Consider the following 44,724-nt stretch of genomic DNA (forward strand, 5'->3'; position numbering starts at 1 on the left):
CTCGTAGGCGTCGCGCTGCGCCATGTAGCTCGTGTCGAGGCCCTCGTCGGTGTAGTCGAACGAGTAGGCGTCCTTCATCGTGAACTCGCGGCCGCGCAGCAGACCGGCGCGCGGGCGCGCCTCGTCGCGGTACTTGTCCTGGATCTGGTAGATCGCCAGCGGCAGGTCTTTGTACGACGAGTACAGGTCCTTCACCAGCAGCGTGAAGACCTCCTCGTGCGTGGGAGCGAGCAGGTAGTCGGCGTCCTTGCGGTCTTTGAGGCGGAAGATCCCGTCGCCGTACTCCTCCCAGCGTCCGGTCGCCTCGTACGGCTCGCGCGGCAGCAGAGCGGGGAAGTGCACTTCGTGCGCTCCTGCCGCCGTCATCTCCTCACGGATGATCTGCTCGATCTTGCCCTTGACGCGCAACCCCAACGGCAACCACGCGAAGATGCCCGGCGCCTGGCGGCGGATGTAGCCCGCGCGCACGAGGAGCTTGTGGCTGGTCACCTCCGCGTCGGAGGGGTCTTCACGGAGGGTGCGGAGGAAGTAGTTCGTCAGGCGAGTAGGCACCGTTCCATGTTAGTGGTGCCGTCGAGGTGGCCTCAGCCGCGGATGCGTCGGTGACGCCGCCTAGTGACCGACAGTGACCGTGGGCTCACCGGAGGCGACCTGGGCGGCCTCCATGTCGGCGGCGATGCGGTTGGCCTCGGCGATCAGGGTCTCGACGATCTCGGCCTCCGGGACGGTCTTGATGACCTCGCCCTTGACGAAGATCTGGCCCTTGCCGTTGCCGCTGGCGACGCCGAGGTCGGCCTCACGGGCCTCCCCCGGGCCGTTGACGACGCAGCCCATGACCGCGACGCGCAGCGGGACGCTCATGCCCTGCAGCCCCTCGGTCACGCTGTCGGCGAGCGTGTAGACGTCGACCTGGGCGCGCCCGCAACTCGGGCACGACACGATCTCGAGCTTGCGCTCGCGCAGGTTGAGCGACTGGAGGATCTGGAGGCCCACCTTGACCTCCTCGGCAGGTGGGGCCGACAGCGAGACGCGGATCGTGTCGCCGATGCCCTCGGCCAGCAGGATGCCGAACGCGGTCGCGGACTTGATGGTGCCCTGGAAGGCGGGACCGGCCTCGGTCACACCGAGGTGGAGCGGCCAGTCGCCGCGCTCGGCGAGCTGCCGGTACGCCTTGACCATGACGATCGGGTCGTTGTGCTTGACCGAGATCTTGAAGTCGTGGAAGTCGTGCTCCTCGAAGAGGCTGGCCTCCCAGACCGCGCTCTCGACCAGCGCCTCCGCGGTCGGCTTGCCGTACTTCTGCAGCAGGCTCGGCTCCAGCGACCCGGCGTTGACGCCGATGCGCAGGGAGACACCCGCCGCCTTGGCATAGGCCGCGATCTTTCCGACCTGGTCGTCGAACTTGCGGATGTTCCCGGGGTTGACGCGCACAGCCGCGCAACCGGCGTCGATCGCCGCATAGACGTAGTTGGGCTGGAAGTGGATGTCGGCGATCACGGGGATCTGGCTCTTCTTGGCGATGATCGGCAGCGCCTCCGCGTCGTCCCGGCTCGGGACGGCCACACGGACGATGTCGCACCCGGAGGCTGTGAGCTCGGCGATCTGCTGGAGGGTCGCGTTGATGTTCGTCGTCGGCGTGGTGGTCATCGACTGCACGCTGACGGGGGCGTCACCCCCGACCAGGACCTTTCCGACACGGATCTGACGGGACTTGCGACGGGGTGCGAGGGTCTCGGGGACCTTGGGCATCCCCAGGTTGATTGCTGCCACCCGACAATCCTACGCGTGCGGGTGGGAGCCGGCTGGGCGTGACCGGGGAGCCGGATCAACCGAACAGGTTGATCGGCTTCACGATGTCCGCGTACATCAGCAGCACGCTCATACCGCCGAGGACCACCACCACGGCCATCGTCAGCGGCATCAGCTTCGCCATGTCGACCGGCCCGGGATCGCGCCGCTTGAACAGCTTGGCCATCGTCCGCCGGAAGCCCTCCCAGAGGGCCCCCGCGATGTGGCCGCCGTCGAGGGGCAGCAACGGGATCAGGTTGAAGACGAAGAGCGCGACGTTGAGCGACGCCAGGATGCCGAGCATCGTGTAGACCTTGTCGATCACCGGCACGCCGTCGAGCGCGGTCAGCTCTCCCGCCGCGCGCCCGATCCCGACCAGGCTGATCGGCCCGTTCGGGTCGCGCTGACCGGAGCCGAACGCCGCATTCCAGACTTCGACCATGCGCTGCGGGAGGTGCACGATCACCCCGACGACCGCACCCGTCTGCGCGCCGACCGCCGGCAGCACGGAGGTGATCGGCTGCGGCACGAGCTCAGGCACCGGGCCGATGCCGACGAAGCCGACGGTGATTGTCTCTGTGCTTCCACCCGCCGTCTTGACGACCTGACCGCTTGCGTCGGTCTTCGCCACGGTGTTCGTCTTCGGCGTGAGGACGACGGTGCGCTCCTGCCCGTCGCGGCGGAGCACCATGGTGAGTGGGCGGTCGGCCGACTCCCGGATGATCGCGGTGGACTGCGCCCACGACGTGATCGGCTTGCCGCCGATGCTGACGATGGTGTCGCCGGGTTTCAGGCCCGCAGCCGCCGCCGGCCCCTCGGGGGCGTTCGACCCGCAGGTCTGCGAGCTGCTCGTCGCCGGAAGCACGCATTGGCTCACGGTGCCGATGGTCGTCGAGTTCTGAGGCGTGCCGAACCCCATCAGGATCACGCCGAAGAGCACCGTCGCGATCACCAGGTTCATGAACGGCCCGCCGAACATGATGATGATCCGCTTCCAGACCGCGAGCCGGTAGAAGGTGCGGTCCTCCTCGCCCTCGCCGACGGTCTCGGCGCTCGAGGTGCGGGCGTCCTGCACCATCGCCTGCATGAAACCGGTCGTCGCGTTGCGGCCCGCGCCGCCCTCCTTGCCGGGAGGGAACATCCCGATCATCGAGATGTAGCCGCCGAGCGGGATCGCCTTCACGCCGTATTCGGTCTCGCCGCGCTTGACCGAGAACAGCGTGCGGCCGAAGCCGATCATGTACTGGGTGACCTTGACGCCGAACAGTTTCGCCGGCACCAGGTGCCCGATCTCGTGCAGCGCGATCGAGACCGCGACGCCGATCAGGATGATGACGACGCCGAGGATGAACAGGAGCACGGAATCCACCTGCAAAGGCTAGCCGCGATCGCTTGGAGCGAGCCGGACGCTTGCTATGCCTACTCGATGACCGGCGCTCAGCGACCGGAGATCAGCGCGTCGGCCGTCGCACGCGCCCAGCGTTCGGCCTCGGCCAGCGAGGCGAGGCTGAGCTGGGCCTCCGGCTCGTGCGCGTCGACCACGCGTGCGACCGTGTCGACGATGTCGAGGTACCCGATCGCACCGGCGTGGAACGCCGCAACGGCCTGCTCGTTCGCGGCGTTGAAGACCGCCGGGTAGGTCGAGCCGGCGGCGCCGACGCGCTTGGCGAGCGCCACGGCGGGGAACGCCTCGTCGTCGAGGGGCTCGAAAGTCCAGGTGTGCGCGCGCGTCCAGTCGAGCGGCTCGCCGACACCGGGGACGCGGTCGGGCCAGCCGAGACCGAGCGAGATCGGCAGGCGCATGTCGGGAGGCGACGCCTGGGCGATCGTCGAACCGTCGACGAACTCCACCATCGAGTGGATGACGGATTGCGGGTGGACGGTGACGTCGATGCGGTCGTATGGCACGTCGAACAGCAGGTGCGCCTCGATGACCTCCAGGCCCTTGTTGACGAGCGTCGACGAGTTGGTCGTCACGACGAGTCCCATGTCCCAGGTCGGGTGAGCCAGCGCCGCCGCAGGGGTGACGTCGCGCAGCGACTCGCGCGACCGGCCGCGGAACGGCCCGCCGGACGCGGTGAGGACGAGCCGGCGCACCTCCGTCGCCGTGCCGGAGCGCAGCGCCTGGGCCAGCGCCGAGTGCTCGGAGTCGACGGGGACCAGCTGGCCGGGAGCCGCAGCCTGCTTGACCAGCGCACCGCCGACGATCAGCGACTCCTTGTTGGCCAGAGCCAGCATCGCGCCCGTCTCGAGCGCGGCGAGCGTCGGACCGAGCCCGACCGAGCCGGTGATGCCGTTGAGCACCACGTCGGCCTCCACCGAGCGGATCAGCCGCACCGAGTCCTCGGCCCCGAGCGCCGTGTCGCGCACCCCGAACCGCTCCGCCTGCTGGGCGAGGAGCCCGGCGTCGCGCCCCGCCGTCAGCCCGACCACCTCGAAGCGGCCCGGGTTGGCCGCCACGACGTCGAGCGCCTGCGTGCCGATCGAACCGGTCGACCCGAGGATGACGACGCGGCGGGCGCTCATCAGCGGGAGGTTCCGAGGATGTCGATCACGAAGACCATCGTGTCGGTGCCCTTGATCGTGGCGTTGCCCGCGGAGCCGTAGCCGTCGGCCGGAGGCACGATGGCGATCACCTGGGAGCCGACCGTCTGACCCTCGAGGGCCTTCTGGAATCCCTTCACGACCTGGGTCGTCTGGAACGACGCGGTCTCACCGCGGCTCCAGCTCGAGTCGAACACCTGGCCGTTCCGCCAGAGGACGCCCTTGTACTGGATCGTGACGTTGTCGCCCGGGAGGACGGTCTCGCCGGATCCCTTCTTGAGCTGCGCGATCCGCGTCTCCGTCGGCGGGTCCGCCTTCGGGATGGTGATCGTGGGCTCGCCGGTCTTGCTCAGCTTCACCGTCGGGAATCCTGCGGTGGGTGCGACGGGAGTCCCGTTCGCCTTGGTGGGGAGCTTCGGCGGGATGTTCACGATGTCGGCCAGCAGCACGACGGGGGCGTTCTGCTTCAGCCCCAGCTGCGAGTATGCCTGGCCGAACGCCTGCTCCGCGGTCGAGGTGACCACCACGCGCGACCCGACGGTCAGGCACTCCACACCACGGACGAAGCCGGGAAGCCACTTGGTGTCGTCGACGGGCGCATCGACGGCGGCCTGGTCGCCGAAGCCCTCCGGCGACGCGAGCTCTTTGCCGGTCGTGCCGTCGTATGCCGCGAGGCCGAGGCCGACGGTCTCCCCCGCCGCCACCTTCTTGCCGGTGCCTTTGGTCACGACCGTGCGTTGGAGGTCCGTCGCCTTGAGCGGAGTCGAGAAGGTCACGGTCGGCGTCTGGTGGAAGTCGCCGGAGACCTTGATCGAGTCGGAGACGCTCCCCGACTTCACGTTCTGGCAGCTCGCGGCCTTCGCCGTGCTTGAAGCGGACGGAGCGGGCGACGACGAACTGCACGCGGCGAGGCCGGCGACGACGAGGGCTGCTGTGAGGACGGAGAGGGATCTGCGCACGATCAGCAAGTCTGCCGCATCCACCTCAGTCCCCGCTGAACGGACGCTCCGGAAGCGCCCATACGATGGAGGTCATGACCCGCGACTTCTCCGTTCCCCAGTCCCGCCACCTCGTCACCGAGCTGCCCGGCCCGCGATCGGTCGAACTGCAGCAGCGCCGGGTCGCCTCGGTCAGCCGGGGCGCCGGCACCCTCGCGAACATCTACATGGAGTCCGGCTCCGGCGCGATCCTGGTCGACGTGGACGGCAACCGCCTCATCGACCTCGGCTGCGGCATCGGTGTGACGACCATCGGTCACGCGCACCCTGCCGTCGCAGCAGCCGCCGCCGAGCAGGCCGCCAAGCTCACGCACACGCTCTTCACGGTGACGCCGTACGAGAACTACGTGCGCGTCGCCGAGAAGCTCGCCGAGATCACGCCCGGCGACTTCGAGAAGCACAGCATCCTGGTCAACTCGGGCGCGGAGGCGGTCGAGAACGCGGTCAAGATCGCACGCAAGCACACGGGCCGCCGCGCCATCGCGACGCTCGACCACGCCTTCCACGGCCGCACGAACCTCACCATGGCGATGACCTACCGCCCCTGGCCGGAGCGTGCGGGCATGGGGCCGTTCCCCGGCGAGATCTACAGCCTCCCGATCAGCTACCCCTTCCGCGACCCCGACGGGATGACCGGCGAGGAGGCCGCGGAGCGCACGATCGACTACATCCGCACCCACATCGGCGCGACCGAGCTGGCCGCACTGTTCGTCGAGCCCGTGCAGGGCGACGGCGGCATCATCATCCCGGCGCCCGGCTACTTCAAGCGCCTCTCCGAGTTCTGCACCGAGAACGGCATCGTGTTCGTCGCCGACGAGATCCAAGCCGGCATCGGCCGCACCGGGACCTGGTACTCCATCGAGCACCACGGCGTCGTCCCCGACCTCGTGACCAGCGCCAAGGGCATCGCCGGCGGTTTCCCGCTCGCGGCCGTGACCGGCCGCGCCGAGATCATGGACGCCGTGCAGCCGGGCGGCATCGGCGGCACCTTCGGCGGCAACCCGGTCTCGACGGCGGCCGCCCTCGCCGTGTTCGACGCTTTCGAGGAGGAGGGCCTCCTCGCCGAGGCGCGCCGTGTCGAGAAGGCGCTCTGGGCGCGCATCGGCGACTGGGCCGAGCGGTTCCCCGTCGTGGGCGAGGTGCGCGGAATCGGTGCGATGTTCGGTATCGAGCTGGTCGTCCCCGGCACGAAGAAGCCGAACCCGGAGGCGCTGAAGGCCGTGCTTGCGCACGCCACGGCGAATGGCGTCATCCCCCTCGACGCAGGTAGCTGGGACAGCGTGCTCCGCCTCCTGCCGTCGGTCGTGATCAGCGACGAGCTGATCGACGACGCCGCGACCGTGATCGAAGAGGCGCTCGGCCGCCTCGGCTGACCGGCGCACCATGCACCTGGCACGCCGACGGATCGTCGCCGTGGTCCTCGCGACCGCGGCGACGCTCGCCGTGCTCCCGGCGCTCGGCGCCGGCCCGGCCGCCGAGGCTGTTCCGACGGCGCACGCCGCGACGACCGGACGCTCGGCGCCGGCCGCTTCCGCGGCGACGGCGTCGCACTTCGATCCCGGCGAGATCATCAGCGACGACAGCTTCTATAACCCGGACGCGATGACGGCCGACCAGGTGCAGCGCTTTCTGGAGCAGCGCGAGTGCACGCCGAAGGACGCCTCCCCGTGTCTCGCGGACTTCCGGATGGACGTCCCGCGCACACCGGCATCCCCCGAACGCTGCGCCGCCATACCGGCGAAGAAGAACGAGCGGGCCAGCAGCATCATCGTGCGCATCGCGCAGGCGTGCACGATCAGCCCTCGCGTGCTGCTGGTGCTGCTGCAGAAGGAGCAGTCGCTGCTGACCACGCCCAGCGCAGGCGGCTACCAGAAGGCGACCGGATACGCCTGCCCGGACACGGCGGCCTGCGACACACGCTATTTCGGCTTCTTCAATCAGGTGTACCGCGCCGCGTGGCAGTTCCGCGAGTACACCGCGCACCCCGGCGACTGGCGGTACCGGATCGGAGCGAACGCGATCCAATACCATCCCGACGCCACCTGCGGATCGAGCCGGGTGGAGATCGTCAACCAGGCGACGGCGAACCTCTACAACTACACGCCGTATCAGCCCGACACGCAGACCCTCGCGCATCCGACCGGGCCGGCCGGAGCCTGCTCCGCCTACGGCAACCTCAACTTCTCGCGGTTGTACGAGCGCTGGTTCGGCGATCCGCGCACGGTGCGCTACCCGGGATTCCAGCTCCCGTGCCTGATCTACACGGGAGGCTACGGCTGCACGCCGATCCGGCCCCTCCAGGACTGACCGTCGCATGCCGGCCGCGGCATACGACCGGCACTAATCTCGTTCTGTGAACCAGAGCACTCCCGACGACGGGCAGCCGACCGAGGACGACGTCGTCCCGCGTCCCGGCCTCCTGTATTTCGTGGGGCGGCACATCGTCGCGCCGCTGCTCCGCGTCATCTACAGGCCGAAGGTGATCGGCACCCGAAACGTGCCCAAGCACGGCAAGATCATCCTCGCCAGCAACCACCTGTCGTTCATCGACTCCCTCGTCATCCCGATGATCGCGCCGCGGCGCGTGCAGTTCCTCGCCAAGTCGCACTACTTCGAGGGGACGGGCGCCAAGGGCGCCATCTCCCGCTCGTTCTTCACCGCGATCGGCGCGGTGGGGGTCAAGCGCGGCGCAGGACAGGCTGCTCAGGAGGCCCTCGAGCAGTCCCGGCGCATCATCGACACCGGCGCCGCCTTCGCCGTGTACCCGGAGGGCACGCGCTCGCTCGACGGCCGGCTGTACAAGGGCCGCACCGGGATCGGCTGGCTGGCGCTGACGACGGGCGCGAAGGTCGTGCCAGTGGGACTGATCGGCACCGCCGAGGTGCAGCCGGTCGGCGCGAAGCTCCCACGCGTGCGCCCGATCACCATCGCCTTCGGCGAGCCGATCGACGTCGCGCACTACGGGCCGGCGGAGTCGGGGCGCGCGCGACGCCAGGCCACCGACGAGATCATGGCGGCCATCCACGCCCTGACCGGGCAGGAGCTGGCCGGGACGTACAACGAATCCCCTCCGGCGAACACCGTCGAGCGGGTCAAGCGGGCGTTGCGCCCGGAGCGGCTCTGAGCGTCGCGCGTCTAGCTCTCGCCGGCTGACGACTGCTCGGCCTGCTCGTCGCGGCGCGAGCGGTAGGTGCGCGCCTTCTGGCGGTTTCCGCATACCTCCATCGAGCACCACTGCCGGGAGCCGTTGCGCGAGCTGTCGTAGAACGCCCAACGGCAGTCGTCCCCGCCGCACAGCTTCACACGTCCGAGCTTGCCCTGGATGCTGAGCACGACCGAGCAGGCGACGGCGGCCTCCGCGGCGGTGCGGGCGCTCAGCCCGACTGCGCGGTCGCCGCACGTGGTGGTGAGCTGCACGGCGGGCAGCTCGGCCTCTTCGCCGTCGACGACGAGGCGCAGCGCGTCGCGCACGCGCCGGGCTTCGGCCGACTCCCCCGCCTCCACGCCGTGCTCGCGCGCCCAGGTCGCGAACCCCGCCGCGTCGTCGAGGGCGTCGGTCTGCTCCTCCACGTCGAGCGTGTTGAGGAACGCCACCAGGTAGTCGGCCCCGAGTTCGGGCGCATTCGTACGCATATAACCATTGTAACGCAATAGCTGGTTACGATAAGCTGTAACCACTCAACGCAGATAGGTGGTTATCATGCATCCGCTCGTCTTCTGGTCCATCTCGCAGGATGCGCTCGCGCGCCGACAGGAGGAGGAAGCCCTGCTCCGGGCGCAACGCGACTCGGGCACCGAACAGCCGGCGCCCCTCACCCGCGACGAACGCTGGGTCGCAGCGATCCACCGCTGGGCCGCCGCCGAACCGGTCCAGACGCCCTCGGAGAGCCCGCGACTCCGCGGCCGCGCGATCTGAGGCCGAAGCGACTCCGTCAGGCGAGCGTCAGCAGCTCCGGTTCGTGGTCGACCGGGAAGTTGACGCTCGACGCGATGAAGCACTTGGCTGCGGCCGGGGCATGCAGCGACGCCGCCAGCTCCGCCTGCGCGGGGTCGGCGATCGTGACCTTCGGCCGCAGGATCGCGCTCGTGAAGTGCCCCCCGCCGTCGTTGGTCTGCTCCATCACCCCGGTCGGGCGGTCGGTGTAACCCATCACGACGACGCCGGCCCGCGCGGCCTCTGCCAGGTAGCTGAGCATGTGGCACTGGCTCAGAGCCGCGAGCAGCAGCTCCTCCGGGTTCCAGCGGTCGGTGTCGCCGAAGAACGTGCGGTCGGCCGACCCCTCGATGGGATGCTTGCCCTCGGTGCTCACGGTGTGGTCGCGTCCGTACGCCTTGTAGCCGCTGGTCCCTTCACCCCGGTTGCCTGTCCACTGCAGATCTATCTCATAGCGGTGCTCGAGCTTCATGCGTCGATTCTCGCACCCCGGCTAAACTGGCCTGCATCATGACTGACACCCTGAGCACGCCCACGTTCACCGTGGAGCAAGAACGCCGCATCGTCACCGCCGTCCCCGGCCCCAAGTCTCAGGAGCTGCACCAGCGCCGCCTCGCCGTCGTCCCGACCGGCGTGTCGTCCGCGCTCCCCGTCTACATCGCTCGCGCCAACGGCGCCATCCTCGTCGACGTCGACGGCAATCAGTTCGTCGACTTCGGCGCCGGCATCGGCGTCACGACGGTGGGCCACACCGAGACCGCCGTGGTCGAGGCGGCCGCGAACCAGCTGCAGGACGTCATCCACACGCTCTTCACGATCACGCCGTACGAGGAGTACGTGAGGGTCGCCGAGCTGCTCGCCGAGCACACCCCGGGCGACCACGCCAAGAAGACGGTCCTCGTCAACTCCGGTGCGGAGGCCGTGGAGAACGGCGTCAAGATCGCGCGCAAGCACACCGGCCGCCGCGCCGTCGCCGTGCTCGACCACGCCTACCACGGCCGCACCAACCTGACGATGGCGATGAACTACAAGGCGATGCCGTACGCCACCGGCTTCGGCCCGTTCGCCGGTGACGTCTACCACGCCCCGAATTCCTACCCGTACCGAGACGGCCTCAGCGGGCAGGAGGCAGCGGCGCGCACGATCGCGTACCTCGAGAAGGTGGTCGGCGCCTCCGATCTGGCCTGCCTGGTCGCCGAGCCCATCCAGGGCGAGGGCGGATTCGTCGTGCCGGCCGACGGCTACCTCGTCGCCCTCCAGGAGTGGTGCACCGCGAACGGCGTCGTGTTCATCGCCGACGAGATCCAGAGCGGCATGGCCCGCACCGGCGCCTACTTCGCGAGCGAGCACTTCGGCCTCGTGCCCGACCTGGTGCTCAGCGCCAAGGGCATCGCCGGTGGCCTCCCGCTCGCCGCGGTCACCGGCCGCGCCGAGATCATGGACTCCGCGCAGCCCGGTGGCCTGGGCGGCACCTTCGGCGGCAACCCCGTCGCCGCCGCCGCGGCCATCGCGGTCTTCGACCAGATCGAGAAGAGCGACCTCCTCGCCCACGGCGCGCGCATCCAGAAGTCCCTCACGTCGGCCCTCGAGAAGCTGCAGCAGAAGTACGACATCATCGGCGACGTGCGCGGCATCGGTGCGATGGTCGCCGTCGAGCTGGTGCAGCCCGGCACGGGCGGAACGACCAAGACGCCCAACCCGGAAGCGGTCAACGCGATCATCGCCTACGCGGCGCAGCGCGGCATCCTCTTCCTCAACGCGGGAACGTTCGGCAACGTTCTGCGGTTCCTGCCGAGCCTCGCGGTGTCCGACGAGCTCATCGCCGACGCCGTCTCGGTGCTCGACGACGCTTTCGCCGCACTGTGACCGCCGCGGTCTTCGGAACCGACGAGGCGGTCGAGCTCGCGGTCGTCGAGCGCAGCGGCTTCGTCGAGTCGCGGCACGCCGGCTCTGCCGTCGTGCTCGGGCCGGACGGCGGCGTGGCGATCGCGCTCGGGGCGCCGGAGAAGCCGGTCTTCCCCCGGTCGTCGCTCAAGCCGTTCCAGGCCGTCGCCGTCATGGGCGCCGGCGTGCACCTGGAGGGGCCGGCTGCGGTTCTCGCGACCGCGAGCCACGCCGGCACTCCCGCGCACATCTCGGTGGTGCGCGGCCTGCTCGCGCAGGCGCAGCTGACGGAGGACGCCCTCCTGTGCCCGGCGGACTGGCCGCTCGATCCCGCGGCGCGCGACGCGGCGATCCGCGACGGCGCCCAGCGCACGCCGGTGTTCATGAACTGCTCCGGCAAGCACGCGGCGATGCTGCTCGCCTGCCGGGTGAACAACTGGCCATTCGACAGCTATCTCGACCCTCAGCACCCACTGCAGCAGCACATCCGCGACACGACGGAACGGCTGACCGGTGAGAAGGTCGTGGCCACGGGAGTCGACGGCTGCGGTGCGCCGGTGTACGCGATGTCGCTGGTCGCGCTCGCCCGCGGCATCCAGCGCATCGGCACGGCTTCCGACGGCTCGCCGTTCGCGCTGTTCCGCAACGCGGCCCAGCTGCGCACGGCGGTCCTCGCCGACGGCTGGGCGATCGACGGACCGGGCCGCGCCAACACGGTCGTCATCGAGGAGCTCGGGATCTTCGCCAAGCTCGGCGCCGAGGGCGTCATGGTGATGGCCGCGCCCGATGGCACGACCGTCGCGCTGAAGGTGCTCGACGGCAGCCTCCGCGCCGCCACCATCGTCGCGCTCTCGCTGCTCGCCGACTCCGGCGCGGTCGACCGCGCCGCGATCGACGAGGTCGCACCGAAGCTCGATCTGGCCGTGCTCGGCCGAGGCGCTCCCGTCGGCGCCATCCGCGCCTCCTACACCCGCTGACCCCTCACCCACTATCGCCGAGGGGCACGTCGTTGTCACTTTCGGGCTCAAAAAGTGACAACGACGTGCCCCTCGGCGGAGGAGGGTGGCTACTGGGTGGCGCGGGCGAGACGTCGGGCTCGGGCGGCGGCGGTGAGCTGGGAGATCAGGACCACGAGGATGGTCAGGATGAACACGGCCGATGCGATCACGTTCGCCTGCGCCGGGATGCCGCGCGACGCAGCGATGTAGATGTACATCGGGAAGGTCGTCACCGCGCCGGCGTTGAAGTTCGTGATGATGAAGTCGTCGAAGCTCAGCGAGAACGACAGCAGAGCCGCCGACAGGATCCCCGGCAGCAGCAACGGGAACGTGATCCGCCAGAACACCGCGTTGGGCGAGCCGTACAGATCGCGTCCGGCCTCCTCCAGCGCAGGATCGAGCGAAGCCACCCGGGCCTTCACCGTCACCACGACGAAGCTGATGCAGAACATCACGTGGGCGATGATGATCGTGCCGAAGCCCTTGTTCACGCCGAGGCTCAGGAACTGCGCAGCGAGGCCCGCGCCGAGCACGACCTCCGGGCTCGCCATCGGCAGGAACAGCAGCAGGCTGGTCTGCGAGCGGAACCGGAACCGGTAGCGCATCAGTGCGATGGCGATCATCGTTCCGAGCACCGTCGCGATCACCGTCGAGACGATGCCGATGATGATGGAGGCGGCGAACGCGTCGCAGATACCGGCGGCGTCGCAGACGTTCGTCCAGTTGCGCAGGGTGAATCCGCGCCACGCGATGTTGTTCTTGATCGCGTCGTTGAACGAGAACACGAACGTGTAGACGATCGGGATGAGCAGGAACGCCAGCGCGAGGAACGCGTAGACACCCAGCCCGAGCCCGCGGAACCGGAATCGTGCACGAGGCTCGGTGGTCGTCACAGCAGGTCCTCCGTTCCGCTCCGCCGCACGTACAACCCGACGATCACCAGAATGACCGCCATCAGGATGACGGACATCGCCGCGGCTGTCGGATAGTTCTGCAGCACCAGGAAGTTGCTCTCGATGACGTTGCCCATCATCGAGGTGTCGGCCGCGCCGAGGAAGTCCTGCGACGCGTTGATGTAGTCGCCCGCTGCCGGGATGAAGGTGAGCAGCGTGCCCGAGACGATGCCGGGCATCGAGAGCGGGATGGTGACCTTGCGGAAGGTCGTCCAGTTGCTCGCGTAGAGATCCTGGCCGGCCTCCAGCAGGCGCGTGTCCAGGCGTTCGAGGGTGGAGTACAGCGGCAGCGTCATGAACGGGATGAAGTTGTACGTCAGACCGAAGATGACCGAGAACGGCGTGCCCGTGATGTGAGCGTCCGGCGGGAGGATGCTGAGCGCTTTGAGCGAGCTCGCGACCCACGCGTCGTCGCTCAGGATGGCCTTCCAGGCGAGGGTGCGCAGCAGGAAGCTGATGAAGAACGGTGCGATGACCAGTGTCATCAACAGGTTCTGCATCACAGGACGGGCCCGCATCTTCACGCCGATGAAGTACGCCAGCGGATAGCTGATCACGAGCGCGGCGGCGGTCGCGATGAGCGCGTACCCGAACGAACGGAGGATCTGCGGCCAGTACTCCGAGATCGAGTCGGTGTAGTTCTGCCACTGGAACGCGGCCTGGTACTGCCCGATGTCGCCATCGGGCACCGGCGCCTGGAACGACGTGATGATGAGCGAGACCAGCGGCGTGAGGAAGAACAGCACCAGATAGAGCACGCCGGGGAGCAGCAGGACCAGCGCGATCCCCGATTTGCGCCGCGCTGCGGGCTCCTGATCCTGCGTCGCGGGAGGCCCGGTGAAGGCCGCGATCGCCATCTACGCCTCCTCCAGCTCGGAGAGCAGCCGCTCCTTCGCCTGCGCCGCCACCGCCTGAGTATCGGTGTCGTCGGCGAAGCCCCCGTCGGCCGGCGGCTCGTCGGCCAGCACGAAGGTGTGGGAGGCGTCCCACGACACCCAGACCTCGTCGCCGAAACCGGCGCCCGGCCCGCTGGCGACGTTCTGAGCGAAGACGACCACGGTGCCGAGCCCGGGGATGTCGACGAGGTACTGCGTGCTGACGCCGCTGAACGACACGTCGATCACTCGGCCCGGGCCGAGCCGGTTGGCCCCGGCCAGTATCGTGTCCTCCCCCGCGTGCAGGGTGAGCTTCTCCGGGCGGACGCCCACAGTGACCGTGCCCGAGGTGCGTTGCGCGCGCGCACGCGGCACCCGGATGCGGTGACCGGCGACCTCGACCCCGAGGGTGTCGCCCGTGCTGTCGTGCACCGGCCCGACGAAGAGATTCGACTGGCCGAGGAAGTTCGCGACGAACACGGTCGACGGCAGCTCGTAGAGCAACTCGGGTGCGCCCATCTGCTCGATCCTGCCCTTGTTCATGACCGCGACCGTGTCGGCCATGGTCATGGCCTCCTCCTGGTCGTGGGTCACATGCACGAAGGTCAGGCCGACCTCGGTCTGGATCGACTTCAGCTCGAGCTGCATCTGCCGCCGCAGCTTGAGGTCGAGCGCGCCGAGCGGCTCGTCGAGCAGCAGCAGCGCCGGGCGGTTGACCACGGCGCGCGCGAGCGCGACCCGCTGCTGCTGACCTCCCGAGAGCTGGGCGGGCCGCCGGGCTGCGAGGTGGTCGAGCTCGACCAGCCGCAACGCCTCGTGCGCCTTCGCCACCGGGTCGCCGATCTTGCGGCGGCGGAGGCCGAAGGCGACGTTCTCGAGGATCGTCATGTGCGGGAAGAGCGCGTAGCTCTGGAACACCGTGTTCACCGGCCGCTGGAACGGCTTGGTGCGCGTCACGTCCCGGCCGCCGATGACGATGCGGCCCTCCGTCGGCTCCTCGAGGCCTGCCACCAGGCGCAGCGTCGTGGTCTTGCCGCAGCCACTCGGGCCGAGCAGGGCGAAGAACGACCCGGCGGGGATGGTCAGGTCGAGGTTCTCGATGGCCGTGAACCCGGGGAACCGTTTGCGGAGGCCGATCAGCTGCAGGTCGGCACCGGATTCGGCGAAGACTCCCTTCGGCATCAGGCCCCCAGGATCACTTTCTGGAACGCCGCCTGATACTTCTGCTCCTCGGCCGGCGTGAGCGTGCGGAAGACATGCACGGTCGAGAGGGTCTCCTCGTCGGGGAAGATCAGCTGGTTGTCGGCGAGGTCGGGGTCGATCGCGACCGCGGCCTCCTTCGCCCCCTGCACCGGGGTGATGTAGTTGACCCACGCGGCGACCTCGGCGGCCACCTCCGGCTCGTAGTAGTAGTCGATCAGCTTCTGGGCGTTGGCCTTGCGGGGCGACCCGATCGGGATGACGAAGTTGTCGCTCCAGAGCGTGCCGCCGGCCTCCGGGATGGCGAACTGCCAGTTGTCGCCGGCTTCGGCGTTCAGCTGCGTGATGTCGCCCGACCAGCAGATCGCCGCGAGCGTGTCGCCCGACTTCAGGTCGTTGAGGTAGGAGTTGCCCTTGATGTTGCGGATCTGGCCGTCGTTGACCTCCTTGGTCAGCGTGTCGATGGCCTTGTTGTAGTCGTCGTCGCTGAACTTCTTGGAGATGTCGACGCCCTGCTGCAGCAGGAGGAGGCCCATGGTGTCGCGCATCTCGCTCAGCACGCCCACCTTGCCCTTGAGGTCGGGCTTCCAGAGGTCGTCGATCGACTTCAGTCCGTTCGGCAGCTTCTCTTTGTTCCAGCAGATGCCCGCGAAGCCGCTCTGCCACGGCAGGGACTTCTTGCGGCCAGGGTCGAAGTCGACGTCGACCAGGTTGGAAGTGAGGTTCTTCTTGTTCGGGATCGCCGACTCGTCGAAGGACTGCACGTAGCCGAGCCGGATCCAGCGGGCGATCATCCAGTCGGTGAGACAGACGGTGTCGGCGCCGATGTCCTTGCCGAGGGCCAGCTGGTCCTTGACCTTGGCGTAGTAGGTGTTGTTGTCGTCGACCGCGACGTCGTACTTGACCTTCAGGCCGGACTGCTTCTGGAACGCCTCCAGCGTCGGATACTTGCCGTTGTCGTCCTGGTCGAGGTACGCCTGCCAGTTGGCCCAGGTGAGCGTCTTGTCGGTGCTGGACTGGTCCTTGGCGGGCGTGGGCTTTCCCGAGGCGCCGCCGGTGGAGCACGCGGCCAGGGCCAGCGCCGCGGCACCGGCTGTCGCGCCGGCGAGCAGACCGCGACGGGTGAGCTGGGAGGCACGAGCCGACTGCACGAGCTGGCGGATCATCGGGTCGTTCGGGAGTGGCCTGGATTTCACTTGCGGAGCTCCTTCGGGTCTATCTGGTGTTGCCTGAGGGCGATCCGCCGGAACACGTCGCTGTGTCCTCGCGGTGGGTCGATCCTGGCACACGACCGACGCGATTCGCACCCATCAGCGGCCGAATCGTCCATTTTGAAACATGATCGTCACGAAATCCGTGCCGAATCGTCCGAAACCCGGAGGAAATCGCAGAACGCCCGCGGCGCGCGAACGAGCGGTGAGACGAACTGTCGATATCCGCGCTGGTTCGATACGGAATTTACGGAATCAGCACGATCCTTCCTGAATTCCTATCGAAATCGTCCGTGAAGGGCGCTAGTGTGTTGTCGAACCATCACGTCGAAGTGCGAGGAGCTGAGGAGCCCCATGAAGGTCGCGATCCCCCGCGAGATCAAGAACAACGAATTCCGCGTGGCGATTACGCCCGCAGGCGTCCACGACCTGGTCGGCGCCGGACACGAGGTCTACGTGGAGGCCGGAGCCGGCGTCGGCTCCTCCATCCCGGACGACTTCTACGCGGGAGCGGGAGCCACCATCCTCCCGGACGCCGCCTCCACGTGGGCTGCGGGCGACCTGATCCTCAAGGTGAAGGAGCCGATCGCCTCCGAGTACGGCTACTTCCGCGAGGGACTGGTGCTGTTCACGTACCTCCACCTCGCCGCCGACGAGGAGTTGACGCGCGCGCTGATCGAGAGCGGTGTCACGGCGATCGCATACGAGACGGTGCAGCTGCCCAACCGTGCGCTCCCGCTGCTCGCGCCGATGAGCGAGGTGGCCGGCCGGCTCGCCCCGATCGTCGGCGCCAACACGATGCTCAAGCCGAACGGCGGGCCCGGCCTGCTCGTCCCCGGCGTTCCCGGCACCCACCCGGCCGTCGTCACCGTGCTCGGTGGAGGCGTCGCCGGCACCAACGCCACCTCGGTTGCGGTCGGCCTCGGCGCCGAGGTGACGGTGCTGGACACCAACATCGCCCGCCTGCGCGAGCTCGACGCCCTCTACGCCGGCCGCATCAAGACCATCGCGTCGAACAGCTTCGAGATCGATAAGGCCGTCGTGGCCTCCGACCTCGTGATCGGCTCGGTGCTCGTGCCGGGCGCCAAGGCGCCGAAGCTGGTCAGCAACGAGCTGGTCTCGCGCATGAAGCCGGGCAGTGTGCTCGTCGACATCGCCGTCGACCAGGGCGGCTGCTTCGCCGACTCGCACCCGACCACGCACGCCGACCCGACGTTCACCGTGCACCAGTCGCTGTTCTACTGCGTTGCGAACATGCCGGGCGCGGTCCCGCATACCTCCACCTACGCGCTCACCAACGCGACGCTGCCGTACGCCCGCGCCATCGCGAACCACGGCTGGCAGGCCGCCTTGCGCGCCGACCCGTCGCTCGCGCTGGGCCTCAACGTGCACGCGGGCCACGTCACCAACCCGGGCGTCGCAGAAGCGCACGGGATCGTGGACGCCGCCGTCGCCGACGCCCTCGTCTGACGGGAGGCGAACGAACTCCTCCGTTGCCCGCTCCCGCGGGCGGCGGAGGAGTTCTTCAGTTCAGCGTGGCCGCGGGGATCAGCTGACGTCGAACCACTGGTCGCCGATGTCGACCCGCGTCCCCCGGCCCACACGATACCGCCGGCCCGCCTCGCACTGGCGCGCGACCCCGCCGAGTGGGCGCGCGACCGTGCCGTTGCCCGAGTACCGATCGCAGATCCAGAGGTCGTCGCCCTCCAGCCCGAACTCGAGGTGCGTCTTGGACACGCTGCGTGCGGGATCCGAGATGGCGACGAGGTGGTCGACGTGCTCCCCCGGCTGCGTGATCGGCCGCCGGCCGACGAGGCCGCTGCCGCGCACCTCCACGGACTCCCCGGTCGAGAAGCTCAGCCGGAACGCCCGCACCGACCCAGCGGGCGGAGCGCTCTCGATCGGGACGACGTCGATGGCCTCGGTCGGCGGGAGGCCGTCTTCGTCGAACTCGACCGCGCCGGGAAAGCGTCCCGCCACCGCCGGCTTGGCGAGCGGCGGCACGATCGACGTGTCCGACGGCCGCGAGTCGGCGACCTCCGGCGGCCGCACCCGCGACGCCGTGACCGAACTCCCGCAGTTTCCGCAGAACAGCGTCCCCTCGGAGAGCGCCGCTCCGCACACCCGGCATCTCATCGCCTGTTCGTCCTCTCTCCCGTCCTCCCACGGTAGCCGAGCGACCGCAGCGAGACCGCCGCGAGCATCCGCTTCCACCGCGTGTCGCGGCGATCCAGTTGGGCGCGGAGGTCGTCGACCGCTTTCCACACCGTGTCCGCCTCCGCGGTCGTCGGCGCGAGCGGGCTGAAGACCGCCCAGTCGGCCACCTTGGCGAGCGCCGCAGCGCGCGTGCCGCCGATCGTCGTCGCGAACTCCACGCGGGTCGCGGAGGGCGGCGGGTCGTAGCCGTGGTCGACGGCGGCATCGGCGAACTCGCGCCAGCCTCCGACGATCCGGTCCGCAGCCGTCGCCGCCGAACGTCGCAGCGAACGCCGCCTCCACTTCGCCGCGATGACCGCCAGGAACGGCGCCGCGAGCACCGCGAGCACGAGGAGCGTCCAGCCGATCACGATGAGCACCGTGAGGATCGTCTCCAGGACCGGATTCGGCGCGTGCTGAGGCGTGCTGTCGACCTGCGCCTGGGGCGGCTCCTCGTTCTGCTGCGGGCTGTCGTCGACCGGTGGCTGCACGTTCGTCTGCGGCCGCGATATCTCGGTCGGCTGCTCGGGCTGCTTCGGCGGCACCGCCCGCACGGGGGGCGTCGGGTCGACCGTCACCCAGCCGGTGTTCGTCTGCACCTCGATCCAGGCCGAGACGTCGGAGCCGACGAAGGTGACAGGGCCGACGCCCGCGTCGGCCGGTGCGACGAAGCCCATGACGACGCGTGCGGGGAACCCGAGCTGCCGCGCCATCAGAGCGGCTGTCACGGCATACTGCTCCTGATCGCCCAGCATCGGGACGTTCGTCAGCAGCTCGGTGATCCGGTCGGCGCCGTGCCCGGACCGGCTCGCCGGCTCGTCCTTGCCGACGCCGTGACTGATGTAGCCGTCCTTCGCGAGACCCTGCAACGCCGCCGCCAGCTTCGGACCGGCGCCGGTGACTCCCGCGGTGTACTTCTGGAGGGTCGACTGCAGCTCGTCGGGGATCACCGTCGGCCGGGGCACGGAGTCGGAGCCCGGCTCGACCTTCGTCAGCTGAGCCGCCGACAGCTTCGGGGCCGTCACGGAGTCGGCCACGTACGAGTCGCCGTCGCGGAGCGTGGACAGCACCGCACCCGTCCCGGTGACGTCGTTGTAGAAGTACGCCCCGGAGAGCGTCGAGCCATGGTTCCCCAGGAACTGGATCTGCTCGAGTTGACCGGTGCCGGGCACCCAGGGGCCGCGGTAGCCGCGGATGGTCACATTCAACTGCGTCTGCGTGCCCTTCGTGCCGGACTGGTCGAGGCGGTAGGGCAGCCGGGTGAAGGCTCCGGAGGCGCTCGTGACCGCGGCGCTCCCGACCGAGTAGGTCACGCCGTCGTAGGTGTCCAGGGTCGCGATCCGGATGCGCCCGTCGGCCGGGAGCCCGCTCACGCTGAGCATCGGCTGAGACGCGGACCCCGACTCGAGGTACGAACGGAAGCCGCTCAACGGGCTCGGGTACGCGCGGGGGTCGAACGGCTGCTCGACCGCCGTCCGCACCACCTGCCGCTCGGTCGACGGCGGCACCAGGACGGTGGCGCCGATCCCGACGACGGCGGCGCCGATGAGCATCACCGTGGCACCGGCCGCCGTCAGCACCGCCGTCGAACCGCGCTCTCTGCGCGTCTCGACGGTCAGCCCGCTCTGCTCGCGCAGGGTGCGCACCGCGGCCGTCCGCCGGCGCAGCCGCAGGCGGATGTTCCAGATCAGCAGCAGGGCGAACAGCCCGAGCACCAGCCAGAGCGGCGCCGGCGCGATCGCCGAGCCGAACGCGATTCCGGCGATCAGCAGAACGACCGGCGGGATGCCAGCCAGCTCCGGCAGGGATGACCGGAGAGCGATGGTCGTCGTGATCGCACTCGCCAGCAGCACGAGGATGAAGGCCGGAACCAGCAGCGCCTGATAGGAGCCGACGGGGACCGAGATGGTGACCAGCTGCTTCCAGGACAGCCAGGTGCCCTGGATGAGGTCGACGAAGCCCCGCGGCGTCGGCAGCAGGCCACCCGCCGTCGCCTCCCCCGGCACCGCCAGTTGTACGCCCGCCGCGAGATAGGCCACGACGATCAGACCGCCGACGACGATGCTGGACCAGCGGAGCGCCGCCCCCAGCACGGCGATCGCCGCGCCGAGCACGAGTGTCACCACGAGCATCGTGACGAACGCCGCCGACTGGTACACCGGCCAGAACGACCACGCCGCGAGCGCAACCGCCGCCAGCGCGAACCCGGTGTCGGCGGCGGCGGAGCGCCAGGGCAGCCTCCCGATCATGTCGCGAGCCTTTTCGCGAGACTGCGCTGGAGGTCCTCCAGGTAGCCGATGGTCAGCACGCTGAGGTCGGCGACCCGGCGCAGTGTCGGCACGGCGCCCTCGTCGCACACGATGGCCACCACGTCCACACCGAGTGGGAAGTGCGCGGCGGCGGAGCGCAACTGGGTCGCCGTGACGGTCGAGCCGCAGACCAGGAAGACGATCGAGGTCCCGGCAGCGTCCTCGCTCGCGACCTGTGCGAGCTCGGGGAGCCGGAGCGCCGCTTCCGCCGTCTCCACGCCGGCCAGATCGTCGAGCAGCCTGCCGCGGCCGACCGTGCTCAGCCGGCGGGCGCTGAACACCACGCGCTTGGCGAAGTCCGGAGTCTCCGCGCTCGCCACGACGGAGACCGTGCGGGAGTCGAGCATGGCGCGCACACCCAGCGAGCCCGTCGCGCTCACAGCGAGCTCGAACTCCTCCTCGGTGGCGTAGTCGGCCTCGGAGAGACTGAGCGCGACGAGCAGGTGGCTGCGCCGCGTCTCCTCGAATTGGCGCACCATGTAGCTGCCGGTCTTGGCCGTGCTCTTCCAGTGGATGTTGCGGCGCTCGTCTCCCGGCATGTACTCGCGCAGCGCGTGGAATGCGACGTCGCTCTGGGTCAGGTCACGCGTCGGCGCCCCCTCCAGGTCGCGCACGAAACCGGTGCTCATGCTCGGGATGGCGATGATGCGGGGGTGCACGAAGAGGTCGAGCGAGTCGGCCCAGACCATCTCGCGCCGCAGCAGCCCGATCGGGTCGGCACGGACGGTGCGGACCGGGCCGATCGGGACGATGCCGCGCCTGCTCGTGGGCACGACGAAGACGTCGGAGTGCTCGTCGCCGCTCACCAGCGCCGGAGCGGCGAACTCGGCGAGACCGGCACCGACCGGCACCTCGACCCGCACGCCGGGCAGACGCCGTCGCGTGGGGTTGCGGACCGTGACCTCGCCCGGGGCGCGGTCACCGACGACGACGCGATTGGTGGGAAGCGTGAGACCCACGTCATAGGCGATACGGCCCACCAAGTAGAGCGACGCGATAAGGAGCAGAGCTGCTGCCGCCCAGCCCGCGACCACGGCCTCGGTCCAGCCCAGCAGGTAACCCGCCACGACCGCGAGCACCGTCACGACCAGCATCGACCAGCCGAGCGGAGTGATCACGGCCCCCAGGGCCCGCGTGGCCGACGCCACGGCGCGACCGACGCTCGCGCTCGTCCGGACGACCCAGACGATCGCGTCGGCGAGCAGCCCGTCGCGCTCGCCGACGATACGGGCGCGCGCGTTGGTGAGCTCGACCTGGGTGCGGGTGACGGTACTGGTCACACGGCGGCCCGATCGCTCGGCGGGTGCACCTCGATCAGCAGCTGGCCGACCACGCTGGAGGCCGTGACGCCCTCGAACTCCGCCTCGGGGTCGAGCACCAGACGGTGCGCGAGCACCGGCTCGGCCAATGCCTTCACATCGTCCGGGGTGACGTAATAGCGGCCGTGGGACGCGGCGAGCGTCTTCGCTGCGCGGACCAGCGCGAGCGCCCCGCGGACGCTGACGCCGAGGCGGATCTCGTCGGCCGTGCGGCTGGCGTCGACCAGCCGGGAGACGTAGTCGTTGATCGACGGGTCCACGTGCACGCCCCGGGCCATGTCCGCCATCTCGACCACCGTCTCGGCAGAGATCACCTCCGGTACGACGATCTCGTGCGCCCGGCGTTCCGCGCCCTCGAGGATGCGCAGCGTCGCCTCATGGTCGGGGTAGCCGATCGAGGCCTTCATCAGGAAGCGGTCGAGCTGCGCCTCGGGAAGCCGGTAGGTGCCCGCCTGCTCGATCGGGTTCTGCGTGGCGATCACCATGAACGGCTCGCCGACCGGATGACGGACGCCGTCGACGGTGACCTGCTGCTCCTCCATCACCTCCAGGAGGGCGGACTGAGTCTTGGGCGAGGCGCGGTTGATCTCGTCGGCGAGGACGATGTTGGCGAACACCGGCCCGCGGTGGAACTCGAACGCGCCGGTGCGCTGGTCGTAGATGTTCACGCCGGTGATGTCGCCCGGCAGCAGATCCGGCGTGAACTGGACGCGGTTCGTCGTGCCCCGCACGCTCTCGGCCATCGCCCGCGCGAGCGATGTCTTACCGGTGCCGGGGTAGTCCTCCAGCAGCAGATGTCCCTCGCTCAGCAGTGCGGTGAGCGCGAGCCGGATGACGTGCGACTTGCCGAGGAGGACGCGGTCGATGTTCTGCACGAGGCGGTCGAACACGCCCGAGAACCAGCCGGCCTGCTCGGGGGTCATCGTCATGCTGTGGCCTCTCTCGGGGTGCGTGAGCAGCGCCGCGCTCGTGCGCGCGCCGTCCTCAGTATGCCGGTCGTCGCTCATTGCATGCCTGAGGCCGGATACGGGGTGGAGTACGTGTCGCCTCCCACTCGGACGGTGACGGTGAGCGAGGGGTTCACGGCGCCGGGCGGCGCCTGGCACGTGGCGGTCTGACCGGCGGGCGGCATCGGGGCCTGCGGCCCGTTCTCGCAGCGATACGTGACGAGCGTGTATCCCGGTCCGGTCGGCCAGCCCGTCCAGCTGAACACGCTCGTCGCCGCGTCGTAGCGGGCACCTTCGATCGCGGTGCTCACGGCCACGCCCATGGGCGTGCGGGAGTCCTGCGCCGTGCAGAGCTGCATCCCGTCCGGATAGGTCTCGCAGATGCTGGTGATGTTCAGCGTGAGGTTCATCCCGTAGTGGGCGCCGTTGCCTCCCGCTACCATCCCGCTCGTGCCGTTCAGCTGGCCGCTGTCGACGACGGCGCCGTCGTCTCCGAGCAGCTGGTAGTTGACGATCGGGCTCGAGCCGCTTCCGTTCTGGTAGTCGACCGAGGCCTGGAAGTCCCACGTGTTCACCAGGTTCTGCACCGGCCCGGTGATCGCCACGTTCCGGACCGCTCCCGGCTGCAGCCGCTGCGTCGCCGAGACGATGGCGCTCTGCGTGCATCCCTGCCCGTTGTAGGCGTAGACGACGAAGTTGTAACTCTGATTGGCACTGAGCCCCGTGAACGTCACCGGGTCGCCCTGAACGTGCTTGAACGTCGACGACGTCGGGTCCACCTGGAGGACGGGCTGCCCCGACTCCACTCCGCTCACGCTGCAGCCCGGCTGCGCGCCACCCTGGAAGACAGCAGCGTAGTAGTCGGTGATCGCCTTGCCGTTCGCGCCGAACACGTTCGACCAGGTGAGGGTGGCGCTGGAGCCGTCGGCGTTGTTCGGCGTCGCGACCGGCGCCGTTCCCGTCAGCACGGGCGCTCCGGCCGGCACACCGCTGCCCGCTGTCTGGTTCCAGGTCGTACGGCCCTGATAGAAGTCGTTGCGACTCGCCACCGTGAAGCCGATCGACACTCCGTTGGCGATGGAGGCATCGGTCACATTGAGCGCATAGCTCCCGCTGTCTGAGGCCGACACCTGCAGGGCGTTGGTGATGCCGCCGACCGTGACCAGATAGGAGCTGATCGGGCTCGCCCCCGGTGCGTCCGCGGGCCGGTTCCAGGTGATCCGGAGGCCGTTGTTCAACGGGCTCGAACTGACGTTCGCCGGCGCGTTCGGCACGACGTCGGACCACGCGGGCTCCACATAGGCCGTCGGGTCGGACAGGCCGAGGGCGTTGCGTGCGCGCACCGAGAGCACGACGGCGTTGCTGGTGCCGTTGCCCGGTGTCGTGATCGCGCACACGGTCGTCGTGCACTGCGTCGTGCTGAGCACCGCACCGGAGGCCGCGCTGCTCATCGTGACCTCGAACCCGGTGATCGGCGAGTTGTTGAACGCCCCCGGCGTCCAGCTGAGCGTGAGGCTGCGGTCGCCGATGGCCGAGATCTGGACGTTCGAGACGGGAGCCGGACGGTCTTGCACCGACACGGTGACCGTGCCCCAGGTGTAGCGGTCCGGGTCGTTCGTCGCGTCGGCGACCTCGTACTGCAGCGTGGTGTCGGCCGGAGCGGCCGTGCTCGACACCGAGATCTGCAGGACCGAGTTGTCGGAGCTCGGCGTGATCGACACACCGGACGGGAGCGCCCCGCCGAGCCCTCGGACCGCAAGGACCCGCAGCGGCTTGTTCGGGAACGGGTTGGTGGCGGCGTCGTTGGCGAGCACATCCACCGTCGTCGTCTGCCCGCGAGGCGCGATGACCCGATCCGGTTGCGGGCTCGCCAGCGGACGGGTCGACGGCACGATGTTGAGGTCGATGCGGCCGGCCTGTCCCGCGTTCACGGCGTCCTTCACCCCGATGGAGATCGAGGGGGAAGTCCCCTTCTGGACGCCGGCCCCGGCCGCGATCGTGAGCTTCTGGCCCGAGAGCGACAGCGAGACGCCGTCCGGTCGCGGCTCCTGGATCGTGTACTGGAGCTCGGACTGGTCTTTCGCATACGGGTAGCTCGTGAGCTTGGTGAGATCGACCGTCTTCGACTGGCCCGGTTCGAAGTCGATCAGGGCCCCGGTGAACGCCGGAGGCTGGTTCTCGCGGGGAGTGACGTCGATCGGGAGCACGATGGTGGCGACGTTCCCGTTCGGATCGTTCGCGCTGCTGCCGTCCGTCACCTGGAACGAGATGCTCGCCGGGCCGAAGTAGCGGTTCGACGAGGTGTACTGGAGGGTGTCGGAGCTGACCACCAGGTCGTCGCCATTGGCGTGGGTCGCCCGCACCGTCGCCGCGTCGGTCAGCTTCACCTTGCGGCCGCCGACCGCCACGATGTAGTCGTTGAGGTGGATGGTCAGCGTCTTCTCGCTGACCACCGAGAGCTTGGGCGCACCGCGCTTGAGCTGCGGAAGGGCGTCGTCGTAGCCGGGAAGCCGCACGAAGCCGTAGCCGATGTACGACTCGTCGTCGGGGTTGGCGACCTTGAAGGGGATGATCTGGCTCTTCGCCGTGATCGTGACGCGGATGCGCTTGTCCGAGGTCACCTCTGCGGTGTTCCCGTATCCGGGCACGATCGACAGCTTCAGCGACCCGACGGGTCCATCGGCGAAGAAGACGTTCGACAGGGCGTTCACGTCGACAGTGGTGCGGCCCAGGATGTCGGACAGGCCGAGCACCGTGTCGGTCACCACCGGGCGCGCCGGCGGCGCATTCTTGGCAACCGTCACCCGCAGGAACGCCTGGCTGGTGCCGCCACGCTCGTTCTGGATCGTGTAAAGGAAGCCGAAAGCGCCCTCCTGCTGCGGGGCCGTCACCACGACGATGTCGCCCTGGATCTTCGCCTTGGCCTTGCCGTCGAGCGAGGTGACAGCCGTCACGCTCAGCGGGCTGCCGTCCGGGTCGGAGTCGTTCGCGAGCACCTGGACGCTGAGGGTCCGCCCCGGTCGAGTCGTCACGTCGTCCTCGACGGCGACGGGGTTCCGCGCGCCGTCGACGCGCGGCGCGATCCCGACGCGGACGGTGCCGGTGGCACGGGCGCCGAGGGCATCGACCACGGCATAGGTGAAGGTGTCCGTCCCCGCCGCGTACTCCCCCGCCTGGAAGTCCATCCAGTCGCTGCCCGAGGCCACGACGGCGCCCTTCTGCGGGTTGGTCTCTTGACCGATGAACTGCACCGAGTCGCCGTCCGGGTCGATTCCTGACAGCGGGATCGTGATCCGAACCGTGTCGCCGGCGAGCACGCGCGATGTGACGGTCTTCGGCACCGGCGGGTTGTTGGTCGCGACATCGCGCTCGCGCACGGCGACGCTCACCTCGGCTGTGGCCCACTGGCCGTCCGCTCCGAAGACGCGGTAGGCCGCCGTGAAGTTTCCCGGCTTGGAGGGCGCGAGGTAGCGCAGGTGGTCGCCGCTCGCGAAGAGCAGGCCGGCCCCGGCGGGGAGCGGCGTCGCGAGCGTCGGGTCGAGGGTCAGTTTGTCGCCGTCGGGTTGCACGTCGTTGGCCAGTACGGGGATGTCGACGACATCGTTCACCCGCACGGCCACCGAGTCGGGTACGGCGATCGGCGGCTGATGGACGGTGAGCGGAGGAAGCTGGACGACCGTGACCGTGCCCTCGGTGTCCGCGAGACCATTGCTCAGCCGGTAATGGAAGTCGACAGGCTCGGTGAGCGGCCGCGTCAACGAGACGCGCAGTGTGCGCTGCTGGAGCACCTGGACCTTGATGCCGGTCGACACGGCGGGGTCGGTGACGCCGGTCACCAGCAGCACGCCACCGGACGGCTCGATGTCGGTCGACAGCACGTCGACGTCTTGCGTCGACTGCTCGCGGATGAAGGCCGTGTGCGGCACCGCGATCGGCGTGGTCTTGGCTCCCGGAGGAGCCTTCACCTCGATGCGCACGGTGCCCGTCGTCGTGACGACGCCGTCGGTCACCGAGTACTCGATGTTGTGGGTTCCGGCCTGGTCCGACTCGAAGCGGAACGTGCCGCCCTGATAGTCCGGCGTGATCGTGGCGTCCGCCTTGGAGGGCACTGTGCTCAGGCGGACGACCCCGCTGCCGCCGCGCGCGTGGTCGAGCGGCCGGACCGTCGTCTCCTGGCCCTGGTAAGTCACCACGGCGAACGGGTCGGCGATGATCGGCACCTGGCCCGGCGGTTGGACGGTGACGGCCAACTGCCCTGTGCCCTCGGCACGCCCGTCGGAGAGCGCCAGGGCGACGTCCTTGAGCCCGCCTCCCGTGCCGTGGTCGGAGTAGGCGACCTGGCCCTGCGGCGTGAAGGTCACGGTGTCGGGGGCGGGAATCGCGGCGCTCGACAGGAAGAACGGGTCCCCGTCGGGGTCGTAGCAGTCGCCGAGGACGGAGGTGGTGACCCGGCCGCCAGCCTGCACGACCGCCTTGGCCGTGCGCACGCAGACCGGAGGCGCATTCTCGTTCGGCGTGCGGACCGCCACTGTCACGTGGGCGGTCGCGGTGCCTCCGCGCCCGTCGGAGATGGTGTAGTCGAGCGCGATGGAACCGCTCGCCGTCGCCGGCAGCGCGATCTGCAGCTGCTGGTCGGAGTTCGTCAGCTGGACGGTCCCCTGGTCGGCGGGGATGGCGGTGAACGAGTCGATCGTCAGCACGTCGCCGTTCGGATCGTAGTCGTTGAGCAGGACCGGGAGCGGGGTGACGCGTCCGGGTCGCGCGCCGAACTGGTCGTCGACGGCGACGGGAGGCTGCTCCTGCTTCTCGTACTGCGGGGTCGTGTCCTGCTTGGACTGGTCCACGAGCTCCTGAGTGGTCTTCTTGGAGACCAGCTCGTCCCAGTTGTCGATCCGTGCGTTGCCCGACTGGACCGCCCACGACACGCCCGAGCGCGCGTCGTTGAGCACGACGCGGTCGCGGTTCACGCGGAACGACAGTACGGCGTTCGCGGGCACCTGGCTCAGCGTGCTACGCGTCCCCGCTGCCGACGCGGTGCAGCTGCGCCACGTGGCGCCCGAGTTCCAGGCCGCATAGACGCAACCGGCAACCGCGACCGGAGCAGCGGGCGCCCCTGATACGGTGCCGAGCACCCGCGTCGGAGCCGAGCCGTCGAGCGGCACGCGGACGAGCCCGGACGACGTGGAGATCCAGACCGCGGTGCCGTCGGCAGACGGCTCCTGCAGCATCGCGTCGGTGTCGTCGCCGAGCGCCCGCGACAGGCTCACGGCGCCGGCGGAGGTCCACAGGGTCTTCTCGTCGGGGTCGAACATCGCCCAGCGCCCGCCTGCCGATGTGAGCTGGACGTGCGTGCCGTCGCCTCGGGAGGGCACTTTCTCGGTCGAGCTGGCCGGTTGCTCTCCGCCGAGGTCGACGCGCACCAGGTTCCGCGTGCCCGGCTGGTAGGCGAACAGCACGCCGGACGGGTCCATCGCTGCGACCGCGCGGCCGCCGAGGTCCATCGTCGCGGCCGACCCCGAGTTGAACTGCTCGAGCTGGCCGACCGACGTCAGCCACAGCTGGCCGGTCGTCTGGGACAGCATCGCGACGTGGTCTCCGGAGACCGCCACCTGCGGCGATCGCGGCGGCAGCGCCACCGACTTGCCCGCCTCGGCCGTCGCGGGGTCGACGACCGCCGCGGTGTTCGCCTCCTTGTCGAGCAGCAGCACGTTCTCGCCGTCCTGCACGACGTCGAGCGCCTCTCCGGTGCCCGCCACGATCGAGTTCAGCGCGTCGATCTCGGTGTTGGCCCGGCCCAGCGCCTTCTTCGTGTCGTTGGCCACCCACACCGCCGCGTCGTTGAGCTGGAGGTGCTGCGCACTGTAGCCTCCGGACACCACGGCGAGCGTCGTCACCAGAGCGGCGACGACCGTTCCGCTGACCGCCGTCGCGGCGATCGACTTGTGGGCGAGCAGCCACGACCGGATCATGGCGATGCGGTCCTCTGCACGCACTTCTGCCCGCTCGGCGATCCCGTCTTGCCGTCGCGGTTCACGGTGACGGTCACGCACACGGTCTGGCCCGGCTTCGCGTCGACGCGGAACTCGGTCGCGCGTTGGCTGCTCGGCGGCTGGTCGTCGACGGTGACCTGGTAGCTGTCGCTGCTCTCGATGCCCGGATCCGTCCAGCTGAAGACGATGGTTCCCTCGGCGACACGCCCGCTGAGGTCGCGGACGGTCGGGATGTCGTTCGCGGCGCCCGCACGCACCAGCACCACCGCAGCGGTCACGCCGAGCACCACGACCAGCAGCGCGCACGCGACCAACGATGCGATGAGCGCTCGGGACACCCGCGACGGCGCGGCCGGTGGCGAAGTCGGGGAGCTGCCGATGCTCTCGCGCACCATGGTGCGCGTCGGTGCGCGCGATGTCGTCGCGGCGACGGGCGGCGCCCTGCGTCGCCGGCGCACGGAGCCGGGATCGACGGCGACGACGCCCTTGACCCTGGTGCGTTCCTCCGGGTCGTCGGCCGTGGCGAGGGCCCAGTCGTCCATGGCGACCTCGATGGGCGTCTGCGGCAGGCCGAGCTCGGCCTCCACCGACTGCAACTCGCGGATCAGCTCGAGCGCGCTGCGCTGACGCGCCGACGGCTTGCGCGACATCGAGCGCATCAGGATCTGCTCGAGTCGCGGCGGCACGTCTGCCCGGCCGATGGGCTGAGGGCGGCCCTTGGTGATGCGCTGGATCAGCTCGGCGGAGGTGTTCTCTTTACCCGGGTGCTCGAAGGGCGACCTGCCGGCCAGCAGCGAGTAGATCGTCGCGCCGAGGGACCAGACCTCGCTCGCGATCGTGCCGCTGGTCTCGTCGAGCAGCACCTCGGGCGCCGACCACGGGATCGACAGCCCGATCGCCTCGGTGACGTCGGCCTCGCTGAGGGTCGCGGCGATGCCGAAATCGCTCAACACCGGATGGCCGTACGCCGTCGTGAGGATGTTCGACGGCTTGATATCGCGGTGCAGCACGCCCGCCCGGTGCGCCGTCTCGACAGCGCTCGCGATTCGGACGCCGATGCTCAGCACCTCGGGCACCGGCAGCGGGTCGGAACGGTAACGCTGGCCGATCGCCGACGAACAGAGCTCCATCACGAGATACGGGCGGCCGTCGGCCGAGACGCTCGCCTGATAGACCGTCAGGATCGACGGGTGCGTACTGAGCTGGGCCATCAGGTTGGCCTCGGCCTGGAACATCTGCTTCACCTGGCTCGTGACGACCTCGGCGAGCATGACCTTGACCGCGACCTGTCGGCGCGGCATGTTCTGCTCGTACAGGAACACGTCGGCGAACCCGCCCGAACCGAGCACCCTGACGTAGGAGAAGCCAGGCAGGTTCGGCGGCTGTGAGGGCAAGCGCCGAGCCAAGCAGCTCCTCCTGTCGTCGGCCGAACGCGATCGCGGCGGCGAAGGCGTTTCCCAATTGTAGGCAGCAGGCGGAGGCCCTCAGGGAGCCGGGACCCGCACTGGGGACAACTCGATTACCCCCAACTCGGGGGGCAATTCGGCGCGCCGTCGCGCCTGTGGAGGAGTCTCGCGCGAGCGCCGGTCGGCGCCGCCGCGCGGCACCTCAATGCCGCCGTGCCGCCCGCCGCGGGAAGCCCTCACGATGCACGCCGCTCTCCGGAGTCGCCAGCACGTCGACGACCACCACCGTCACGTTGTCGCGGCCTCCGTTGCCGAGCGCGGCGTCCATCAGCTGCTGCGCGGCGTCGAGCGGAGAGCTGCCCTCGCCGAGGAAGTACCGGATGCCGTGCTCGGTGAGCTCCTTGGTCAGACCGTCCGAGCAGACCAGCAACCGGGAGCCCGCCACGATCGGGAAGAGGAAGTAGTCCGGCACCGGGTCCTCGTTGAACCCGACGGCGCGGGTGATGACGTTGCTGTGCGGGTGGACCTCGGCCTCCTCGGGGGTGATCGCACCCGCGTCGAGAAGCTCCTGCACGATCGAATGGTCGACGGTCAGCTGTTCGAGCGTTCCGTCGCGGAAGCTGTAGACGCGCGAGTCGCCGATGTTGAAGACGAGCCAGTACGGCGCGCCGTCCACCAAGGTGAGCGCGATACCGGTCACGGTCGTGCCGGTGCCCAGGTCCGTCTGGCCGACGCCGCGGGTCATGTCCCCCACCGCGTCGCGTAACGCGTCGGTCAGCGACGCCTCCGTCACGAAGTCGGTGCGGACCTTCTCGGCCAGCCGCGTCACGACCGCGGTGCTGGCGAAGTCGCCCGCCGTGTGCCCTCCCATGCCGTCGGCGACCGCGAAGATCGGCGAGCGGGCGAGGAGGCTGTCCTCGTTGACGCTACGCCGGTAACCGGTGTCGCTGAGCGCCGCCCAGCCGAGGCTGATGCGCGCATCGGCACCTCCCGGGACCACCACGGTGTGGCGACGGTTGGTGCGACCGATCTGGGTCACTCGCGTCCTTCTTCTCGACGGTCCGCCTCCGACGCCGACCGAGGTGAGCCCTGCGGGCCGTCGGCCGGGACGGCGGTGATCTCGATGATATTACCGTCGCCGATCCGCACAACGGTGCCCGGCAGCACGACCGTCGACTCGCCGGGCCGCAGGCGCGCGGAGGCGCCGCCCGGGCGGACGACCACGGTGCCATTGGTCGAGCGGAGGTCGGTCACGACCACGGCGTCCCCCGATCGCTCGATGCGCAGATGAGTCGAGGAGACCTCCTGCTCTGGCGAGGGCACGGTGATCAGGCGCGGGAGGATGCCGGACTCCACCCGGGGCAGCGCGGGCCGGCGGCCCACCAGGATCGGCGTGTCCAGGTCGATGCTGTCCCCCGGTCCGACGCGCACGGCGAAGTGCAGGGGCTCCGGCGCCTGCTCGACGGGCTCGTCCTCCGGCTGGAGTGCGGACATCGTGGAGCCGCTGCGGGCACCGGGCGTGTCGCGCGAGCCGTCCGGCTGCGGTTGCTCCGTAGCCGTCCCCGGCTCCTCGATGTCGATCGCGCCGGGCAGCTCGTGGGCGACGGGAACCCGCTGGGCCACGGGGTCCGCCTCCGGCGACTCCCCGAGTTCGGCCGGTGCGTCGTGACGGGAGAACAGACTGGAGCTCTGGGGCCGGTCGCGGATGATCGTTTCGTCGGCGGCCGGACTGCCGGCGCCGGGGCGGCCGGCGCTGCCCGGCTCGGCGCGCTCGGCGGTGCGCTCGACCCGCTCGATCGGGTTGCTCGACCACGTCAGCAGCTCGCCGTCTACCACGCCGAGACCGATCGGGAGGGAGCCGACCGCGAGACGGGCGACCGGACCGGTCACCAGGTCGTCCCCGCCGAGCACGAGGCCGGTCACGTTGCGGAACTCTGCGAGGACCCACGGCTGCACGCCTCCGGACCCGAACCGCCGGGCGCCGCCGACAGAGAAGACGTCGAGGACGGCGGACCCGCGGACCACCGCGGTCACGACGATCTCGCCTTGCGCGTTCGGCTCGCCGAGCTCCGCAACCGCGAACGAGCGCACGCTGTCCGGACCGGCCAGCGGGAAGGCGCCGACGACCGACTCGATCGTCGCGAGATCGGAGTCGGCCAGCCACCAGACCGCGTCGACGATACTGTCGGCGGCCGTGCTCTCGACGCAGGCGACGAAGCGCCGACCCGCGATCAGCAGCCAGCGCGAGGGGCCGCCGGTCGGTGCGTACCGCGTGAAGCCGGGAGCCACTCGGGTTCCTCCTGGTCTGCGACGGACCGGGGGATGTTCCCCGATGTGGGACGTGACGTACGCAACGAGTGTAGTCGCCGGTTCAGCCGGGCTGCGCGGTGACGACCAGCCGGAACGGCGTTCCGACGCATCGTACGACGCCGTCCAGGTCGCCCTCCGGGGCCTCCGCGACAGCACCGACGAGCACCGACGGATCGGTCGACACCATCACGCGTCCCCACTCGTTGACCAGGATGACCGGGTGCCCGACGGCCAGCATCGCGGGCAGCAGCTCCCGCTCCAGCCGTCGGACGTAGACGTCCACGCCGACCACTCCGAGCATCCGGTCGTCGCGCTCGACCGGCGCAGTGACCGTGACGATGTAGTCGCAGGCGCAGAGGTGGTCGACGTACGGCCCGGTGATGTGCGTCCGGTGGGTCGAGCGCGGGACGCTGTACCACTCGAGCGAGCGGAAGTCGCGCAGGTAGTCCGAGTACGACCGGGAGGCCAGATCCAGCCGGCTCGGCTCGGTCGTCGCGCCGGTCAGCGGGTTGTCGTCGAGCGGGCCGAGCCACCAGGCGAAGTGGAGGTCGTCGCCTCCCGTGAACTCCGGCGCGGCGACGAATCCGGCGCCGACGAGCACAGGATCGTCCTCGCGCAGCGCGGGCACGACCAGCCGCTCGACGCGGTCGTCGAGTACGGCAGCGGGCATCCCGTCGGCCCCCTGATCGGTGAGGATCGCGTCCCGCCAGTCGGCGAGGCGCCGCTGGAGCTGCTCGAAGAGGGTGCTCACGCGTTCGGCGGCGACGGCGAGCTGCGCGCTCCGTTCGGCGACGACGACTTCAGCCATCGATCGTCCCTCCTGTCTCGATCCGCGCCTTCGCGGCCAGCAGCCAGCGCGCCGACCGTCCCAGCTGCGCGGTGACCTCCGCGCGCGCGGACCCGGCATCGCTCGCAGCCACGGCCTCGGCGATCACCCGCACGGAGGCCGCCGTCCCCTGACGCAGGGCGGGGTCGCGCATCCCGAGCCACAGCAACGGGCCGAATTCCGCCTGCAGCCGGATCTGCTCGCGAACCAGCCGCGTCGACTGACTGAGCACCGCCAGCTCCAGGAGGAAGCCGCCCGCGCTCCGGCGGGCCTCCGCCGGCTCGCCGAAGTCGGCCGCAGCGAGCCAGGCGGCCAGCCGGGCGTCATCGGCCGGCGTCGAACGCTCGGCCGCCCGGTCGGCGCATCCGGCCGCGATCGCCGTGACGTAGACGGCGAGGTCGCTGAGCTCCACCTGCGAGAGACTGCGGAGCCGCGTCGCCAGCATCGTCTCTTCGGCGTCGCCGGGGTGCACGACGAAGCTGCCGCCGTCCCGGCCGCGGCGGGTCTCCACCAGCCCGGCCTCCCGCAGCATCCCGAGGCCCTCTCGCGCGGTGATGAGCGCGACGCCGAACCGCTTCGCCAGGTCGGCCTCGCTGGGCAGCCGCTCCCCCGGCGTGAGCACGCCGAGTACGATCGCGTCGGCCAGCCGGCGTGCCACCTGCTCGGCCCGCCCGGCATCCGAGAGCTGCGCGAACACTGCGTCGCGCGCACCTGGCGCCGGCCGCGTCGTTCGGGCAGCATCCCGTGTGGAGGTGGTCACCCCACCACGATAACTCGCCCTAATCATTCGGTATAGGATGAATTCGGCGGTACCCCGCGGTCGCGGGTCGGACCGGCCGTGCGAGCGAAGGAGCGAACCATGACCGACGGCGTCCTGTCCGGAGTGCGCGTCGCCGACTTCTCCCGTGTGCTGGCCGGACCCTACGCCACGATGATGCTCGCCGACTTCGGCGCCGACGTCGTCAAGGTCGAGAGCCCGGCCGGCGACGACACCCGGGCGTGGCGTCCCCCGGTCGACGACGCGGGCGAGTCCACGTATTTCGGCGCGGTCAACCGCAACAAGCGCTCCGTCGTATGCGACCTGACCACGCCGGAGGGACTCGGCGCCGCCCGCTCGCTCGCCGAGTCGGCCGACGTGGTCGTCGAGAACTTCCGGCCGGGAGTCATGGAGCGGTTCGGGCTCGACGAGCAGTCCCTCCGCCGGGCCAATCCCCGACTGGTCTACTGCTCGATCACCGGTTTCGGGCGCGACGCCGGCGCCGACCTCCCGGGCTACGACCTCCTCGTGCAGGCCGTCGGCGGCCTGATGAGCATCACCGGGCCGGCCGACGGCGAGCCGAGCAAGGTGGGCGTCGCGCTCGTCGATGTGCTCACGGGCCAGAACGCGCTCGCCGGCGTCCTGCTCGCCCTGCGCGAGCGCGACCGCACCGGGCGCGGCTCGCGCGTCGACGTCGACCTCCTCGGCTCTCTGCTCGCAGCGCTCACGAACCAGGCGTCGAGCACGCTCGCCACCGGCCGCTCGCCCGCCCGGCTGGGCAACGCGCACCCGAGCATCGCCCCGTACGAGCTCTTCCGCGCGGCCGACCGTGAACTCGTCGTCGCCGTGGGCAACGACCGCCAGTTCGCGGCCTTCGCTGCCGCGCTCGGCCTCCCGGAGCTGTCGGGCGATCCCCGGTTCGCGACCAACGAGGAACGCGTGCGCAACCGTCACGAGCTCCGCGACCTCCTGCAGCCTGCGCTCGCCCGGCGCGACGCGGCCGACTGGGTCGCCGACCTCGGCGCGGCGCGGGTGCCCTCCGGCCTCGTCAACAGCGTCGCGGAGGCCTTCGCGTTCGCGGAGGCGCTGGGCCTCGACCCGGTGACGACGACCGTCGACCCGGCCACCGGACGGACCTCCCGCCAGACCGCGAATCCCATCCGCCTCGACACGGCCCCCGCCGTGCACCGCACGCCGCCGCCGCTGCTCGGCGCGCACGACCCCGCGTGGGCGGACACCGACTCCGCCCGCACCGAAAGGACCGCTCCATGACCTCCGCCTCTGCCGCTCTCGACGACGCGTTCAGCATCGACCACCTCCTCACCGCGGACGAGTTGCGCTGGCGCGACGACGCGCGGCGGTTCGCCGGCGACCGCATCGCCCCGGTCATCGCCCAGGACTTCGAGGACAAGCACTTCCGCGCGGAGTTCGTCGCCGAACTGGGCGCCCTCGGTGTGCTCGGCATGCACCTGAAGGACCCCGGCTGCGCGGGAGCGGGTGCGGTCGCGTACGGCTTGGTCTGCCACGAACTGGAGGCCGTCGACAGCGGCTGGCGGACCTTCGTCTCCGTGCAAGGTTCGCTGGCCATGAGCGCGATCTCGAAGTTCGGCTCCGACGAGCAGAAGACCGAGTGGCTCGCCCCGATGGCCCGCGGCGAGCGCATCGGCTGCTTCGCGCTCACCGAGCCGCGGGGCGGCAGCGACCCGGCGGCCATGACCACGCGCGCGCGCCGCGACGGCGACGACTGGGTGATCACCGGCGCCAAGCGGTGGATCGGGCTGGCGTCCCTCGCCGACGTCGCCGTGGTCTGGGCTGCGACGGAGGACGGGGTGCGGGGATTCGTGGTGCCGACGACGACTCCGGGCTTCACCGCGACACCGATCGACGGCAAGCTGTCGATGCGCGCGTCGGTGCAGTGCGACATCGTGCTCTCCGACGTGCGGGTTCCCGGATCGGCGATGCTGCCGGGTGCGCGCGGCCTCTCCGGTCCGTTCTCCTGCCTCAACGAGGCGCGTTACGGCATCGTCTGGGGCGCGATGGGCGCCGCGCGGGCCTGCCTGGAGGTCTCCATCGAGCGTGCGACGACCCGCGAGGTGTTCGGTCGCCCGATCGGTGCGACGCAGTTGATCCAGCAGAAGCTCGCGGACATGCTCGTGGAGTACGAGAAGGGCATGCTGCTCGCCCTGCACCTCGGCAGGCTCAAGGAGGCCGGCCGGCTGACTCCGACCCAGATCAGCGTGGGCAAGCTCAACAGCGTCCGGGAGGCGCTCGCCATCGCGCGGGAGGCCCGCACCATCCTGGGCGGGGACGGCATCACGGACGCGTTCCCGGTGATGCGGCACATGGCCAACCTGGAGTCGGTGCGCACCTATGAGGGCACCGACGAGATCCACACGCTCGTGCTCGGGCGCGCGCTGACCGGATTGGCGGCGTTCTGATGGGTGACACCGGCGGCACCGCTCCCGCGTCCCCCGCTGTCACCGTCGACGCGGCGGCCACCGCCGCGGGTTCCGCCGCGATCCTCCCGACCACTCGCGCGGAGCGCGCGGATTGGCTCGACGCGCTCGCCGACGCGCTGGAGGCCGACCGGGCCTCCCTCGTCGCGCTGGCGGCCGAGGAGACGCACCTGTCGGAGGCGCGGCTCGACGGCGAGGTCACCCGCACCGCCGCTCAGTTGCGGTTCTTCGCCGGCGTGGCGCGCGAGGGGGGATACCTGGAGGCGACGGTCGACTCCCCCGACGCCACGCTGATCCCGCCGCGGCCCGACCTGCGCCGCATGCTGCGGCCGGTCGGACCGGTCGCCGTGTACACGTCGTCCAACTTCCCGTTCGCGTTCTCCGTGCTCGGCAACGACACCGCGTCGGCGCTCGCCGCGGGCGCTCCGGTGGTGGTCAAAGCGCATCCCGGCCACCCACGACTGTCGCGGCGCACGGCGGAGCTCGCACTCGGGGTGCTCCCCCGCGGCTGGTTCGCCCTCGTCGAGGGCATGGAGGCCGGTGTCGCGCTCGTGCAGCATCCCGCCGTGCGCGCCGCCGGCTTCACCGGGTCGGAACACGGCGGCCGCGCCCTGTTCGACCTCGCGGCCTCCCGGCCGGATCCGATCCCGTTCTACGGCGAGCTCGGCAGCATCAACCCGGTGATCGTCACGCGTGCCGCCGCCCGCGAGCGCGCCGCCGACATCGCCGCCGGGCTCGTCGGCTCGTTCACACGCGACGCAGGCCAGTACTGCACCAAGCCCGGCCTCGTGTTCGCGCCGTCCGGGGAGGGCGTCGACGACGCCGTGACCGCCGCACTCGGCTCGGCTCCGGCCTCCCGTCAGCTGACCGACGGGATGAGCGCGGCCTACGTCGACGCCCTCGAGCTGTTCGGCGCCGACGACTGCGCGACGGTGCTGCTCGGCCGCGACGAGCCGGGAGCCTCGGTACCGGCCGTCGTACTGACGGATGCGACGGCGTTCCTCGCGGAGCCGGAGACATTCCTCCAGGAGCGGTTCGGCCCCGTGACCGTCCTCGTCTCCTACCGCGACGAGGACCTCCCCGCGGTGCTCGCCGCGCTGCCGCCGTCGCTCACTGGGACGATCCATCGCGGAGCCGGTGAGGATGTCGCAGCGCTGGCGGCCGCCCTGACGCCGATCGCGGGACGCCTGCTGTTCGACGGCTGGCCCACCGGTGTCGCGATCGGCTGGGCGCAGCACCACGGCGGGTCGTGGCCGGCGACCACCGCGAGCATCCACACGTCGGTCGGTGCGACGGCGATCCGTCGCTGGCTGACCCCGATCGCCTACCAGGACGCGCCGTACGACGTGCTGCCGCCCGAGCTGCGCGACGGCAACCCGCTCGGCGTCCCGCGCCGCGAGTCCTGAGGCCGGGCGCATCGCGCAGACGCTCGTGCGCCGCCCCCGCCTGCGCAGATCACTCCCCGATGTACGACATCACGTGCTTGATGCGCGTGTAGTCCTCGAACCCGTACATCGACAGGTCCTTGCCGTAGCCGGAGTGCTTGAAACCGCCGTGAGGCATCTCGGCGACGATCGGGATGTGCGTGTTGATCCAGACACAGCCGAAGTCGAGCCCCTTCGCGAAGCGCATGGCGCGGCCGTGGTCCTTCGTCCAGACGGACGATGCGAGGCCGTACTGCACCCCGTTCGCCCAGCGCAGGGCCTCCGCCTCGTCGCTGAACCTCTGGACGGTCTGCACCGGCCCGAAGATCTCGTTCTGCACCGCCTCGTCGTCCTGCCGCAGACCGGAGACGATCGTCGCCTCCCAGAAGTAGCCGCGGTCGCCGTGGCGACGGCCGCCCAGCTCGACGTTCGCGTGGTCGGGCAGCCTGTCGACGAAACCGCTCACCTGGGCCAGCTGGTCGGCGTTGTTGAGGGCGCCGTAGAGGATGCCCTCCTCGCGCGGCGCACCCGTGCGGGCGTTCTCGCGTGCATAGTGGGCGAGAGCGGCGACGAACTCGTCGTGCACGCCTTCCTGCACCAGGAGGCGGGTGGCGGCGGTGCAGTCCTGGCCGGCGTTGAAGTAGCCGGCCGCGACGATGCCCTCGACCGCCTTCTGGATGTCGGCGTCGTCGAAGACGATCACCGGAGCCTTGCCGCCGAGCTCGAGGTGCACGCGCTTGAGGTCGAAAGAGGCGGCCCGGGCGACCTCCATGCCGGCGCGCACCGACCCGGTGATCGACACCAACTGCGGGGTCGGGTGATCGATCATGGCCGCGCCGGTCGTCCGGTCGCCGAGCACGACGTTTAGCACGCCGGCCGGGAGGAACTCACTGGCGACCTCGGCCAGCAGCAACGTCGAGAGCGGGGTGGTGTCCGACGGCTTCAGCACCGTCGTGTTGCCGGCGGCCAGCGCGGGCGCGAACTTCCACACCGCCATGTTCAGCGGGTAGTTCCACGGGGTCACCTGGCCGACGACGCCGATCGGCTCGCGACGGATGAACGAGGTGTGGTCGGGCATGTACTCGCCGGCCGACCGGCCCTCCAGGTTGCGGGCGGCACCGGCGAAGAAGCGGATCTGGTCGACCGACAGCAGGATCTCGTCCTCCACGAGCGTGCCGCGCGGCTTGCCGGTGTCCTGCGACTCGGCGTCCGCGAACTCCTCCGCGCGCTCCTCCATGGCGTCGGCGATCCGGAACAGCGCGAGCTGCCGCTCCGCCGGCGTGGTGCGGCCCCAGACCTCGAACGCCTCCTGCGCCGCCCGGTACGCGTCGGCGACGTCGTCGACCGTGGAGACCGGCGCCGTGGCGTAGACGTCCTCCGTCGCCGGGTCGATCAGGGCGATGCTCTCGTTGCCGCGGGCGTCGGTGCGCGCGCCGTTCACGAAATTGGCCAGTTCGGGGGCCGTCGGTGTGCTCGTCGGCGCGTTCGGCTGTGAACTCATGCCCGGGAGTCTACTGATTTCGTCGGTCAATCGGTCAGGAATGTGCGGATTCGCTTGCTAGACAGCTTCTCCACTGACAGAATCGCTCCATGAGTTCCCCTCGGGCAACGAACGGCACGAAGGCTGCGGTCATCGACGACGTCTCCAAAGCGATCATCGAGCAACTGCAGGTCGACGGTCGCAAGTCGTACGCCGAGATCGGCAAAGCGGTCGGTCTCAGCGAGGCGGCGGTGCGTCAGCGCGTGCAGAAGCTGACCGAGTCGGGTGTGATGCAGATCGTGGCCGTCACCGATCCGATGCAGCTCGGCTTCTACCGCCAGGCGATGATCGGCGTCCGGGTCACCGGCGACACCCTGGTGATCGCCGACAAGCTCGCGGCGATGCCCGCGGTGGACTACGTCGTCCTCACGGCGGGGACGTACGACATCCTCGCCGAGGTGGTGTGCGAGAACGACCTCGACCTCATCACGATGCTCAACTCCGAGATCCGGACGCTCGAGGGAGTGCTCTCCACCGAGACGTTCGTGTACCTCAAACTCCACAAACAGTTCTACAACTGGGGAACGCGATAACCATGACGACAACCGTTGAAACGTTCGGCGAGCCCATCACACCCGATGACGCAGACCTGCAGGCGAAGGCACGCGACCACCTCTGGATGCACTTCGCGCGCCAGTCGGTGATGGAGGAGGGACACGGCGTCCCCATCATCACACGCGGCGAGGGCCACCACATCTGGGACGATCACGGCAAGCGCTACATCGACGGCCTCTCCGGGCTGTTCGTGGTGAACGCGGGCCACGGCCGCAAGCGCCTCGCGGAGGCCGCGGCGAAGCAGGCTGAGCAGCTCGCCTTCTTCCCGATCTGGTCGTACGCCCACCCCAACGCGATCGAGCTCGCCGACCGTCTCGCGCACTACGCACCGGGCGACCTCAACCGCGTCTTCTTCTCCACCGGAGGCGGCGAGGCGGTCGAGACTGCGTTCAAGCTGGCCAAGTACTACTGGAAGCTGCAGGGCCGCCCGACCAAGCACAAGGTGCTCTCCCGCTCGGTCGCCTACCACGGCACCCCGCAGGGCGCGCTCGCGATCACGGGCATCCCGGCCATGAAAGAGATGTTCGAGCCGCTGACGCCCGGAGGCTTCCGCGTGCCGAACACGAACTTCTACCGCGCGGGTGAGATGGGGGCCCCGACCGACGACATCGAGGCCTTCGGCGTCTGGGCGGCCAACCGCATCGAGGAGATGATCCAGTTCGAGGGTCCGGAGACCGTCGCCGCGATCTTCCTCGAGCCGGTGCAGAACTCGGGCGGTTGCTTCCCGCCGCCTCCCGGCTACTTCCAGCGCGTCCGCGAGATCTGCGACAAGTACGACGTGCTGCTGGTCAGCGACGAGGTCATCTGCGCCTTCGGACGCATCGGCCACATGTTCGCCTGCGACCAGTACGGCTACGTGCCCGACATGATCACCTGCGCCAAGGCGATGACCTCCGGGTACTCCCCCATCGGGGCGACGATCATCAGCGACAAGATCTACGAGCCCTTCAAGCACGGCAACACGTCGTTCTACCACGGCTACACCTTCGGCGGTCACCCGGTGTCGGCGGCCGTGGCCATGGAGAACCTCGACATCTTCGAAGAGGAGGGCCTCAACGAGCGGGTCCGCGAGAACTCGCCGCTGTTCCGCGCCGAGCTCGAGAAGCTCCTCGCCCTCCCGATCGTCGGCGACGTGCGCGGCGACGGCTACTTCTTCGGCATCGAGCTGGTGAAGGACAAGTCGACGAAGGAGACCTTCGACGACGACGAGTCGGAGCGCCTGCTGCGCGGCTTCCTCTCCAAGGCGCTCTTCGACGCCGGCCTCTACTGCCGCGCCGACGACCGTGGCGACCCCGTCGTCCAGCTCGCCCCGCCGCTCACGATCGGCCCCGACGAGTTCGTCGAGATCCGGCAGATCCTCGAGTCGGTGCTCACCGAGGCGAGCAACCACCTGTAAGCAGCACCCGGCACGACCCGGAGGAGTCCGCGCACCGCACCACCGAGCGGGGCGCGGACTCTTCCGTTCTCGGGCCCGAAATCGAAGGAGTGTCGTGGACTACCGCAGCGTCGGCTACTGGTTCGACTCGATCACCGAAGCGGAGGACGGCTTCCGGCCCCGACCGGCCCTGGCGGACGATGCGACCGTCGACGTCGCGATCGTCGGCGCCGGCCTCACCGGGCTCTGGACCGCCTATTACCTCCAGGAGGCCGACCCGGGTCTGCGCATCCTGCTGCTCGAGCGGGAGGTGGCCGGCTTCGGCGCCTCAGGCCGCAACGGCGGCTGGTGTTCAGCGCTGTTCCCGTGGTCGGCGTCCGCGCTCGCCGCCCGCTACGGGCGCGAGGCCGCGGTGGCCCAGCGGCAGGCGATGGTCGATACGGTCGACGAGGTCGGCCGGGTGGCCTCCACCGAGGGCATCGACTGCGACTACGTCCGCGGAGGTACCGTGACGTTCGCGCGCGACCGCGTCCAGCTTGCAGCGGCCCGGGCGGAGTTCGCCGAATCCGAGGAGTTCGGCGTCGACCGGGTGACGCTGGCCGGAACCGAGACGGTGCGTTCCCGGTACGGCGTTCCCGACGCCGTGGCCGCCACGATCACACCGGCCTGCGCGCGTGTGCACCCGGCCAAGCTGGTGCGCGGCATGGCCCGTGCGGTCGAGCGCCGAGGCGCCGTGATCGCCGAGCAGACGGAGGTCGTCGACTGGCGCGACGGAGTCGTCCGCGTGCGCGCCGCGGGCGTCGAGCGCACGGTCACGGCCGGAACGGTGGTGAACGCCACCGAGGGATATGGATCGCAGCTGAACCAGGTCGGCCGGCGCATCCTCCCGCTCTACTCGCTGATGATCGCGACCGAGCCGCTCTCCGACGCGGTGTGGGAGCGGATCGGCATCGAGCACGGCCAGACCTTCGCCGACTTCCGCCACCTGATCGTCTACGGGCAGCGCACCGCCGACAACCGCATCGCGTTCGGCGGCCGGGGAGCGCGTTACCACCTCGGAAGCGCCATCCACACCTCCTACGACCGCTCGCCACGCGTGCGCGACCACCTGGTCCGCACCCTCGGCGAGTTGTTCCCCGCCGTCGCCGGCGTGCGGATCACCCACCACTGGGGCGGTCCGCTGGGAGTTCCGCGCGACTGGCATGCCGCGGTCGGCCTCGACCACGACGCGCGGGAGGCCTGGGCCGGCGGCTACGTCGGCGACGGGCTGAGCACCACGAACCTCGCCGGGCGCACCCTCGCCGACCTCATCGCCGGCCGCCGCACCGACCTCACCGCGCTGCCGTGGGTGGGCCACCGCTCACCGCGCTGGGAGCCCGAGCCACTGCGCTTCCTCGGCGCGAACGCGGGCCTCGTCGCTATGGAGGGCGCCGACCTCGAGGAGCGCGCCACCGGCCGCTCCTCCCTCATCGCCCGCGCCATGGCCCCGCTCACCGGCCACTGACGCTGGAGGCGCAGCTAGTTGTCCTCGAAGCGGAGGTGACGGACGCTGCGCCCGTTGCGGCGGACGAGCCGCAGCGACTCGACGCCGATCCGGATGTGCCGCTCGACGAACTGCGCGGTCACCCCGCGGTCGCTTTCGGCGGTCTTCACGCCCTCCGGGATCATCGGCTGATCCGACACCAGCAGCAGGGCCCCGCTCGGGATGTGGTTGGCGAAGCCGGCTGCGAACACCGTCGCCGTCTCCATGTCCACCGCCATGCAGCGGGTCTGCCGCAGGTAGGTCTTGAAGGTGTCGTCGTGCTCCCAGACCCGGCGGTTGGTCGTGTAGACCGTGCCGGTCCAGTAGTCGTGGCCGAAGTCGCGGATCGTGGTCGAGACACCGCGCTGGAGCTGGAACGCGGGCAGCGCAGGCACCTCCGGGGGCAGATAGTCGTTCGACGTGCCCTCCCCGCGGATGGCCGCGATCGGCAGCACCAGATCCCCGAGCTTGTTCTTCTTCTTGACCCCGCCGCATTTGCCGAGGAAGAGCGCGGCCTTCGGGCTCACAGCGCTCAGCAGGTCCATGATGGTCGCCGCATTCGGGCTGCCCATGCCGAAGTTGATCATGGTGATGCCGTCGGCCGTCGCGTTCGGCATCGACCGGTCCGTGCCGCGCACCTCCGCGCCGTACCACTCGGCGAACCGATAGACGTAGTCGCCGAAGTTCGTGAGCAGGATGTGCTCGCCGAACTCCTCCAGCGGCGTGCCCGTGTAGCGGGGCAGCCAGTCCCGGACGATCTCGACCTTCTCTTTCATCGGCCCTGCTCTTTCATCGCTCCCCCTCGTCCCGGATGATGCCCAGCGTAGAGGACCGCGCTCAGCCCACCGTGGTGCCGAGCAGCGCGCCGATCGCGAACGTCGCCGCGAGCGCCAGCGCCCCTCCGATGACGACTCGCAGCATCGCCCGCCCACGTGATGCGCCGCCGATCCACGCGGCGACGTACCCGGTGATGGCGAGGGCGATGAGCACGATGACGAATGTCAGCGGGATGCGGATGTCGGGTGGGGTCAGGATGGTCAGCATCGGGAGGATGCCGCCGATGGTGAAGGCGATGGCCGAGGCGAACGCGGCGTGCCAGGGGCTCACGACGTCGTTCTGGTCGATGCCGAGCTCGGCGGAGAGGTGCGCGGCGAGGGCGTCGTGCTCGGTGAGCTCGATCGCCACCTGCCGGGCCGTCTCGGGTTTCAGGCCCTTCGCCTCGTAGAGCCCGGTCAGCTCGGCGAGCTCCTGCTCCGGCATTTCCGCGAGCTCGCGCCGCTCCTTCGCGATGAGCGCGTGCTCGCTGTCGCGCTGGCTGCTGACCGACACGTACTCGCCGAGCGCCATCGAGATCGCGCCGCCGACGAGGGCGGCGAGACCGGCCGTCACGATCGCCGGCACGGATGT

37 protein-coding genes (1 of these 37 running past the window's edge) are annotated in these 44,724 nt (G+C 70.0%); 13 read left to right on the plus strand and 24 right to left on the minus strand.

Translation table 11 applies throughout. The features are described 5' to 3' along the window. The 5 genes from AC0HS0_RS17980 to AC0HS0_RS18000 all read right to left on the minus strand — a co-directional run. Positions 1-552, minus strand: the start of a protein-coding gene (locus tag AC0HS0_RS17980) for a proline--tRNA ligase (protein ID WP_472965511.1). Its footprint begins 1,215 nt before the window's first position; the window shows 552 of its 1,767 coding nt (coding positions 1-552); its start codon is at positions 550-552; the stop codon falls past the left edge of the window. Positions 553-612: 60 nt separating this feature from the next. Next, the gene (ispG, locus tag AC0HS0_RS17985; protein ID WP_472965512.1) at positions 613-1,770 is read right to left on the minus strand and encodes a flavodoxin-dependent (E)-4-hydroxy-3-methylbut-2-enyl-diphosphate synthase; all 1,158 of its coding nucleotides are present in this window, start codon (positions 1,768-1,770) and stop codon (positions 613-615) included. Positions 1,771-1,825: 55 nt separating this feature from the next. After that, the gene (locus AC0HS0_RS17990; RefSeq protein WP_472965513.1) at positions 1,826-3,157 is read right to left on the minus strand and encodes a M50 family metallopeptidase; all 1,332 of its coding nucleotides are present in this window, start codon (positions 3,155-3,157) and stop codon (positions 1,826-1,828) included. Positions 3,158-3,225: 68 nt separating this feature from the next. Then, entirely contained in the window at positions 3,226-4,314 is a 1,089-nt protein-coding gene (dxr, locus tag AC0HS0_RS17995; protein ID WP_472965514.1) for a 1-deoxy-D-xylulose-5-phosphate reductoisomerase, read from the minus strand. After that, positions 4,314-5,291 carry an FKBP-type peptidyl-prolyl cis-trans isomerase gene (locus AC0HS0_RS18000; protein ID WP_472965515.1) on the minus strand — a complete coding sequence of 326 codons (978 nt, stop codon included), beginning with the start codon at positions 5,289-5,291 and terminating at the stop codon, positions 4,314-4,316. The genes dxr and AC0HS0_RS18000 overlap by 1 nt, the downstream gene beginning before the upstream one ends. 65 nt (positions 5,292-5,356) lie before the next feature. Between AC0HS0_RS18000 and AC0HS0_RS18005 the strand changes: the two genes are divergently transcribed. From AC0HS0_RS18005 to AC0HS0_RS18015, 3 genes are read left to right on the plus strand one after another with little or no spacing between them, the layout of a single operon-like run. After that, positions 5,357-6,703: an aminotransferase class III-fold pyridoxal phosphate-dependent enzyme gene (locus AC0HS0_RS18005; RefSeq protein ID WP_472965516.1), complete on the plus strand. Its 1,347-nt coding sequence runs from the start codon at positions 5,357-5,359 to the stop codon at positions 6,701-6,703. Positions 6,704-6,743: 40 nt separating this feature from the next. Continuing rightward, the gene (locus tag AC0HS0_RS18010) at positions 6,744-7,637 is read left to right on the plus strand and encodes a hypothetical protein (protein ID WP_472965517.1); all 894 of its coding nucleotides are present in this window, start codon (positions 6,744-6,746) and stop codon (positions 7,635-7,637) included. 46 nt (positions 7,638-7,683) lie between these two features. Further along, a complete protein-coding gene (locus tag AC0HS0_RS18015; RefSeq protein WP_472965518.1) occupies positions 7,684-8,454 on the plus strand; it encodes a lysophospholipid acyltransferase family protein in 771 nt (256 codons plus the stop codon). Positions 8,455-8,465: 11 nt separating this feature from the next. On the opposite strand, the gene AC0HS0_RS18020 is transcribed toward AC0HS0_RS18015, so the two are convergent. After that, positions 8,466-8,963: a CGNR zinc finger domain-containing protein gene (locus AC0HS0_RS18020; protein ID WP_472965519.1), complete on the minus strand. Its 498-nt coding sequence runs from the start codon at positions 8,961-8,963 to the stop codon at positions 8,466-8,468. Between the two features lie 67 nt (positions 8,964-9,030). Here AC0HS0_RS18020 and AC0HS0_RS18025 point away from each other — a divergent pair, with 67 nt between their 5' ends. Continuing rightward, a complete protein-coding gene (locus tag AC0HS0_RS18025) occupies positions 9,031-9,246 on the plus strand; it encodes a hypothetical protein (protein ID WP_472965520.1) in 216 nt (71 codons plus the stop codon). Positions 9,247-9,262: 16 nt separating this feature from the next. Here the strand turns inward: AC0HS0_RS18025 and AC0HS0_RS18030 are convergent, their stop codons facing one another. Continuing rightward, positions 9,263-9,736, minus strand: a complete 474-nt coding sequence (locus AC0HS0_RS18030) for an OsmC family protein (RefSeq protein ID WP_472965521.1) — start codon at positions 9,734-9,736, stop codon at positions 9,263-9,265. A gap of 38 nt (positions 9,737-9,774) precedes the next feature. Here AC0HS0_RS18030 and gabT point away from each other — a divergent pair, with 38 nt between their 5' ends. Beyond that, a complete protein-coding gene (gabT, locus tag AC0HS0_RS18035; protein ID WP_472965522.1) occupies positions 9,775-11,130 on the plus strand; it encodes a 4-aminobutyrate--2-oxoglutarate transaminase in 1,356 nt (451 codons plus the stop codon). Continuing rightward, positions 11,127-12,125, plus strand: a complete 999-nt coding sequence (locus AC0HS0_RS18040) for an asparaginase (RefSeq protein WP_472965523.1) — start codon at positions 11,127-11,129, stop codon at positions 12,123-12,125. The genes gabT and AC0HS0_RS18040 overlap by 4 nt, the downstream gene beginning before the upstream one ends. A gap of 89 nt (positions 12,126-12,214) precedes the next feature. Here the strand turns inward: AC0HS0_RS18040 and AC0HS0_RS18045 are convergent, their stop codons facing one another. From AC0HS0_RS18045 to AC0HS0_RS18060, 4 genes are read right to left on the minus strand one after another with little or no spacing between them, the layout of a single operon-like run. After that, positions 12,215-13,039, minus strand: a complete 825-nt coding sequence (locus AC0HS0_RS18045) for an ABC transporter permease (protein ID WP_472965524.1) — start codon at positions 13,037-13,039, stop codon at positions 12,215-12,217. Then, positions 13,036-13,956, minus strand: a complete 921-nt coding sequence (locus AC0HS0_RS18050) for an ABC transporter permease (RefSeq protein ID WP_472965525.1) — start codon at positions 13,954-13,956, stop codon at positions 13,036-13,038. The genes AC0HS0_RS18045 and AC0HS0_RS18050 overlap by 4 nt, the downstream gene beginning before the upstream one ends. Continuing rightward, on the minus strand, positions 13,957-15,156 hold the full coding sequence (locus AC0HS0_RS18055; protein ID WP_472965526.1) for an ABC transporter ATP-binding protein: 1,200 nt from the start codon (positions 15,154-15,156) through the stop codon (positions 13,957-13,959). It abuts the gene before it with no gap. Further along, the gene (locus AC0HS0_RS18060) at positions 15,156-16,370 is read right to left on the minus strand and encodes an ABC transporter substrate-binding protein (protein ID WP_472965527.1); all 1,215 of its coding nucleotides are present in this window, start codon (positions 16,368-16,370) and stop codon (positions 15,156-15,158) included. Before AC0HS0_RS18060 ends, AC0HS0_RS18055 begins: the two co-directional genes overlap by 1 nt. Positions 16,371-16,739: 369 nt before the next feature. On the opposite strand from AC0HS0_RS18060, the gene ald reads away from it, so the two are divergent. After that, entirely contained in the window at positions 16,740-17,855 is a 1,116-nt protein-coding gene (ald, locus tag AC0HS0_RS18065; RefSeq protein WP_472965528.1) for an alanine dehydrogenase, read from the plus strand. Positions 17,856-17,933: 78 nt separating this feature from the next. Here ald and AC0HS0_RS18070 read toward each other — a convergent pair whose 3' ends face one another. The 10 genes from AC0HS0_RS18070 to AC0HS0_RS18115 all read right to left on the minus strand — a co-directional run bounded on the left by AC0HS0_RS18070 (position 17,934) and on the right by AC0HS0_RS18115 (position 34,448). Continuing rightward, positions 17,934-18,521, minus strand: a complete 588-nt coding sequence (locus AC0HS0_RS18070) for a hypothetical protein (RefSeq protein WP_472965529.1) — start codon at positions 18,519-18,521, stop codon at positions 17,934-17,936. Next, on the minus strand, positions 18,518-20,830 hold the full coding sequence (locus tag AC0HS0_RS18075) for a transglutaminase-like domain-containing protein (RefSeq protein WP_472965530.1): 2,313 nt from the start codon (positions 20,828-20,830) through the stop codon (positions 18,518-18,520). The genes AC0HS0_RS18070 and AC0HS0_RS18075 overlap by 4 nt, the downstream gene beginning before the upstream one ends. After that, entirely contained in the window at positions 20,827-22,170 is a 1,344-nt protein-coding gene (locus tag AC0HS0_RS18080; RefSeq protein ID WP_472965531.1) for a DUF58 domain-containing protein, read from the minus strand. The genes AC0HS0_RS18075 and AC0HS0_RS18080 overlap by 4 nt, the downstream gene beginning before the upstream one ends. Then, on the minus strand, positions 22,167-23,138 hold the full coding sequence (locus AC0HS0_RS18085; protein WP_472965532.1) for an AAA family ATPase: 972 nt from the start codon (positions 23,136-23,138) through the stop codon (positions 22,167-22,169). The genes AC0HS0_RS18080 and AC0HS0_RS18085 overlap by 4 nt, the downstream gene beginning before the upstream one ends. A gap of 74 nt (positions 23,139-23,212) precedes the next feature. Then, a complete protein-coding gene (locus AC0HS0_RS18090; RefSeq protein WP_472965533.1) occupies positions 23,213-29,149 on the minus strand; it encodes an Ig-like domain-containing protein in 5,937 nt (1,978 codons plus the stop codon). Continuing rightward, positions 29,122-30,540, minus strand: coding sequence for a serine/threonine-protein kinase (locus AC0HS0_RS18095; protein ID WP_472965534.1), 1,419 nt, complete (start codon positions 30,538-30,540; stop codon positions 29,122-29,124). Before AC0HS0_RS18095 ends, AC0HS0_RS18090 begins: the two co-directional genes overlap by 28 nt. A gap of 214 nt (positions 30,541-30,754) precedes the next feature. Then, on the minus strand, positions 30,755-31,591 hold the full coding sequence (locus AC0HS0_RS18100) for a PP2C family protein-serine/threonine phosphatase (protein WP_472965535.1): 837 nt from the start codon (positions 31,589-31,591) through the stop codon (positions 30,755-30,757). Beyond that, entirely contained in the window at positions 31,588-32,841 is a 1,254-nt protein-coding gene (locus AC0HS0_RS18105) for an FHA domain-containing protein (RefSeq protein WP_472965536.1), read from the minus strand. Before AC0HS0_RS18105 ends, AC0HS0_RS18100 begins: the two co-directional genes overlap by 4 nt. An 82-nt stretch (positions 32,842-32,923) precedes the next feature. Beyond that, positions 32,924-33,670, minus strand: coding sequence for a cache domain-containing protein (locus AC0HS0_RS18110; protein ID WP_472965537.1), 747 nt, complete (start codon positions 33,668-33,670; stop codon positions 32,924-32,926). After that, positions 33,663-34,448: a FadR/GntR family transcriptional regulator gene (locus AC0HS0_RS18115; RefSeq protein WP_472965538.1), complete on the minus strand. Its 786-nt coding sequence runs from the start codon at positions 34,446-34,448 to the stop codon at positions 33,663-33,665. Before AC0HS0_RS18115 ends, AC0HS0_RS18110 begins: the two co-directional genes overlap by 8 nt. A gap of 99 nt (positions 34,449-34,547) precedes the next feature. Between AC0HS0_RS18115 and AC0HS0_RS18120 the strand changes: the two genes are divergently transcribed. The 3 genes from AC0HS0_RS18120 to AC0HS0_RS18130 are packed head-to-tail and all read left to right on the plus strand — an operon-like array spanning position 34,548 to position 38,307. Further along, positions 34,548-35,717: a CaiB/BaiF CoA transferase family protein gene (locus AC0HS0_RS18120; RefSeq protein WP_472965539.1), complete on the plus strand. Its 1,170-nt coding sequence runs from the start codon at positions 34,548-34,550 to the stop codon at positions 35,715-35,717. Continuing rightward, positions 35,714-36,883 (plus strand): acyl-CoA dehydrogenase family protein, encoded by a 1,170-nt coding sequence (locus AC0HS0_RS18125; protein WP_472965540.1) that lies wholly within the window; start codon positions 35,714-35,716, stop codon positions 36,881-36,883. Before AC0HS0_RS18120 ends, AC0HS0_RS18125 begins: the two co-directional genes overlap by 4 nt. After that, positions 36,883-38,307, plus strand: a complete 1,425-nt coding sequence (locus tag AC0HS0_RS18130; protein ID WP_472965541.1) for an aldehyde dehydrogenase family protein — start codon at positions 36,883-36,885, stop codon at positions 38,305-38,307. The genes AC0HS0_RS18125 and AC0HS0_RS18130 overlap by 1 nt, the downstream gene beginning before the upstream one ends. A 49-nt stretch (positions 38,308-38,356) precedes the next feature. Here AC0HS0_RS18130 and AC0HS0_RS18135 read toward each other — a convergent pair whose 3' ends face one another. Then, positions 38,357-39,826 carry a gamma-aminobutyraldehyde dehydrogenase gene (locus tag AC0HS0_RS18135; protein WP_472965542.1) on the minus strand — a complete coding sequence of 490 codons (1,470 nt, stop codon included), beginning with the start codon at positions 39,824-39,826 and terminating at the stop codon, positions 38,357-38,359. A gap of 89 nt (positions 39,827-39,915) precedes the next feature. On the opposite strand from AC0HS0_RS18135, the gene AC0HS0_RS18140 reads away from it, so the two are divergent. From AC0HS0_RS18140 to AC0HS0_RS18150, 3 genes are all read left to right on the plus strand, one after another. Then, entirely contained in the window at positions 39,916-40,398 is a 483-nt protein-coding gene (locus AC0HS0_RS18140) for an Lrp/AsnC family transcriptional regulator (protein ID WP_472965543.1), read from the plus strand. A gap of 2 nt (positions 40,399-40,400) precedes the next feature. After that, the gene (locus AC0HS0_RS18145; RefSeq protein ID WP_472965544.1) at positions 40,401-41,816 is read left to right on the plus strand and encodes an aspartate aminotransferase family protein; all 1,416 of its coding nucleotides are present in this window, start codon (positions 40,401-40,403) and stop codon (positions 41,814-41,816) included. Positions 41,817-41,910: 94 nt separating this feature from the next. Continuing rightward, positions 41,911-43,299, plus strand: coding sequence for an NAD(P)/FAD-dependent oxidoreductase (locus AC0HS0_RS18150; RefSeq protein ID WP_472965545.1), 1,389 nt, complete (start codon positions 41,911-41,913; stop codon positions 43,297-43,299). A 14-nt stretch (positions 43,300-43,313) separates the two neighbouring features. Here the strand turns inward: AC0HS0_RS18150 and AC0HS0_RS18155 are convergent, their stop codons facing one another. Together AC0HS0_RS18155 and AC0HS0_RS18160 are read right to left on the minus strand one after the other, a co-directional pair. Next, positions 43,314-44,093: an AMP nucleosidase gene (locus AC0HS0_RS18155; protein ID WP_472965546.1), complete on the minus strand. Its 780-nt coding sequence runs from the start codon at positions 44,091-44,093 to the stop codon at positions 43,314-43,316. A 61-nt stretch (positions 44,094-44,154) separates the two neighbouring features. Next, on the minus strand, positions 44,155-44,724 hold a 570-nt coding region (locus tag AC0HS0_RS18160), incomplete at its 5' end, for a VIT1/CCC1 transporter family protein (protein ID WP_472965547.1).

This window comes from Leifsonia sp. PARNA 1/14, from assembly GCF_055720965.1.

Coding starts and splice junctions, on each gene's coding strand:
- dxr (WP_472965514.1), bottom strand. CDS start 4,314: ATGAGCGCCCGCCGCGTCGTCATCCTCGGGTCGACCGGTTCGATCGGC.
- AC0HS0_RS18005 (WP_472965516.1), top strand. CDS start 5,357: ATGGAGGTCATGACCCGCGACTTCTCCGTTCCCCAGTCCCGCCACCTC.
- AC0HS0_RS18020 (WP_472965519.1), bottom strand. CDS start 8,963: ATGCGTACGAATGCGCCCGAACTCGGGGCCGACTACCTGGTGGCGTTC.
- AC0HS0_RS18025 (WP_472965520.1), top strand. CDS start 9,031: ATGCATCCGCTCGTCTTCTGGTCCATCTCGCAGGATGCGCTCGCGCGC.
- AC0HS0_RS18030 (WP_472965521.1), bottom strand. CDS start 9,736: ATGAAGCTCGAGCACCGCTATGAGATAGATCTGCAGTGGACAGGCAAC.
- gabT (WP_472965522.1), top strand. CDS start 9,775: ATGACTGACACCCTGAGCACGCCCACGTTCACCGTGGAGCAAGAACGC.
- AC0HS0_RS18050 (WP_472965525.1), bottom strand. CDS start 13,956: ATGGCGATCGCGGCCTTCACCGGGCCTCCCGCGACGCAGGATCAGGAG.
- AC0HS0_RS18055 (WP_472965526.1), bottom strand. CDS start 15,156: ATGCCGAAGGGAGTCTTCGCCGAATCCGGTGCCGACCTGCAGCTGATC.
- ald (WP_472965528.1), top strand. CDS start 16,740: ATGAAGGTCGCGATCCCCCGCGAGATCAAGAACAACGAATTCCGCGTG.
- AC0HS0_RS18070 (WP_472965529.1), bottom strand. CDS start 18,521: ATGAGATGCCGGGTGTGCGGAGCGGCGCTCTCCGAGGGGACGCTGTTC.
- AC0HS0_RS18075 (WP_472965530.1), bottom strand. CDS start 20,830: ATGATCGGGAGGCTGCCCTGGCGCTCCGCCGCCGCCGACACCGGGTTC.
- AC0HS0_RS18085 (WP_472965532.1), bottom strand. CDS start 23,138: ATGACGATGACCCCCGAGCAGGCCGGCTGGTTCTCGGGCGTGTTCGAC.
- AC0HS0_RS18110 (WP_472965537.1), bottom strand. CDS start 33,670: ATGGCTGAAGTCGTCGTCGCCGAACGGAGCGCGCAGCTCGCCGTCGCC.
- AC0HS0_RS18120 (WP_472965539.1), top strand. CDS start 34,548: ATGACCGACGGCGTCCTGTCCGGAGTGCGCGTCGCCGACTTCTCCCGT.
- AC0HS0_RS18125 (WP_472965540.1), top strand. CDS start 35,714: ATGACCTCCGCCTCTGCCGCTCTCGACGACGCGTTCAGCATCGACCAC.
- AC0HS0_RS18130 (WP_472965541.1), top strand. CDS start 36,883: ATGGGTGACACCGGCGGCACCGCTCCCGCGTCCCCCGCTGTCACCGTC.
- AC0HS0_RS18135 (WP_472965542.1), bottom strand. CDS start 39,826: ATGAGTTCACAGCCGAACGCGCCGACGAGCACACCGACGGCCCCCGAA.
- AC0HS0_RS18140 (WP_472965543.1), top strand. CDS start 39,916: ATGAGTTCCCCTCGGGCAACGAACGGCACGAAGGCTGCGGTCATCGAC.
- AC0HS0_RS18145 (WP_472965544.1), top strand. CDS start 40,401: ATGACGACAACCGTTGAAACGTTCGGCGAGCCCATCACACCCGATGAC.
- AC0HS0_RS18155 (WP_472965546.1), bottom strand. CDS start 44,093: ATGAAAGAGAAGGTCGAGATCGTCCGGGACTGGCTGCCCCGCTACACG.